Source organism: Oceanidesulfovibrio marinus, assembly GCF_013085545.1.
GTDB classification, from domain to species: domain Bacteria; phylum Desulfobacterota; class Desulfovibrionia; order Desulfovibrionales; family Desulfovibrionaceae; genus Oceanidesulfovibrio; species Oceanidesulfovibrio marinus.
This window is the reverse complement of sequence record NZ_CP039543.1, coordinates 4,184,456-4,242,126: the sequence shown is the minus strand read 5'-3', so window position 1 is coordinate 4,242,126 and position 57,671 is coordinate 4,184,456. Positions and strand designations below refer to the sequence as shown.

43 protein-coding genes (2 of these 43 running past the window's edge) are annotated in these 57,671 nt (G+C 63.4%); 19 read left to right on the top strand and 24 right to left on the bottom strand.

Annotation, left to right across the window (positions count from 1 at the left end; all coding sequences use genetic code 11):
• On the top strand, window positions 1–872 hold the 3' end of the coding sequence (locus E8L03_RS18635) for an efflux RND transporter permease subunit (RefSeq protein WP_171268158.1). The gene continues 2,272 nt to the left of window position 1, outside the view; the window shows 872 of its 3,144 coding nt (coding positions 2,273–3,144); its start codon lies off the left edge, out of view; it ends in the stop codon at window positions 870–872.
• Window positions 873–958: 86 nt separating this feature from the next.
• Here the strand turns inward: E8L03_RS18635 and E8L03_RS18630 are convergent, their stop codons facing one another.
• The 4 genes from E8L03_RS18630 to E8L03_RS18615 form a co-directional block, all read right to left on the bottom strand.
• Window positions 959–2,011: an HDOD domain-containing protein gene (locus E8L03_RS18630; RefSeq protein WP_171268157.1), complete on the bottom strand. Its 1,053-nt coding sequence runs from the start codon at window positions 2,009–2,011 to the stop codon at window positions 959–961.
• Between the two features lie 199 nt (window positions 2,012–2,210).
• A complete protein-coding gene (locus tag E8L03_RS18625; protein WP_144306587.1) occupies window positions 2,211–2,369 on the bottom strand; it encodes a rubredoxin in 159 nt (52 codons plus the stop codon).
• A gap of 18 nt (window positions 2,370–2,387) precedes the next feature.
• The gene (locus tag E8L03_RS18620; RefSeq protein WP_144306588.1) at window positions 2,388–2,882 is read right to left on the bottom strand and encodes a rubrerythrin family protein; all 495 of its coding nucleotides are present in this window, start codon (window positions 2,880–2,882) and stop codon (window positions 2,388–2,390) included.
• A gap of 10 nt (window positions 2,883–2,892) precedes the next feature.
• Entirely contained in the window at window positions 2,893–3,420 is a 528-nt protein-coding gene (locus E8L03_RS18615) for a Fur family transcriptional regulator (RefSeq protein ID WP_167512593.1), read from the bottom strand.
• A 164-nt stretch (window positions 3,421–3,584) separates the two neighbouring features.
• Between E8L03_RS18615 and E8L03_RS18610 the strand changes: the two genes are divergently transcribed.
• From E8L03_RS18610 to E8L03_RS18585, 6 genes are all read left to right on the top strand, one after another.
• On the top strand, window positions 3,585–7,535 hold the full coding sequence (locus tag E8L03_RS18610) for a PAS domain S-box protein (RefSeq protein ID WP_171268156.1): 3,951 nt from the start codon (window positions 3,585–3,587) through the stop codon (window positions 7,533–7,535).
• A gap of 469 nt (window positions 7,536–8,004) precedes the next feature.
• Window positions 8,005–9,150: a methyltransferase type 11 gene (locus tag E8L03_RS18605; protein WP_171268155.1), complete on the top strand. Its 1,146-nt coding sequence runs from the start codon at window positions 8,005–8,007 to the stop codon at window positions 9,148–9,150.
• 128 nt (window positions 9,151–9,278) lie between these two features.
• Window positions 9,279–10,175 (top strand): AraC family transcriptional regulator, encoded by an 897-nt coding sequence (locus E8L03_RS18600; RefSeq protein ID WP_244963580.1) that lies wholly within the window; start codon window positions 9,279–9,281, stop codon window positions 10,173–10,175.
• Between the two features lie 30 nt (window positions 10,176–10,205).
• Window positions 10,206–11,186 (top strand): DMT family transporter, encoded by a 981-nt coding sequence (locus E8L03_RS18595; RefSeq protein ID WP_171268154.1) that lies wholly within the window; start codon window positions 10,206–10,208, stop codon window positions 11,184–11,186.
• Between the two features lie 54 nt (window positions 11,187–11,240).
• Entirely contained in the window at window positions 11,241–12,272 is a 1,032-nt protein-coding gene (locus tag E8L03_RS18590; RefSeq protein ID WP_171268153.1) for a bifunctional helix-turn-helix transcriptional regulator/GNAT family N-acetyltransferase, read from the top strand.
• Window positions 12,273–12,672: 400 nt separating this feature from the next.
• Window positions 12,673–14,985, top strand: a complete 2,313-nt coding sequence (locus tag E8L03_RS18585; protein ID WP_171268152.1) for a methyl-accepting chemotaxis protein — start codon at window positions 12,673–12,675, stop codon at window positions 14,983–14,985.
• Window positions 14,986–15,165: 180 nt separating this feature from the next.
• Here E8L03_RS18585 and ftsH read toward each other — a convergent pair whose 3' ends face one another.
• Complete coding sequence (gene ftsH, locus E8L03_RS18580) at window positions 15,166–17,100, bottom strand: ATP-dependent zinc metalloprotease FtsH (RefSeq protein WP_171268151.1); 1,935 nt, start codon at window positions 17,098–17,100, stop codon at window positions 15,166–15,168.
• Between the two features lie 354 nt (window positions 17,101–17,454).
• Here ftsH and E8L03_RS18575 point away from each other — a divergent pair, with 354 nt between their 5' ends.
• From E8L03_RS18575 to E8L03_RS18565, 3 genes are all read left to right on the top strand, one after another.
• Entirely contained in the window at window positions 17,455–20,439 is a 2,985-nt protein-coding gene (locus tag E8L03_RS18575; RefSeq protein ID WP_171268150.1) for a UPF0182 family protein, read from the top strand.
• A gap of 109 nt (window positions 20,440–20,548) precedes the next feature.
• A complete protein-coding gene (locus tag E8L03_RS18570; RefSeq protein ID WP_144306597.1) occupies window positions 20,549–20,932 on the top strand; it encodes a hypothetical protein in 384 nt (127 codons plus the stop codon).
• A 362-nt stretch (window positions 20,933–21,294) separates the two neighbouring features.
• Complete coding sequence (locus E8L03_RS18565) at window positions 21,295–21,732, top strand: hypothetical protein (RefSeq protein ID WP_171268149.1); 438 nt, start codon at window positions 21,295–21,297, stop codon at window positions 21,730–21,732.
• A gap of 226 nt (window positions 21,733–21,958) precedes the next feature.
• Here the strand turns inward: E8L03_RS18565 and E8L03_RS18560 are convergent, their stop codons facing one another.
• Genes E8L03_RS18560 through E8L03_RS18515 form a run of 10 tightly spaced genes read right to left on the bottom strand, consistent with a single transcriptional unit; the run spans window position 21,959 to window position 29,229 of the window.
• The gene (locus E8L03_RS18560) at window positions 21,959–22,855 is read right to left on the bottom strand and encodes a F0F1 ATP synthase subunit gamma (RefSeq protein ID WP_144306599.1); all 897 of its coding nucleotides are present in this window, start codon (window positions 22,853–22,855) and stop codon (window positions 21,959–21,961) included.
• A gap of 3 nt (window positions 22,856–22,858) precedes the next feature.
• On the bottom strand, window positions 22,859–24,412 hold the full coding sequence (locus E8L03_RS18555) for a F0F1 ATP synthase subunit alpha (RefSeq protein ID WP_144306600.1): 1,554 nt from the start codon (window positions 24,410–24,412) through the stop codon (window positions 22,859–22,861).
• Window positions 24,396–25,322 (bottom strand): F0F1 ATP synthase subunit delta, encoded by a 927-nt coding sequence (locus tag E8L03_RS18550; RefSeq protein WP_171268148.1) that lies wholly within the window; start codon window positions 25,320–25,322, stop codon window positions 24,396–24,398. Before E8L03_RS18550 ends, E8L03_RS18555 begins: the two co-directional genes overlap by 17 nt.
• Window positions 25,323–25,326: 4 nt before the next feature.
• On the bottom strand, window positions 25,327–25,608 hold the full coding sequence (locus E8L03_RS18545; RefSeq protein ID WP_144306602.1) for a F0F1 ATP synthase subunit C: 282 nt from the start codon (window positions 25,606–25,608) through the stop codon (window positions 25,327–25,329).
• Window positions 25,601–26,332, bottom strand: a complete 732-nt coding sequence (locus E8L03_RS18540; RefSeq protein ID WP_171268147.1) for a F0F1 ATP synthase subunit A — start codon at window positions 26,330–26,332, stop codon at window positions 25,601–25,603. Before E8L03_RS18540 ends, E8L03_RS18545 begins: the two co-directional genes overlap by 8 nt.
• Before the next feature lies 1 nt (window position 26,333).
• Window positions 26,334–26,645 carry an ATP synthase subunit I gene (locus E8L03_RS18535; RefSeq protein WP_144306604.1) on the bottom strand — a complete coding sequence of 104 codons (312 nt, stop codon included), beginning with the start codon at window positions 26,643–26,645 and terminating at the stop codon, window positions 26,334–26,336.
• Between the two features lie 13 nt (window positions 26,646–26,658).
• Window positions 26,659–26,964 (bottom strand): AtpZ/AtpI family protein, encoded by a 306-nt coding sequence (locus E8L03_RS18530; protein WP_144306605.1) that lies wholly within the window; start codon window positions 26,962–26,964, stop codon window positions 26,659–26,661.
• Window positions 26,954–27,346, bottom strand: a complete 393-nt coding sequence (locus tag E8L03_RS18525) for a F0F1 ATP synthase subunit epsilon (protein WP_144306606.1) — start codon at window positions 27,344–27,346, stop codon at window positions 26,954–26,956. Before E8L03_RS18525 ends, E8L03_RS18530 begins: the two co-directional genes overlap by 11 nt.
• A 2-nt stretch (window positions 27,347–27,348) precedes the next feature.
• Window positions 27,349–28,791 (bottom strand): F0F1 ATP synthase subunit beta, encoded by a 1,443-nt coding sequence (gene atpD / locus E8L03_RS18520; RefSeq protein WP_171268146.1) that lies wholly within the window; start codon window positions 28,789–28,791, stop codon window positions 27,349–27,351.
• 18 nt (window positions 28,792–28,809) lie between these two features.
• On the bottom strand, window positions 28,810–29,229 hold the full coding sequence (locus E8L03_RS18515) for a DUF4175 domain-containing protein (protein ID WP_144306608.1): 420 nt from the start codon (window positions 29,227–29,229) through the stop codon (window positions 28,810–28,812).
• Window positions 29,230–29,501: 272 nt separating this feature from the next.
• Here E8L03_RS18515 and E8L03_RS18510 point away from each other — a divergent pair, with 272 nt between their 5' ends.
• The 5 genes from E8L03_RS18510 (at window position 29,502) to E8L03_RS18490 (ending at window position 34,335) form a co-directional block, all read left to right on the top strand.
• Complete coding sequence (locus E8L03_RS18510; RefSeq protein WP_244963577.1) at window positions 29,502–30,788, top strand: multiheme c-type cytochrome; 1,287 nt, start codon at window positions 29,502–29,504, stop codon at window positions 30,786–30,788.
• A gap of 41 nt (window positions 30,789–30,829) precedes the next feature.
• Complete coding sequence (locus tag E8L03_RS18505) at window positions 30,830–31,363, top strand: hemerythrin domain-containing protein (protein WP_171268145.1); 534 nt, start codon at window positions 30,830–30,832, stop codon at window positions 31,361–31,363.
• Window positions 31,360–32,322 carry a non-homologous end-joining DNA ligase gene (gene ligD, locus E8L03_RS18500; RefSeq protein WP_171268144.1) on the top strand — a complete coding sequence of 321 codons (963 nt, stop codon included), beginning with the start codon at window positions 31,360–31,362 and terminating at the stop codon, window positions 32,320–32,322. The genes E8L03_RS18505 and ligD (E8L03_RS18500) overlap by 4 nt, the downstream gene beginning before the upstream one ends.
• A 2-nt stretch (window positions 32,323–32,324) precedes the next feature.
• Complete coding sequence (gene ligD, locus E8L03_RS18495; protein ID WP_144306611.1) at window positions 32,325–33,251, top strand: non-homologous end-joining DNA ligase; 927 nt, start codon at window positions 32,325–32,327, stop codon at window positions 33,249–33,251.
• Between the two features lie 94 nt (window positions 33,252–33,345).
• A complete protein-coding gene (locus tag E8L03_RS18490) occupies window positions 33,346–34,335 on the top strand; it encodes a zinc-dependent alcohol dehydrogenase family protein (protein WP_144306612.1) in 990 nt (329 codons plus the stop codon).
• Between the two features lie 206 nt (window positions 34,336–34,541).
• Here the strand turns inward: E8L03_RS18490 and E8L03_RS18485 are convergent, their stop codons facing one another.
• The 3 genes from E8L03_RS18485 to gap all read right to left on the bottom strand — a co-directional run bounded on the left by E8L03_RS18485 (window position 34,542) and on the right by gap (window position 39,052).
• A complete protein-coding gene (locus E8L03_RS18485; protein WP_171268143.1) occupies window positions 34,542–35,495 on the bottom strand; it encodes an L-lactate dehydrogenase in 954 nt (317 codons plus the stop codon).
• Window positions 35,496–35,653: 158 nt separating this feature from the next.
• The gene (ppsA, locus tag E8L03_RS18480) at window positions 35,654–37,996 is read right to left on the bottom strand and encodes a phosphoenolpyruvate synthase (RefSeq protein WP_244963575.1); all 2,343 of its coding nucleotides are present in this window, start codon (window positions 37,994–37,996) and stop codon (window positions 35,654–35,656) included.
• Window positions 37,997–38,056: 60 nt separating this feature from the next.
• Complete coding sequence (gap, locus tag E8L03_RS18475) at window positions 38,057–39,052, bottom strand: type I glyceraldehyde-3-phosphate dehydrogenase (RefSeq protein ID WP_144306615.1); 996 nt, start codon at window positions 39,050–39,052, stop codon at window positions 38,057–38,059.
• 312 nt (window positions 39,053–39,364) lie between these two features.
• Here gap and E8L03_RS18470 point away from each other — a divergent pair, with 312 nt between their 5' ends.
• The gene (locus E8L03_RS18470; RefSeq protein ID WP_171268141.1) at window positions 39,365–42,388 is read left to right on the top strand and encodes a CheR family methyltransferase; all 3,024 of its coding nucleotides are present in this window, start codon (window positions 39,365–39,367) and stop codon (window positions 42,386–42,388) included.
• A 25-nt stretch (window positions 42,389–42,413) separates the two neighbouring features.
• Window positions 42,414–44,177, top strand: a complete 1,764-nt coding sequence (locus tag E8L03_RS18465) for a PAS domain-containing hybrid sensor histidine kinase/response regulator (protein WP_171268140.1) — start codon at window positions 42,414–42,416, stop codon at window positions 44,175–44,177.
• A gap of 79 nt (window positions 44,178–44,256) precedes the next feature.
• On the opposite strand, the gene E8L03_RS18460 is transcribed toward E8L03_RS18465, so the two are convergent.
• Together E8L03_RS18460 and E8L03_RS18455 are read right to left on the bottom strand one after the other, a co-directional pair.
• Window positions 44,257–44,817: a cysteine hydrolase family protein gene (locus E8L03_RS18460; protein ID WP_171268139.1), complete on the bottom strand. Its 561-nt coding sequence runs from the start codon at window positions 44,815–44,817 to the stop codon at window positions 44,257–44,259.
• Between the two features lie 227 nt (window positions 44,818–45,044).
• Window positions 45,045–46,166: a beta/alpha barrel domain-containing protein gene (locus tag E8L03_RS18455; protein WP_171268138.1), complete on the bottom strand. Its 1,122-nt coding sequence runs from the start codon at window positions 46,164–46,166 to the stop codon at window positions 45,045–45,047.
• 474 nt (window positions 46,167–46,640) lie between these two features.
• Here E8L03_RS18455 and E8L03_RS18450 point away from each other — a divergent pair, with 474 nt between their 5' ends.
• Window positions 46,641–50,060, top strand: coding sequence for a chemotaxis protein CheB (locus E8L03_RS18450; protein WP_171268137.1), 3,420 nt, complete (start codon window positions 46,641–46,643; stop codon window positions 50,058–50,060).
• A 122-nt stretch (window positions 50,061–50,182) separates the two neighbouring features.
• On the opposite strand, the gene E8L03_RS18445 is transcribed toward E8L03_RS18450, so the two are convergent.
• Window positions 50,183–53,890: an autotransporter domain-containing protein gene (locus tag E8L03_RS18445; protein ID WP_171268136.1), complete on the bottom strand. Its 3,708-nt coding sequence runs from the start codon at window positions 53,888–53,890 to the stop codon at window positions 50,183–50,185.
• 476 nt (window positions 53,891–54,366) lie between these two features.
• Here E8L03_RS18445 and E8L03_RS18440 point away from each other — a divergent pair, with 476 nt between their 5' ends.
• Window positions 54,367–54,726, top strand: coding sequence for a hypothetical protein (locus tag E8L03_RS18440; RefSeq protein ID WP_171268135.1), 360 nt, complete (start codon window positions 54,367–54,369; stop codon window positions 54,724–54,726).
• Between the two features lie 75 nt (window positions 54,727–54,801).
• Here the strand turns inward: E8L03_RS18440 and E8L03_RS18435 are convergent, their stop codons facing one another.
• The 3 genes from E8L03_RS18435 to E8L03_RS18425 all read right to left on the bottom strand — a co-directional run.
• Window positions 54,802–56,004: a cyclic di-GMP phosphodiesterase gene (locus E8L03_RS18435; protein WP_171268134.1), complete on the bottom strand. Its 1,203-nt coding sequence runs from the start codon at window positions 56,002–56,004 to the stop codon at window positions 54,802–54,804.
• A 250-nt stretch (window positions 56,005–56,254) separates the two neighbouring features.
• Window positions 56,255–56,671 carry a response regulator transcription factor gene (locus E8L03_RS18430; protein WP_235896750.1) on the bottom strand — a complete coding sequence of 139 codons (417 nt, stop codon included), beginning with the start codon at window positions 56,669–56,671 and terminating at the stop codon, window positions 56,255–56,257.
• A 113-nt stretch (window positions 56,672–56,784) separates the two neighbouring features.
• Window positions 56,785–57,671: the 3' portion of a PAS domain-containing hybrid sensor histidine kinase/response regulator gene (locus E8L03_RS18425; RefSeq protein WP_171268133.1), read on the bottom strand. Its footprint extends 1,918 nt past the window's final position; the window shows 887 of its 2,805 coding nt (coding positions 1,919–2,805); its start codon lies off the right edge, out of view — the gene reads right to left on this strand; the stop codon is at window positions 56,785–56,787.

Below are 57,671 nucleotides of genomic sequence, written 5' to 3'. Positions count from 1 at the left end.
ACGAGTACGCCATCCTGGTCAAGCTCAAGGACGCCGAGCACATCAGCCTGGATTCGGTCCTGGACCTGACCGTGACCAACGACCAGGGCCAACCCGTGGTGCTGCGCAACCTGGTGAGCGTAGAGCCGGACACCGGACCGGTGCGGATAGACCGCAAGGACCAGGAGCGTATCATCACCCTGGACGGCGATATATCGGGCGTGGACCTCGGCACGGTCATCAGGGATCTGCGCAAGGAGCTGGAGGAGGTGCCGGTTCCACAAGGGTTCAGTCTGGACATCAGCGGCGACTATGAAGAGCAGCAGAAGGCGTTCCGAGAGCTGGGGCTGACCTTCGTCCTGGCCCTGGTCCTGGTCTACATGGTCATGGCCTGCCTGTACGAGAGCCTGCGCGACCCCTTTGTGGTCATGTTCTCCGTACCCCTGGCCATCATCGGCGTCTCGCTGATGCTCTTCCTCACGCACACCACCTTCAACATGCAGTCGTACATCGGCTGCATCATGCTCGGCGGCATACTGGTGAACAACGCCATCCTGCTGGTGGACCAGACCAACCAGCTGCGCAAGGACGAGGGCATGGCCATATCCCTGGCCATCGAGGAAGCCGGCCGCCGCCGGCTGCGGCCCATCCTGATGACCGCGATGACCACCATCTTCGGCCTGCTGCCGCTGGCATTGGGCATCGGCGAAGGCGGCGAGGCCCAGGCGCCTATGGCTCGTGCGGTTATCGGCGGCCTGGCCAGCTCCACCCTGATCACCCTGGTGGTGGTGCCGGTCATGTACTCGTTCATCGCGCGCAAGGACCGCGCAACGCCGGCGGCTGGTGAAGACGCCGTGGAAGACGGATCAGGCGAAATCGGCCACCGAGAGTGATCCCGAGCGGGCCGTCATCACGTGTTGCAGAATTGCGCCCGAGGCGGCGCGGTTGAGCCCACGCCGGGCAGCAGACCGTAGTCGTCTCACCCTTTGCCCGGAAAAATGGTGTGGAACATGGCCCAGAGCTGCTCGTCCACGTTCTGCACCATGGCGCGGACATCCTCTTCCCTGAGCCCCAGGCTTTCCCAGATGGCCTCCCCCGGGTCTGCGGTGTAGAGCCGATTGCAGCCGATGCCCAGTGCCGTGGCCATCTGATTGGCGACATAGACGACCTCGGGCGCCTCGTGGCCCAGACTCGCCTCCGCGTCATGGTGGTACAGCGCCGAGTTGACGATGCTGCGTGGCAGGCTCCACTCGCCGAAGAGCACACCGCCGATGGTCGTGTGGTCCACATCGAAGAGCACGTACTCCGCCTCGTGCAGCGGCATATCCAGCTCCTGCTGCATGGCCAGCGTCACCCTGGCAAGGCTTGGATAGCGGGAGAACAGCAGTATCTGACCAAGATCGTGCAGCAGCCCGGCCACCAGAAAACGCTCGGGCTCCGGTTTGTTGCACAGCCGGGCGATCTTGTTCGCCAGCACCGCGCTGGCGATGGAATGTTTCCAGAACGTCTCCAGCGGCAGCTCCTGTGGCGCCGTGTCCTCGAACATGGAAAGCAGGTACACGCCCAATGCGAGCGAAGAGACACCGTTGTTGCCAATGACGGTGATTGCCCGCTCCAGGGACTCCACCTTGGACGGCATGGCGTACAGCGGGCTGTTGACCAGGCTCAGGACCGCGGCGGTCAGCTTGGGGTCCAGCCCGATGATGCTCGCTATCTCGTGGGACGAGGCCTCGCGCATAATGGCGCTTTGCAGCTGCATGACCACGTGTGGCATGGACGGCAGCTTCATCTTCTCCTTGAGCGTGTCCAGCGGCAGCAGGCTCACTTTGGACTTCATCTGGAGATACTGCTGCGCATTGGGAAGCGGCTGATGCATGGTGTCGGTAAAACACGGCTCGCCGGCGAACTCGCCCTGCTCTCTCTCCAGGGCCAGCGAGTACATCAGCGCCGTGATGGGGTTGTCCCGGGAGACACCCATGAACCGCCTGTCCACTCGCTCCTGCGCCGCATGCCTTTTTTCTTCTTCAGTCATGGTCGCCCCTGATAGTCCGAGTTTGCTGAACCGTGTCCCATGCATACCCCAGAACCACATGCGGGATAAAGTAGCGCACACACGATATCCGCGGCAATGATATCCACGGCAAAGATTTTCCGCATTCCAAATTAGAAGGGGCCTGCGCTCCAATGGAACGCAGACCCCCCGTAAGTTCACCGCTGTCCGCTCGTGCGAACTAGTCGACTTTCTCGAAGTATTCCTTCAATGCTCCGCACTTGGGGCAGACCCAGTCCTCGGGTACCTGCTCCCAGGGCGTACCGGGCTGGACGCCGTTCTCAGGGTCGCCGTCTTCCGGATCGTACACGTAGCCGCATGGGCATTCCCACTTTTCCATTACTGCAACCTCCTGGAATTAATCGACCATAAAGAATGCTTTCTTGCCGGCCTTGCACACGGGGCACTGGTCCGGGGCTTCGCCTTCACACGTGTAGCCGCATATCGAGCATACGTAATAGTCCACATCGGACTGGTCGTCCAGGTTGTCCAGGGCCTTCTGGTAGAGATTGGCGTGCACCTTCTCCACCTCGTTGGCAAAGGTGAAGGAGCGCAGGGCCTGGGTCGCGCCTTCGGCCTCGGCGTCCACGATCATCTCCGGGTACATTTCCTTGAACTCGTGCGTCTCGCCGGCCACAGCTTCCTTCAGGTTGTCCTCTGTGGTGCCGATGCCGTTCATGGCGCGAAGGTGCGCATGGGCGTGCACGGTCTCGGCCGCCGCGGCGGCGCGGAAGAGCTTGGCCACACGGCCGTAGCCGTCCTTGTCTGCCTTGTCGGCAAAGGCCAGATACTTACGGTTGGCTTGGGACTCGCCTGCAAACGCCTCCTGCAGATTCTTCTCGGTCTTGGACATCACTATCTCCTTACTGGTTTTGTTGTCGTGTCGTTGTCTTGTCCCCGCAGCCATGCGCAGCTGCGGTTTCGTCTTCCCTTGTCGCGGCGCATCGACTGCATACGCCTTCCAGCACGACGCGGCTGGAACGAATCTCGCCGCACTCCCTGGCCGCCTCGGGCGGCTCAAGCGCGTCGAACTCGCGCCATGCAAAATCATATACCCGTCCGCACACACTGCAGCAAAAATGGTGGTGGTCCGAGACGTCCCCGTCGAACCGCGTTGCTCCGCGCACTCTGATCTTGACGACAAAGCCCGCATCTTCGAGCATGTCCAGGGTGCGGTACACCGTATCGATGGAGACGGACGGAATACGCCCGCGCACCCGCTGGAAGAGCTTTTCTGCCGAGGGATGGTCACGGGCCCGGGAGATCTCCTCGAAGATCACTTCCCGCTGGTGCGTCACCTTGAGACCAGCGCGGCGGCACGCCGTGCGAAAGGCAAGGCTGGCGGACGCGCTGTCTTTTTCCGTGGGATGTGTGTGCGTGTTGTTGTTCATAATCATTCTTAAGTAGGAATAAATCCTATTTCGTCCTTTCTGTCAACCTCTCCTTGACTTTTTTGACCGATTTCCAGGTTCGTAAATAGATTGGCATAGATACCAGCTAATGCTATACACCAATCGCAGTCTGAGAATGTCTTGCACCTATCCCAGGGAAACACATGACAGGCACGAATCGCAAAGGCGGCTCTTCCAGGCACCCTGAGCAGGAGCTGGAAGAAGCCCGCAAGCGCATCGCGGAGCTTGAAGCGGAGCTGCAAGCCTGCTCGGAAAAGTCGCATCAGGAGATCGAGCGTTTCAAGCGCCTCTTCGAGGAAGCGCCCCTGGGCTACCAGTCCCTGGACGAGCATGGAAACTTTCTGGAGGTCAACCAGAGGTGGCTTGATTTGCTGGGATATTCCCGCGACGAGGTCATCGGCAGAAACTTCAGCGAGTTCCTCCCCCCGGAGTGGCGGCAGCATTTTGCCGAAAATTTTCCCCGCTTCAAGGCCATCGGCGAGATCCTCGGTGTGGAGTTCGAGCTCGCCCGCAAGGACGGCTCAACCTTTCTCGTCTCCTTCAACGGTCGCATCGGCCGGGACACGGACGGCGGCTTTCAGCAGACCCACTGCGTTTTCCACGACATAACGGAGCGCCGGCGCTTCGAAGAGGCCCTGCGCAAGAGCGAGGCCACGCTGCACGCCGTGGTCAACGGCTCGCCGGTGCCTACCTTCGTTATCGACAAGGACCACACGGTCATCCACTGGAACAAGGCCATCGAGAATATTTCCGGTGTCGATGCCGCAAGCATCCTGGGCACGAACCGGCACTGGTCGGCCTTCTATACCAACGCCCGGCCATGCCTCTGCGACCTCGTGGTCGATGGCAAATACGACGACATCCACACGCTTTACCCCGGCGTCACGCAGCCCTCTCCCCTGCTTTCGAACTGCTACAACATCACGGACTTTTATCCGGAGCTCGGCGAGTCCGGCGCCTGGCTCTCCTTCACCGCGGCCCCCATTGTGGACGCCTTTGGCGAGATACTCGGCGCCGTGGAGGTGCTGGAGGACGTCACCGAGCAAAAGTCCTCGGAAGCCGCCCTGCGCGAGAGCAGAGAGCTGTATCGCGAGCTTTCCGACGCCACCTTCGAGGCCATCATCCTCTCCAGCGACGGCCTCTGCATCGGCCACAACACCACCGCGGAGCGCATGTTCGGATACGCCGGGCAGGACCTCATGGACTCCCAGTGCCAGCAGCTGGTCCACCCCGACTACCGCGAGGCGGCGCAGGAATACATTCTTTCGGACAGGGAAGATCCTTTCGAGACCGTGGCCCTGCGCAAGGACGGCTCCTCCTTCCCCTGCGAGATGCAGGGCCGGACCACCAACGGCGGGGGCGCCGCCGTCCGCGTGGTTGCCCTGCGTGACATCACGTTGCGCAAGCAGTCCGAAAAGGAGCTGTGCGAAAGCGAGGAGCGCTACCGCCTGCTGGTTGAGAACGTGAACGATCTGGTGGTCAAGGTGGACCCGGAGGGCCGCTTCCTCTTTGTCAGCCCCAGCTACTGCGAGCTCTTCGGCCTGCGCCCCGAAGACCTCCTGAACAAGCAGTTCATGCCGCTGGTGCACGAGGAGGACCGGGAGGCCACGGCCGAGGCCATGAAAGCCCTGTTCGAGCCACCGCACACGGCGTACGTGATCCAGCGCGCCATGACCGAGCACGGCTGGCGCTGGCTGGCGTGGTCGGACAAGGCGATTCTCGACGAGAACGGCGAGATTGTCTCCATCGTGGGCATCGGCCGGGACATAACGGAGCGCAAGCAAGCCGAGGAAGCTCTGAAGAAACGCGAGGCCGAGCTGGAGAGCATTTTCCGCGCCGCTCCCATCGGCATCGGCGTGGTGGTCGACCGCGTGTTCACCAAGATCAACACCAGCCTCATGGAAATGACCGGCTACTCCCGCGAGGAGCTCCTGGGCCATAGCTCCCGCCTGATCTACCCCGACGAGGCCGAGTACGACCGCATCGGCGCAGAAAAGTCCGTGCAGTTCGCCAAGGAAGGCATGGGGACATTGGAAACGCGCTGGCGGCGTAAGAACGGGGAGCTCTTCGACGTCCTCGTGAGTTCCGCGCCCCTCTCACCCGGCGATCCTTCGGCCGGAGACACTTTCATTGCCGTGGACATCACCGAGCGCAACAAGACCCTGGCAGCGCTCCGGAAGAGCGAAGAGCAGTTCCGCACCCTCTACGAGAACGCCCCGGTAGGCATCCTCCAGACCACGCTGAACGGCCGTTACCTCAACGCCAATCCCCAGCTTGCGGCCATGTACGGCTATGATTCCGCGGAAGAGCTGCTCGACCACGTGCACTCCATAGGCGAGGAGATCTACGCCGACTCCGAGGAGCGCGAACGGCTCATCGAGCAAATCCTCCTCCGCGGTGAGGTGAAGTACCACGAGAGCAAGCGCCGCCGGCGCAATGGCGAGGAGTTCTGGGTTTCCATGAGCCTGCGCGCAGCCTATGACGAGGATGGCGCAATAGAGCACCTCGACGGCTTCACCATCGACATCACCCAGCGCAAGTGGATGGAGGAGACTCTGCGGGACCGCGAGCTCAAGTTCCGCAACTTCTTCGAGCACTCGGCCGAAGGCATTTTGCTGAGCTCTGACAAAAACATAATCACCGAAGCCAATCCGGCGGCGGCCGAGATCCTGGGCTACGCCTCGGCGGACGAGCTTATCGGCACGGTCTCCACGGACTTGCTCCACCCGGACGACGTCGCCCAGGTGCCCCTCGCCAACACCCTGCCCGAGGCCAAGAAGGGCGGCGTGATCAAGATCGAACGCCGCTACCGCCGCGCCGACGGCAGCTACGTGCCTGTGGACTCCACCATCAAGTTCCTTGCGGACACGGGGATACACCACGTCATTTTCCGCGACATCACGGAGCGCAAGAAGGCCGAGGCCGTGCTGGTGCAGGCCAAAGAGGCGGCCGAGGCGGCCAGCCGCACAAAGTCCGAGTTCCTGGCGAACATGAGCCACGAGATCCGCACGCCCCTCAACGGCATGCTTGGCATGCTCCAGCTCCTGCTCACCACGGGGCTCAACGAGGAGCAGCAGGACTATGTGGACACAGCCGTCCAGGCCTGCCGGCGGCTCACGCGGCTCCTTTCCGACATTCTGGACCTCTCGCGCGTGGAGGCCGGCAAGATCCACCTCCAGATAGAAACCTTCGACCTGCCTGATCTGCTCCAGCAAAGCCTGGACCTGTTCCAGCCCATGGCCGAGCAGTCCGCCGTGCAGCTCGTTCTGGATGTCGACCCCACCCTGCCGCGGTTCGTCAAGGGCGACCCGGCCCGGTTGCTGCAAGTGCTCAACAACCTCGTTGGCAACTCCATGAAGTTCACCCATGCCGGCAGCGTCCAGGTGTCGTCGCGGCTCGTGTCCTCGCCAAAATCGGAGCAGATTCAGGTGCTTTTCTCGGTAACGGACACCGGCATCGGCATCCCGAGCGACAAGTTCCACACGCTGTTCGAACCCTTCACCCAGGTCAACGAAGGCTTCACGCGCCAGTACCAGGGCGCCGGCCTGGGGCTCTCCATCTGTAAACGCCTTGTCGATCTCATGGGCGGCGACATCTCCGTGGAAAGCGAGATGGGCCGCGGGACCACGGTCCTCTTCCTCGTGCCGCTCAGCATTGCCGAAGAAACGGCGGAGCACCAGGATGCAGAGGCGAAGGCCGACGCTTCTCCGGCCAGTCTCCGGGTTCTGCTGGTGGAAGATGACCCGGCCAGCGCGCTCTCCCTGCGCAGGCTCCTGGAGAAACACGGCCACGATGTCTCGTCCGCCCAGAACGGGAAACAGGCGCTGGACATGCTCGCCAAGGCACCCTTCGATGCGGTGCTCATGGACATTCAGATGCCGGTCATGGACGGCGTGGAGGCCACGCGGGCCATCCGGCGCGGCGACATCGGCCAGGACAAGAGCAAGGTTCCCATCATCGCGCTCACGGCCCACGCCATGATCGGGGACAAGGACGCCCTGCTCGAGTCCGGCATGGACGACTACATCTCCAAGCCGGTGAACATACGCGCGCTGCTCGAAATCCTCGCCAACATCTCACCCGCCGCAGCTTAGCCGCCGAAACACTTCTTCGCCCCACATCCGAAGCTGTTTTTCCAGCCGCCCTTCCGAACCCGGCGCGGCCATTATTGCAAAAAGCCTCTGCGTAGCGCTGGACGAATTACACGATCATGGTATGCATTTCCGTCGTAACGTCATTCAGTTCTGTAATGAGTCATAGAAATATGAATGTCTATTCGTTTCTCCGGTACTGTGATGTACTGCTCCATGAATTTGATAAAAACCGGTCAACCAATCATACCAAATAGTATGAATGATGTGCAGGCGTTGACTGGCGCGAAGTAAAACAACTCCGCCATCTTGCCAAAATCACAATCGAAGCTTATCAATTATTAAAGTAGTTGGCCATTTTGCCACAAACCATCGAACTCAATTCAGAGTGAGCAAGAAGGAGCACTTGCCCCAACTCGGTAAAAATTCACTCGCAACGATAGAGTACGCCCTGCGGTGGAGCGACGATGATGTGCTGTACGAAGACCGTTATCTCGCCCGCCGCGTAAACGTCTGGCGTGACATATTTCCCAAGGGTCTGGAGGAGAAGCTTTCCGGCTGCCGTGTCGATGACAGCATCTGTTGCGACTACGGCCCCGGCCAGCTTGTCCCGCCGGCTCGCGAGGCCAATGTTCTGCGTCTGCCCTTTGAAGATTTTCAGCAGCGCACGATTTCTGGCCGTCATGTCACGACCCGGCTCGGGCGGTTCTACCCGCAAGGCATGCTGCGCGATATTCTCGGCGTGTTCCCGAGCACAACCACGCCGTTCCGTATCGTGGAGATGGACGACCACGGCTTTGTTGCGGACTGCAACCATCCTTTGGCGCGATTTCCCCTCACCCTGGAGGCGCGGGTCCTGCGGCTGGAGGACAAGAGCGGCGAGACCGACGGTCGGCTCAGTCACTGGGTGGAGGAGTTCTGCAACTGGGGTCCGGGAATGCAGGCGCATCTGCCTGATACAGCCACGGACTTCGTGGACAAGGAGTTCTTCGACCGCATCGACACGGCGGCCGACGCCTCATTCTACGCCGATCCGCGCATTATCGGGCACGTGGACTCCCAGGCCAGCGCCAACCTGCAGGCCATCTACTCGCGCTCGTTGCAGCCGGGCATGCGCGTGCTCGACCTCATGAGCAGCGTGGAGTCCCACCTGCCTCTGGAGATGGACATTGTCGTCACCGGCCTCGGACTCAACGGCGTGGAGATGTCCAAGAACCCCCGCCTCTCGCGATACGTCGTCCACGACCTGAACACGGACGCCACCACACTGCTGCAGCCTTCGGGCTATGAGGCCGTTGTCTGCAGCCTTTCCTTCGAGTACCTCACGCATCCGGTGGCCGTGCTGAACAACGTCCACGATCTCCTGGTTCCCGGCGGCGTGCTGCTGGTGGGGCTTTCCAACCGCTGGTTCCCCACCAAGGTGATTTCCGGCTGGGTCGACCTGCACGAGTTCGAGCGCGTGGGCTATGTGCTCGATTGCATGCAGCGCGCCGGATTCACCTGCAAGGAGGCCGTAAGCATGCGCAACGATTGGCGTCCACCATGGGACGACCACTTCGTGGAAACACGCGGGGTCAGCGATCCTGTCTACGTGGTCCGGGCGGAGAAGGCGGCGTAGACGTTCGCGAGACAAGCGGTGGCCGCGGCCCCCCTTGCCCTTGCCAATCATTGCGCCAGCAACGCGCGGGTTCTTCAGTCGGCTGAACTTTGTTGACGCCGCCGGCTTTTCCGGAGCATGCTGCCTGAATGACCCGTCCCTTTCCGGGCGGTCCGTTCCAAGGGCAGCGCATGAACCATCCCCCGACAGAAGAAGTACGCGTGCTCGCACCGCCGGCCATGCCCGGCGTGGAGCTGATGCACGCCCGCTACGTGACCCAGCGTTTCTCCAGGCATTTCCACGAGGAGTACGCCATCGGGATCATCGAGCGCGGGGCCATGAATTTCCGCTACCTGGGTGACGACATGACAGCGGCGGCCGGGCAGGTGAACCTGGTGGTGCCTGGCGAGGTCCACGACGGCCACGCCGCCGTGGCGGAGCTCGGCTGGACGTACCGGATGTTCTACCTCGACCCCTCGGTGCTGGAGCCGGCGCTGCAGGAGCTCACGGTTCGGCCGCGCTCGGTCCACTTCCAGGCCGGCGTCATCCAGGACCCGGCCCTGGCCGAGCGGGTGCTGCGCGCCCACCACGCCCTGGGCACGCCCGGCGCCTCTACCCTGGCCAGGCAAACCCTGCTGCTGGACATGCTCACCTACTGGATTGCCGAGCACGGCGAAAAGCGCTCCTCCCTGCCGGCCCAGCGGCCGGAGCCCGGCGCGGCCGCCGTGGCGCGAGAGATCATCAACGACCGCCACGCCGAGGACTTGCGGTTGGACGAGCTCGCGACCCAGGCCGGCATGAGCCCCTACCACCTGGTGCGCGTGTTCAAGGCGCGCCACGGCCTCCCTCCCCACGCTTACCTCGTACAGGTGCGCATCGGCCGGGCCAAGGCACTGCTGCGCACGCCCATGCGGCTGGCCGACATTGCCGCGGCCGTTGGCTTTGCCGATCAGAGCCACCTCACCCGCCACTTCAAGCGCCAGTTCGGCGTCACGCCGGGCGCATACCGCAATTTTCTTCAAAACACCGGCGACCCTGCCGCGTAGAGTAGCGCCTCCTGCATCAAGGAGGTGCACATGTCCGTTTCCCCCATAGCACCCCGGCGTTCCCGCTGGGCTGCGTATCTGTATCTGAGCTCGGCCATGGTCATCGTGGGCAGCTCTGTGGTGGCCGGCAAGCTCATGGTGGTGGAGCTGCCCGTGTTCCTGTCCTCGGCCCTGCGCTTCGTCATCGCCCTGGCCGTGCTCGTGCCGATCATGCGATTGCGCGAGGGCTCCTGCCTGCCGCGGCTCTCCAGCCGCAACTGGCGCATCCTGGCGCTCCAATCGCTCTTCGGCTCATTCCTCTTCACCACCTTTCTGCTCTACGGCCTGGGCAGCACCTCGCCGGCAGCGGCCGGCGTCATCACCAGCACCACCCCGGCGTGGATCGGCCTCATCGCCTGGCTGGCCATGGGCGAACGGCCGGGCCGCCGCGCCGTGGCCGGCATCGCCTGTGCGCTCCTGGGCGTGCTGCTCATCAACACGGCCGGGACATCCGGCCACAGCGGGACCGTCTCCCTGGGCGGCAACCTACTGGTCATCGCCGCCGTGCTCTGCGAATCGCTTTTCCTGCTCATGCGCAAGGGCGTGGACCAGCCGCTCACGGCCCTGGGCGCGTCCACGGCCATTTCGCTCTTCGGGCTTGTCTGGTTCCTGCCGGCCGGCGTGGTGCAGGCCGTGCAGTTCGACTACGCCGCAGCCAGCACCGGGGCGTGGCTCGCCGTGGTCTACTACGGCCTGGTGATCACCATCGTAGCCTACCTTTGCTGGTTCGCGGGCATCGTGCGAGTGGACGCGGCCACGGCCGGAGTCTTCACCGGGCTCATGCCGGTCAGCGCCGTGGTCCTCTCCATGCTGGTGCTGGGCGAGGCCATGACCTGGCCCACCCTGGCCGGCTGCGCCCTGGCTCTGGCCGGCATCCTGCTCATCTCCTTGGCAAAGGGCAAAGAAGAAACAGCCGCCTCAGGCGAAACGACAGCGACCAAGACGGAAACGGCGGCAGCCAACGCGAGTTGACTTTATCAACCCAAAGCCATACGCTCTTCTCTACGCCATCCGGAGGAGAGTGCCATGAGCGTGAGCAACACACATGTATCTGCCAGAACTATCGAGACATTCCGCCGCTTCAACCGCCTGTATACGCGGCTGCTGGGCCTGTTCAACAGAAAGCTCCTGGACGGACCGCTGAGCCTGGCCGAGGCGCGGGCGCTGTACGAGATCGTGGCTGCGCCAGGCGTATCGGCCGCCGACCTGAGCCACGTGTTGGGCATGGACCGCGGCCAACTGAGCCGGCTGCTGAACCGGCTCATCAAGGACGGCCTCATTGAGCGCCACGGTGAACCCGGCGGCCGCAAGGTGCTGCCCCTCCACCCCACGGCGGAAGGACGCGCCCTGCTGGCAGAGCTGGAAGCGGCGGCGGACAAACACGCCGCCACGCTCTTTGGCCCCATGGGCGCACGGGAAAACGAGCGCCTGCGCGTCACGCTGCAGCAGTTGGAAACCATGCTGGCCGGCGCCGGCCCGCAGAGCGCAGCCCGAGACCAAGGGTCCGGCGTAACCATCCGCGAGTCCAGACCCGGCGATCTGGGCTGGATCATCACCAGACACGCCGAGTACTACCATCGCGAGCACGGGTTCGACGCCGAGTTCGAAAAGTACGTGCTGCTCAGCCTGGCCGAGTACGTGAAAAAGGACCCGGCCGGCAGCCGGGTGTGGATCGCCGAGCACGACGGCGCGCCTGCCGGCTCCGTGGGCATCGTCCAGCTGGAGGGCAACCGGGCGCAGATGCGCTGGCTGCTGGTGGAGGGCCATGCGCGCGGCCTGGGCGTGGGGCGGTTGCTCGTGGAGCAGGCCCTGACCTTCTGCCGGGAGCGCGGCTACGACCGTGTCCTTCTCTGGACCCTGGAGATGCTGCACCCGGCGCGCGCCCTGTACGCCTCCTTCGGCTTCACCATCGCCGAAACCGGCGAGTGCCTGATGGGCGGGCAGGAGATGGTGGAGGAGTGCTGGACACTGGATCTGCGGCCTGAAGGCGACCAGCCCTCGGAAAACAACGACGCCCTCGTATTCCTGACCGGACGCGGCCACGGCCACATCGACTGACCCCCTCCCCTACGGTGCGCCCTGTGCGCCATTCTTGAATGCGATTCGATGTCTGTCACAACAACTCGGTTCGCAATCTCGCTTCTGATGTCTGCTTGCTGATTAATCTTTTTAGAATGTGTAACCACGCGTACTTTCTATACGCAACTAGTATAGAACGCCCTGGCAAAGCTGATCCTGCATCCCCTGAAGTGAATTTAATATCACAACAGATCAACTACACAATAATTAATGATAATTTTGTTAATACATGCTATGCGGCAAACAGTAATAGCCCAAATCACCATCCGCAACCCCTGCCTAGCACTATGGAATACTTGAATCTTCCATTCTCCATACGGACTTAAGCACGGCGCATCTCACCTGGGATCTGGATCTATTTGGCTTTGTAGAGGACGGCATGAAAAAAAGCATTGGAATTGTACTGATCACACTCGTATCTTTGGCGATTCTCGTCGCCATGGCCATCATCATCTGGTACGTGAGCAGCTCCTCCTTCGGGATGGCTCTCAAGCTTGGCGAGCAGGAGATGCACCAGCTCACCGAAAATATGAAAAGCTCCCTGAAGCTGTATCTGGATGATGCTGTTTCAGTGACAGAGAGCTTGGCGAACCAGCAAGGCGTCCGCAAAGGGTTCAAGGGAGAGAGCGATGCAGCGAGCGAAGTTTTCAAGGATTCTCTCGCCGCGTACGAAAACTACTGGGCCATGTTCTCCTTCGATCCTGACGGCAAGGTCATTGCCGGCTTCAATGCGGATGGTACGGACATGACTGGTGCGGACCGCTCCGGCAGAAACTATGTCAAGGCCCTGCAGGACGGCGCTGACAGCTACATCACGCCTTCCATCCTCAAGTCCAAAAGCGGCGGCGGCATATTGATCTTCGGCATCAGCCAGGCCGTGCGCGACTCCAACGGCCAACTTCTTGGCGGCGTAGCCGTATTCCCCAAGTGGAATATCTTCACCGAGGAGTTCCTGGACCCTATCCGCATCGGGAAGCGCGGATACGGCCTGATCTTTGACGCATCGGGAACAGTCATCGCCCATGCCGTCAACAAGGACCTCATCCTGAAGGACATGAGCGGCGCCGACTTCATGCAGCCAGTCTTGAACGAAAAAAGCGGTGTCACGTTCTACCCGTGGAACGGCGAAGAAAAAATATTTACCTTCACCTCCATGGAGAAAACCGGGTGGATCGTCGGCATGAGCGCGTATGTGTCTGAAATAGCTGCCACCGCCAAGACACAGCGTAACGTGTTGCTGATCATCGGCGCCGCCACGCTGGTCATGCTCATCGCCATTATCGCGCTTCTGGCCCGCAGACTGGTGGTCAGACCGGTCAATGCCATCGAGGAGTTTACCCACAGCATTGCCGACGGCGACTACTCCGTCTCCCTCTCGGACAACTTCCGCTACGAGTTCACCGACCTGTCCCGCAACATCTCGTCCATGGTCGCCGAGCTCAAGCACAAGCTGGGCTTCTCGCAGGGCGTGCTGGAAGGACTCACCCTGCCCTGCGCTATCGTCGGCAAGGACCACACCATCCTCTGGTGCAACCACCTCATATGCGATTTCATCGGAAAATCCGGCAAACCCGAGGACTACATCGGCTTGCCTTCCGGCGAGTTCTTCTATCACGAGGCCAACAGACAGACCTTGTCCAACAGGGCCCTCGACGAGAAGCGGAAGATCGAGCAGGAAGTCCTGTACACGACACCGGCCGGCGTCACCAAGACGGTGTTCGTCACCACCACGCCGTTTTCGGACATGGACGGCAACATCCTCGGCTCGCTCGCCTTGTGGATCGACCTGACCGACATCCGCACCCAGCAGCACAAGATCGAGGAGCAGCGCGACCGCATTGCCAAGGCTGCCGTGGAGGCGAACAACGTGGGCGACCAGGTGGCCTCCGCCTCCGAGGAGCTCTCGGCCCAGATCGAGCAGGCCAGCCGCGGCACCGACGAGCAGCGCAATCGCACCTCCGAGGTGGCCACGTCCGTGGAGGAGATGAACGCCACGGTGCTGGAGGTGGCCAACAACGCCTCGAACACGGCCAAGGGCGTGGACGAGGTGCGCGTCAAGGCGCAGGAAGGCGAACGCATCGTCATGGATGTGGTCAAGAACATCGGCCGGGTGAGCAGCATGGCCGAAACTCTGAGCCAGGACATGGCCGGCCTGGGCAAGCAGGCCGAGGACATCGGCGCCATCCTGGGCGTTATCCAGGACATCGCCGACCAGACCAACCTGCTGGCCCTGAACGCGGCCATCGAGGCGGCCCGCGCAGGCGAGGCCGGCCGGGGGTTCGCCGTGGTGGCGGACGAGGTGCGCAAGCTGGCCGAGAAGACTATGAGCGCGACCACGGAGGTGGGCCGCTCCATCCAGGCTATCCAGGAAAGCGCCAAAAAGAACATCACCCAGACCGAAACCGCCGTGCAGGCCGTCCGCGAAAGCACGGAGCAGGCCGAGATCTCGGGACAGTCCCTGCGCGACATCGTGGTGCTGGTGGAGGATTCCTCGGACCAGGTGCGCAGCATCGCTACGGCGTCGGAGCAACAGTCCGCGGCCAGCGAGGAGATCAACCGCTCCATGGACGAGATCAACCGCGTGGCCGACGAGACCGCCCAGGCCATGCGCGAAAGCGCCACGGCCGTGACGGACCTCGCCCGGCTGGCCCAGGACCTCAAGGGCATCATCGACGAGATGCAGCGGGATTAACGCACGCCAGCTCCGCCGCGCAGGGCTCCGGCCCCGGTCTCGCGGCAACGGCAGCGCAGAAAGTACAAACGGCCCGGCTTCCCCGTATCGAACAGGGAGGCCGGGCCGTTTTTCCATGGCGGTATCGCGGTGCCTCCGGCGCGTTTTCCGAGTCGCTCTCCTGGGATCGCGCCGTGAGCGCTATTGCGCAGGAGCCGGCTCCTCCTCGACAGCAGGAGACTCCGGTTTTTTCCCGCCGATCAGCTCGCGCAGCTCATCGCCGGATATCTCCTCTTCCTCCAGCAGCCGCTCCACCAGGGCGTCGAGCTCGCCGCGGTGCTCCTCCACGATTTTCCTGGCGCGGTCGTAGGCCTCGTCCAGAATGGCCTGCACCTGGCGGTCCACCTCGTGCTGAGTCTCCTCGGCGTAGTCGCGGCGCTTGGCTATCTCCTCGCCCAGGAAGACGTTCTCCTGCTCGCCGCCCAGGGAGATGTGGCTGAAGGCGTCGCTCATGCCCCACTCCAGCACCATCTTGCGCGCCAGCCTGGTGGCTTCCAGAAGGTCGCTGCCCGCCCCGGAGGTCAGAGCGCCAAAGACCGCCTGCTCGGAAGCACGCCCTCCCATCATGGTGGCCAGCCGATCCAGCAGGTACTCCTTGCGGTAGATGTAACGCTCGTCCTCCGGGAGCTGCATGGTCGCGCCCAGGGACCGCGCACGCGGAATGATGGATATCTTGTGCAGGGGGTCGGCATGCTTCAGCTTGGCCGCGGCCAGGGCGTGGCCGCCCTCGTGGTAGGCGATGAGCCGCTTCTCCTCGTCGGTCAGGGAGAGGCCCTTGCGCTCCAGCCCCATGGTCACCCTGTCGCGGGCGTTCTCCACGTCGTCGCGGGTGATGCGCTTCCGGTCATAGCGTGCGGCAAAGAGCGCGGCCTCGTTGAGCATGTTTTCCAGGTCCGCGCCGCTGAAGCCGGGGGTGGAGCGCGCCAGCTCGTCCAGGTCCACGTCGTCCGCCAGGGGCTTTTTGCGGGAATGGATCTTCAGGATAGCCAGCCGCGCCTTGCGCGTGGGCCGGTCCACGGTAATGCGGCGGTCAAAGCGCCCCGGCCGCAGCAGAGCCGGGTCCAGAATGTCCGGGCGGTTGGTGGCGCTCATCACCACCACGTTCTCATTGGGTTCGAACCCGTCCATCTCGCTCAGCAGCTGGTTCAGGGTCTGCTCTCGCTCATCGTTGCCACCGCCCAGGCCTGCGCCGCGGCGCCTGCCTATGGAGTCGAGCTCGTCGATAAAGATGATGCTCGGCGCGTTCTTCTTGGCTTCCTGGAACATGTCGCGCACGCGGGACGCACCCACGCCCACAAACATCTCCATGAACACCGAGCCGGAGATGGAGTAGAACGGCACGCCGGCCTCGCCGGCCACGGCCTTGGCCATCAGGGTCTTGCCGCATCCGGGCGGCCCCACCAGTAGCGTGCCCTTGGGCGCCTGGCCGCCGAGCCTGGAAATCTTCTCGGGATCCTTCAGAAAGGTGATGACCTCCCTGAGCTCGCCCTTGGCGTTGTCCGCTCCGGCCACATCGTCAAAGGTCTTGCCCGGCATGGTGCTGTCGTAGAGCGTGGCCTTGGACTTGCCTATGTTGAAGATGCCCATGCCCGGACCGGCGCGCCCGCGCATGCGCTTGTACTGGTAGTAGAAAAGCCCCACAATAAGCAGGAACGGCAAGAGCGAGATAATGGCGTACCACAGGTAGCCGCCGTCCTCCTGCTTGGGTGTGGTGGCTACGGCCACGTTGTTTTTGCTGAGCAGCCCCATGAGCTGGTCGTCGCCGAAGCTGGGCAGGAACGTGTAGAACTCGTTGAACGAGACGGTGCGGTTGCCCTGCAGGCTTCTGGTGCGGTTCTGGGACAGGACGCCGTCGATGCGCTCGCCCTGGACGCGAACGGACTGCACGTGGCCGTTCTGAACCTCGCTGCGGAAGGCGTCGTAGTCGATCTTGTAGCGCGGCTCCTGCGACCCCATGTAGGCCGAGTAGAGGGCATAGACGATGGAAACGAGCAGAATCGCGAGGAAGAACCGTTTCCAGATCCTGCCTGCCTCCTTGTACTGTTTGAGATTTGGAGATGGTCCGCTGTCAGGCATGAAAAAGCTCGCATGGGTGGTGGGTTGCTGGGAATGCCCGCGCTATTCACGGCGCAAGGCTCAATGTCACAGTCTCAACCAGGCGCGCGCACCGGGACAACCAGGAGTTTTCGAGTAGGCCGCGCCGCCCGGGCTTCCACATGACGCCCGGATAAATCACCGTCTCGACCGCGAACTCATTCGGCCCCTGCGCCCAGGACATGCACCTGTCCACAGCGTATGGCTGCGCGCCTTGCCCATGGCCCCGTTGATGCCGTACTATGGCAATCTCAGCTTTCCTTTCCGGCACGTTCTGTATGCCGGTCTATACAAACGGCGCGTGGAGACACCGCCGTCAGCCTTTGCGAGCAACGCATGTACACAGCCATCATTGCCCTGTCCCTGGCCCTGGCCCTTCTCCTCATCTATCGCGGCCGGGCTCGTAACTCCCGGCTGAACATCGCCCTGGGCGTAGCCGTGGGCGCGGGCATGCTTGGATTCTTCCTGCTGCTCGGCCTCTGGGGCGAGGCCCTGTGGTTCCAGAATGTTGGCTACGCCTCCCGCTTCTGGAAGGCGATCTTCGCGCAGGTGCTGCTCTTTCTCGGTGCGGGCGCCGGCATGGGCGTGCTGATGTACGCGCTGCTCCATCCGCTCACTCGCCGCAGCCGGGGTACGGACGTGCGCAACCGCTTTGCCCGGCAGGGCGCGGCCGGGCTGGTCTTCGTGGTCAGCGGCGTGATGGCCGCCGGCAAGTGGGAGCTCATACTGCGGCTCATCGGCAGCCAGGCGACGGGTATTGCCGATCCGGCCCTGGGTCTGGACGTCTCCTTCTACCTCTTTGCCCTGCCCGTGCTGGACCTGCTGCAGGATATCCTCTGGGTCTCCATGATCATCGGCCTGTCCGCCACATTCCTGGCCGCGCTTACCGGCAAGAGCGCCGACGAGGCCGAGCGCATCGACCACATCGACGACCCGGCCGAGGCCCTGGCCCTGCTCTCGCGCCGGCCGTTCGCCCTGTTCGCGCCCATCACGGCCTACTCCCTGCTGATGCTGGCCTTTGGCCAGACCCTCAACATCTTCCATCTGCTCTACTCCAAGTACGGCGTGGTGCGCGGGCCGGGCTGGACCGACATGCACGTGCGCCTGCCCGGCTACGTGATCATGGCCGCGCTCTTCGTGCTTATCGCCCTGATCATCGCCGTGCCCCGGCTGCGGCTGCGCATCGGCGGGCATATCGTTCCCAACGGCGCACCGTCCTTCCTTTCGCGCAGCCCGGTGGTGGGCTTCGGCCTCATCGCCGTGGTGGTCTGGGCCATACTGCTCACGGCCGCGCCCACGCTGGTGCAGTGGCTCGTGGTCCAGCCCAACGAGATCACCTACGAAGAGCCGTACATCGCCAACAGCATCACCATGACGCGCAAGGCCTTCAAGCTGGACACGGTGGAGGAGCGCCGCTTTCCCCAGACCGGCGAGCTGACCCACCAGCTTGTGTCCGAGAACAAGGACCTCTTCGACAACATCCGGCTGTGGGACTGGCGCGCACTGGACGCCGTGTTCAAGCAGTTCCAGGAGATTCGGCTTTACTACGAGTTCAACGACGTGGACGTGGACCGCTACCACCTGGGCGGCAAGTACCGGCAGGTGATGATTTCATCGCGCGAGATGAACGTGGACAACCTGCCGGCCCAGAGCAACACCTTCGTCAACCGCCGCTTCAAGTACACCCACGGCTACGGCGCCGTGCTCAACGCCGTGAGCGAGTTCACCGAGAACGGCCTGCCCAAGCTGCTGCTCAAGGACCTGCCGCCCAAGGCGGATTATCCGGAGCTGCAGATCAACACCCCCGGCATCTACTACGGCGAGCTCACCAGGTACCCGGCCGTGGTCAACTCCGAGGAAGAGGAGCTGGACTACCCCAGCGGCGAGAACAACGTCTATGTCCACTACAAGGGCGCCGGCGGCGTGCCCATGGAAGGCCCCTGGCGCAAGTTCCTCTTCGGCTGGAAGCACGACGGGACCGAGCTGTTCATGTCCGGCTACCCGCGCAAGGGCACGCGCATCCAGTTCCACCGCCAGATCGAGGACCGCGTGAAGACCCTGGCCCCGTTCCTGGATTACGACGCCGACCCCTACACCGTGATCGCGCACGGCAAGATGTACTGGATCATCGACGCCTACACGAGCAGCGGCTACTACCCCTACAGCGAGAGCTTCCGCACCGGCGTGGCCAAGAACGCCGCGCACACCAACCCGCGGAACATACTCCAGTCCGTACACGGCGAGCAGCTCACCGACCAGGTCAACTACGTGCGCAACTCCGTGAAGGTCGTGGTGGACGCCTACAACGGCGACGTGAGCTTCTACGTTTTCGATCCGGAGGACCCCATCATCCGCGCCTGGGAGAACACGTTCCCCGGCATGTTCAAACCGCGTAGCGAGATGGACGACGAGCTGGAAAAACACATCCGCTACCCGGCGGACCTGCTCCTGCTCCAGGGGCTGGTCTACTCCAAGTTCCACATGACCAACCCGGCCGTCTTCTACAACCAGGAGGACCTCTGGGTGCGCGCCACGGAGAAGTACTACGACCAGGTCATCCCGGTCTCGCCGTACTATGTGATGTGGGAGCCGCCGGACCGCGACAAGACCGAGTACGTGCTCATCATGCCCTTCACGCCCAAGAACAGGCAGGTGCTCATCGGCTGGATCGCCGGCATGTGCGACGGCGAGAACTACGGCCGGCTGCTGGCCTACAAGTTCCCCAAGGAAAAGCGCGTGCTGGGGCCGCAGCAGGTGGAGACCAAGATCGACCAGGACAGCTTCCTCTCCGGGCAGCTTTCCCTGTGGGACCAGCGCGGCTCCAACGTCATCCGCGGCAACGTGCTGGCCATCCCCGTGGGCGAGACCCTGCTCTATGTAGAACCCATCTACCTGCAGGCGGAAACCGCGGCCTACCCGGAGTTGCGGCTGGTGGCCCTGATGCACGAGGACACCCTGAGCTACGCCGACACCTTTGAGAAGGCGCTGAAGAAGCTCTTGGGCGAGGAGCCGGAGCAGAACGAGCTGTTCGGGCCGGGCACGGAAGCCCCGGGTGCTGGCACGGCCACCATGGACCAGCTCATCGACCGCGCCTCCAAGGCGTTCAACCGCGCCATGGAGTCCATGGGCAAGCGCTCCTTCCAGGACGCCATGCAGGCCTTCGGCGATCTGGAACAAAGCCTGAACTCGCTGGAGGCAATGCGCTCTGGCTCGGCCGCGCCGAATGCCCAGACCGCGCCCGGCAACGCGACCGGGGTGACCGGGGCGACCGATGCGGACAACGCGACCAACGCGAACGGGGCGAACGGGCCAGTCCAGTAGGCGACGTGGGGCTGCGATTGTTGCAAAGAGCATGGCATCGCCCGTGCCTGTGTGGTAATATGGGGTTCTGAATGGAAACCAGTCGAACCACAAACAACACGGAGCAACCATGACCAGGCAGCTATCCTTCTCTAAAGAAGAACAGGACATACGTTCCGAGTTTCGAGAAATGATGAGCCAGGCGGAGTCCACCGAGGACGTCAAGAAGTTCTTCTTCCAGACGGTGCGTGAGCTCCTGAACAGGATCAGCGACAAGGAGTGGGACATCGAGTTCCGGCGCGATGTGAACCTGGACCTGGACCGCGGCGAGGGCTGGACTCTGTCGGACCGGCTCCTGGACCAGAACGGCCTGCGCGAGCTGCTGGACGAGTCCGACCTCGACAACATCCTGGACCGGCTGGCCGAAAAAGCCTGGAACCGCTACCGCCACCTGGACAAGCACCCGGAGAAGACTGAGCAGAAGATCTACCCCAAGGAGCCGCGACGCTTTTAGCCCGGCAGGCTGCCCCATTTCCCACGCTGGCTGCGTTGCTTCGAAGAGTTCAAATCCTCACGTATTTCTGTATACGCTTCGCCCTTGAACTCTTCTTGCGCCTTGCCACCGCGTTTTTGGGACAGCCTGCCGAAGTAATCCTTTCCAATACGTTGTTAGCGGGTCTGGCGCCACGGCAGCGATCGATCCGCCCGACCGCGCCTGTCCCTCTGCTCCGCCCGATAAAATATTTCGGGGCATACCCGACAACTGCCGTTGTTTTCACCTTCTACTCCGCCCCACGTCCAGCTATTCTGCTTTAATGGAAAACCCCTCGGCTGTCGGACTCGTGCCGCCAACACCATTACCAGGATGAGAACACCATGTTGAAGAAACCACTGCACATCTATGGCCTTTCCCTGCTCCTCGCATTGGCGCTGATTTTTGTCATGGCCGGAGCGGCCATGGCTGCGGAAGAGGGCAGCAAGAGCTCCCTTGAGATGACCATGGACAAGGACCTGCACTCGGCACAGGAAGACGCCGAGGCGTACAAGACGGATATCGACAAGCGGCTGCTCTGGCTGGAGGCCAGAATGGACGCCATTGTCCAGGACATGGACAAGCTGAGCGACGAAGGCCAGCAGCAGCTTATCGAGGCCCTCGCCGTGGTGGCAAGGGAGCGCCAGCAGCTGCGCGAGGACCTGGCCAAGCTGGACGCCAAGGACCCCATGCCGGAGGCCGTCGACGCCATCAATATGCAGCTCGTCAAGCTCCAGAAGGCGTACGAGGAGGCCAAGAAGGCCGTCACAAAGACCAAATAACAACGACACATGAACATATGCCGTATTGTTCATACATATAACGGGCCAGTCCACAGATAACTTGTCATTCTTCGGCGGACTGCACATGCGGACCGCCTCTACATAAACCGGGGAGGCTTCGCGGGGATGCCTCCCCGGACCTTTTTTGCTTGGGGAAATTTCGACAGGAGCAGCCCGGCGCGCTACCGGCGCAGGACCCGGTAAGGCCCCAGTAAGGTCAGCCCGTCTACGACTGCTGCTCCAAAGCCGTAAAGCCGGACACGATGTCCAGCAGCTCTTCGGTGATATTCATCTGCCTCCGCTGGCGATAGAGCGCCCGCAGCTCGTCCAGCTGGTTGTCGATGTTCTTCTCTGCGCCCTGCATGGCGGCCAGCCGGGCCGCGTTCTCCGCAGCCAGGGAGGCGGCCAGCGCCCGGAACAGCGAGCCAAACAGGAAGTGGCCCACCAGCTCCGAGAAAAGCGCACCGCGGTCCATACTGTAGTACGGCAGGCTGCGCGACTTCGAGTCGCGGCGTTCCCGCTGGCGTTCGCGCATCTCCTCCAGCAGCGCCTGCCGGATGGGCCAGAGCATGGCGTGGCGCGGCTCCGTGGCCTGCTGTGCGCCCTGCTGCGCGTGGAAAACGTGGAACGCGGTGATGTTCCGCTGCTCGCGGATTTCATTGACTGTAGAGAGTACCTGGGACACCGCGCCGCCGATTCCGCCCACCGAGCTCGGAAGGGTGAAGATCTTCTCGGGCTGGTCGGCCGTGTCGATGAACTGCGCGGCCATGCGTTCGCCCATGACAATGTAGATGCGCTTGCTGGGATCGTCGGCCATGGCTTCGATGGACGTACGGCCCACCTCGTGCACCTCTTCGTTCAGCTTGCCGCACATGCCCTGGTCCGAGCCGATGAGCAGGGCCAGCGGCTTTGCCGCCGTGGCCTTCTCCACCGGCGGGAAAGGCCAGTCCCGCAGCACGAAGCCCAGGCCCATGCGCACCGCAGCCTCGTACTGGGCCAGTGACCGCGCCGCCTCGTCATACTGCCGGATGGACACGGCGGCCAGCGACTTCATGGTGCGCACCACGGAGCCCAGGTCCTCGGTTCCCTCGATGCGCCGCTGCAGATCCTGAACAGTCTCCACGGCTCAACCCCCGTACCCGAAGGTCTCGTACACGGCCTTGGACGCCTCTTTGCGGATAGCCTCGGCGTCCTCGTCGGTCAGCTTCTCGCCCTGCTCTATGGACTGCATCAGCTCGGGCAGCTCCTTGCGCACGCGCAGCCGGATGGCCTGCTCGGCCTTGGCGATGTCCTCCAGATGGATGTCGTCCAGCGCGCCCTCGTTCACGGCGTGGAGCACGGCCACCTGCTCGGACGCCGGGATGGTGTCCCGCCGCGGCTGCTTGAGTATCTCGCGCACGCGGCGGCCACGGTCCAGGGTCTTGCGTGTCGCCTCATCCAGGCGGGTGCCGAAGCGCGAGAACGATTCGAGCTCCTCGAACTGCGAGTACGCCAGCCGCAGATCGCCAGCCACGCGGCGGTACGCCGGAAGCTGCGTCTTGCCGCCCACGCGCGAGACCGACCGGCCCACGTCCACGGCCGGGAGGATGCCTTTGCGGAACAGGTCCGGCGAGAGGTAGATCTGCCCGTCCGTGATGGAGATGAGGTTGGTGGGGATGTAGGCCGAGATGTTCTGCTCCTCGGTCTCGATGATCGGCAGGGCCGTGACCGATCCGCCGCCCAGGTCGTCGCGCATATGGGTGGAGCGCTCCAGCAGCCGGGAGTGGATGTAGAAGATGTCGCCGGGAAAGGCCTCGCGGCCAGGCGGCCGGCCCAGCAGCAGGGAAAGCTCGCGATACGCCCTGGCGTGGCGCGTCAGGTCGTCGAAGATCACCAGGGCGTCCTTGCCCTGGCTCATCACGTACTCGGCGATGGTCATGGCCGCGTACGGGGCCACGAACTGCCGGCCGGGCGGGTCCTCCTCCGAGGCCAGAACCACGGCCGTGTAGTCCATGGCGCCGGCGCGTTGCAGATCGCGCACCACCCGCGCCACGGCCGAGACGCGCTTGCCCACGCCGCAGTAGATGCAGATGACGCCGGTGTCCTTCTGGTTGAGAATCGCGTCCAGGGCCACGGCAGTCTTGCCGGTCTGACGATCGCCCAGAATCAGCTCGCGCTGGCCGCGTCCCACGGGGATGAGCGCGTCCACCACCTTGAGTCCGGTCTGCAAGGGTTCTTCTACGGGCGCACGGTCCAGAATGGCCGGGGCGGGCCGCTCTGCCGGAAGTTGCTGCGAGGCGCGCACCGGACCGCGGCCGTCCAGCGGCAAGCCGAGCGGATCGATGATCCGGCCCACGGCGGAGCCGCCCACCGGCACCTGCAGCACCTCGCCGGTGCGGCGCACGTAGTCGCCCGCGGAAAGCTCCTCGGCCTCGTCCAGAAGCACGATACCCACCCTGTCCTCGGCCACATCAAAGGCCAGGCCCCGGCGGCGGCTTTTGCCGATCTCCAGCAGCTCCATGGACTTGACGCCCGATGGTCCGTCGCTGGTCACAACGCCGGCGCTCACGGTGACGACGCGGCCCACCTCGCTGTAGACCGCCTGGAACGCCACCCGCTCCTGCGCCTGCTCCAGCACGCCCAACCCCTGACGCAGGGCATTGCGCAGCCGGTCCGTCTCCTGGCTAGGCGTCGTCGGCATCGTCCTTCTCCACAGTATCCGGGGATGGCGCGCCGCCCTGCCCGGCCTCGGTCGCGTTGGAAGCCTCCTCCTGAACATGCTTCACAGTGCCGGCCTCTTCCTGCCCAGACGAGCTGGCCCCTGACGAGCTGGCCCCGGACGCGCTGGTTGGCTGCTCCTCGGTCAAAAGCTCGCGCACCTCGCGCGATACGGCGTCCAGGTAGTCGCGCACGGTCCAGCCCAGGCTGCGGCCGCCGCAACGCAGCTCCATGCCCAGCACCAGTTCCTCGTCCACGGCGTAGTCCACAGCCACGTCCTTGCCGATAAGCTCGTGCACGGCGCGGGTGACAGCGCTTTTGGCCGATCCGGGCAGCGCCGTGGCGCTCACTACGGTGGCCGAGCTCCCATCCTCCTCGGCAGCCTCCTGCAGCCTGGCCGCGGTCTCGGGGTCCGCATTCTCCAGCACCTTGCGGAAAGCGGTTGCAGCCTGCTCCTCGGCGCTCACGTCGCCCATGGCCGCAAGGCTGCGGCGGGTCAGCTCGATGCACAGCGCGGCCGCCTGCTCGCGGAAGGTATGCACAAAGGAGTCAGTCTCCTGGCGCACGGCCGCGTTCAGCCCCTGGCGCAAATCGTCCGCTTCCTTCCGGGCCTTGTCCAGAAGCTCCTCGCGCGTGGACGCGGCCTCCTTCCTGGCCTGGCGCACGATCTCCTCGCGCTGCTGGGCCAGCTCCCGCTGCTCGGTCTCGAACTTGCGCTTCTGCGCCTCGGCCATTTCCCGCTCCTCGCGGGCGCTCTCCAACCGTTCCTGGATGTTCTGCTCGCGCTGGTCCATGGCCTTCACGATCCTGTCGTAGAGAAAGACCTTGAGCAGAATCATCAGGACGATGAAGTTGAGCGCCTGCGCGGCAACGGTGAACCAATCGATCAGCACGGGTCTAGCCTCCTGCCCCCGCCGCCTGGACGGCGTTCCAGAAGGGGTTGGCGAACAGGACAATCATCGAGACCACAAAGCAGTAGATGGCCGTGGACTCGATCATGGCCAGGCCCACGAAAAGCGTGCGGGTGATGGTGCTCGCCTCGTCCGGCTGCTGGGCGATTGCGGAAAGGGCCGAGGCCACTGCCCTGCCCTCGCCGAGCGCCGGGCCGATGGCGCCGAGGCCGATGGTGATCCCGGCCGTGAAGATCGAGATCATTCCTATGAGGCTCATACTATCCATTGTCGGATTCTCCTTGTTCGTGTGCATCCGCTTTCTGCTGTGCCTCCACGTGGGTCCGCGTGGCCGAGGCGATATAGACCATGGCGAGCACGGCGAAGATGTACGCCTGGATAACGCCGGTGAGCAGGCCAAGCACCTGCATGACCACCGGGAAAATGAGGGGGACCACGGCCATGAGGATGCCGGCAATCTTCACGCCGCTCATCATGTTGCCGAAAAGGCGTACGGCCAGGGCCAGGGTCCGTGAGAACTCGCCGATGACGTTGAAAGGCAGCATGATCGGCGTGGGTTTGAGGTAGTGCACGAAGTAGCCGAGCAGGCCCTGCTTGGCGATGCCGTAGATGAAGACCGAAAGAAAGACGCAGATGGCCAGGGCCGCAGTGGTGGAGAGCGACGCCGTGGGCGGCTCGAACCCTGGCACCACGGCCAGGATGTTAGAGACCAGGATGAACAGGAAGAGCGTGCCGATGAACGGCAGGTAGATGCCCGGCTCCTGGCCGCCGCTCACCTCGCGAATCTGGTCGCGCATGCCCTTGACGATGATCTCCAGGAGATTCTGCAGCCGGCCCATCTTGCCGCCCGTGGTCAGCCTGGAGGTGACTAGGAGCGAGACGATGACCAGCAGCGCCATGATCCCCCAGGTGAAGACGATGGTCGCGTTCAGATGGAACGGCCCGATGGTGTAGTAGACCACCTGGTCCGGACTGATATCCTGGAGCTGCATGTCAGATGTGCTCCTCGGTCGTTTCGCCGCGCTGGCCCAGGGTTCTGGAAATAACCAGGCGCGAGCCGATGAACCCGGCCACCCAGAGGATGCTCGTCAGGGGCTTGCCGGCCGTGGCGGCCAGGAACCCGGCCAGGGCCACGAAGAACCGGCCCAGCGCGCTGGAGAGCATGAGCAGCACCGGGTTCTTCGCGCCGGGCAGCTGCTTCACGGTCCACCACAGCCCACCGAAGAACACGATTCCCACAACAATGCCGGCCGCCAGGGCCAGGGGTGCGGGCAATCCCTCGTATCCGCCCAGATAGGTCGTCATGATCCCTTCTCCATCAGCGTTTTCCGCCTTCCTTGTTCATCCAGCGCCATGCGTTGAGACAGCCAATGAGCACGCCGATGACTATGCCCATGATCGTCCAGGAGTGCTGGCTGGGAAATTTCTTGTCGATCCAGATGCCTATGAGCGCGCCCACCACTGTGGGGATGGCCACGGACCAGCCCACCAGGCCGAACATGCCGAGCCCGAACCAGACGGAGCGATCCCCTTCCTTGCGGGCGCGGACCTTGCGCTGCTCCTTTTCCTCGGCCTCTTTGGCCCAGCGTTCGCCGTGGTCGTCCTTGGGGTCGTCAGTAGCCACGTTCCAGCTCCATCAGCCGGCGGATGAAGCCGGCTTCCATTTTCCAGGCCAGGTTCCGCGCCTGCAGCTCGTCCTCGTCGCGGTGCGCGAAGCGCTCGTCGATCACCTCGCGCAGGCGGCCCAAGTCGCTGCCGCCGGCGCCGTCGCGTACGGCAAAGCGCACCTCGCTACCGTGCTTCACCACCATGCCCTCGGCCACGGCGTAGAATATCTCCTGGCCCTGCTCCGTGGTGATGCCCACCAGGCCCGGCCCGAGCACGGCCACGTAATCCACGTGCCGCGGCTTGAGGCAGAACCCGCCGTCCAGGGCCTCGCCCACCACCTTTACCGCGTCGTCGTGCTGGGCCAGCACCTTTTCCGGAAGAAGGATGCGCACCTGCATGGTCAGCCCTCCTCCCCGCCGCTCTCTTTAGCCTCGTCGATGGAGCCGATCATGTAGAGGTCGCGCTCCGGCCGGTCCGAGAACTCGTCGTCCAGGATGCGCTCGAAACCGTCCAGAGCCTCCTCCAACAGCACCTGCCGGCCCTCGTAGTTGGTGAACTGCTCGGTCACGGAAAATGGCTGTGTCAGGAATCGCTCGATGCGCCGCGCCCGCCGCACGGTCTGGCGGTCCTCGTGGGAGAGCTCCTCCATGCCGAGCATGGCGATTATGTCCTTGAGCTCCTCGTAGGCGGCCAGCTCCCTTCTGAGGGCGCGGGCAATGGTGTAGTGCCGCTGGCCCACGATCTCCGGCACGAGCATGGAGGAGTTGGACTTGAGCGGGTCGATGGCCGGGTAGAGCCCCTGCCCGGCGCGCTTTCTGGAAAGTACGATGGAGGAGGACAAATGGCCGAAGGTGTGCACGGCCGCCGGATCGGTAAAGTCGTCGGCCGGTACATACACGGCCTGCACCGAGGTTACCGCGGCCTTCTGCGAGCTGGTGATGCGCTCCTCCAGCTCGGCCAGCTCCGTGCCCAGGGTGGGCTGGTAGCCCAGGCGCGAGGGCAGCCGCCCCAGAAGGCCCGAGACCTCCATGCCGGCCTGGATGAAGCGGAAGATGTTGTCGATGAGCAGCAGCACGTCCTGGCCGGCGTCGTCGCGGAAGAACTCCGCCATGGTCAGGGCCGAGTGCCCCACGCGGAAGCGCGCGCCAGGCGGCTCGTTCATCTGCGCGTAGACCATCACCGTGTTGTCCAGCACGCCGGAATCCTGCATCTCGCGGTAGAGCTCCTCGCCCTCGCGGCAGCGCTCTCCAATGCCGCAGAACAGGCTCACACCTTTGTGCACGCCGGCCATGTTGTGGATCATCTCCATGATCAGCACGGTCTTGCCCACGCCGGCGCCGCCGAACAAGCCGCCTTTGCCGCCGCGCTCGAGGGGTGAGAGCACGTCCACGGCCTTGATGCCGGTCTGGAATATCTCCTGGGAGGCGGTCTGCCGCCTAAGCGGCAGCGGCGGCTGGAAGATGACGCGGCGTTCCTCGCTTTCCAGCGAGTCGGCCCTGTGATCGATGGGCTGACCAAAAACATTGAACATCCGGCCCAGGTTCTTCGTGCCCACAGGGGCGGTGAGCGGGCTGCCCGTGTCCTCCAGCGCCTCGCCCTGGGCCAGGCCGTCCAGGGAGGTCAGCCCCACGCAGCGCACGGTGTGCTCGTCCAGATGGCTGATCACCTCCATGAACATATGCTCGTGCTGCGCGGGTTTGATGAGCTGGCGGATGGGCGGCACGTCCGGCTCGAACCGGGCGTCCAGCACGCTGCCGCGCACGGAGAGCACCCTGCCGGTGCGCGCATGGCCGGCATGACGGTATCCGGCCGAAGATGTCGTTGCAGAGTAGGTTCGGTTCATGATCGCAGTGGTTCCAGGCTAGACGGCTAATGGCGGGAAGAGCAGGTAGCGCACAATGATGGAGAGCATCAGCAAAAGAGCCAGAGCCCAGAAAAGCCAGCCCAGCACGAAGTCCTGGTGCTCGCGCTCGTACTGCTCCTTCCTGGTCACCAGCTCCAGCCGGTCATCGCCCCCGTCCTGCTCGTGGGGCTGCCTGGGCATGGCCACAAAGAACAGCGCCACCAGACCGGCTACGATGACGAATGGCAGGAGCGACACGCCCCAGATCATGGGGCCGAAGGGCTGCACCCACATGCCGCCGGCCCAGGAGGCCAGCAGGATGAGTACGAGAAGCGGCCACACGGCAGGCCAGGGGCCGCGCCTGCGGAACCCGCGCGTGATGAGCAAAGTCAGCAGCAGCGCCAGAATCAGCGCAATCACAAAATGGACAAGAATCATAAGCAACAGTCTCCAATCATGCCGCGACATTGAATACGGTATGGCGCGCGGCGTTGCCGGCTTGTCGCGCGGCACGCACAACAAGCCATGTTACAAGGCTACGGAGATGACGGGTGCGGGGGAAGGGGGAGGCACGGTGATGTTTCGGGTAGTGCACCTGCAGGGCAGGTGCGGGATAAATATCCCTGAAAACCACACTTCTGGTGCATGCGGCTTTCTGCCATCGTATTACGTTGAATACGTTTTGAACCCGCACACAAGGGGGAGCTCACGTGACTCGCCATACACTGGTGGGAGTAGTCCTGTGCCTGCTGCTGGCCATGCCCCTGCACGCCGCAGCCGCCGTCAAGGTGGCGGTGTGCGTGGGGTGCCACAAGGGCGTATCGCCCAGAATCGTCTCCGACTGGCAGAGCAGCCGCCACGCCCAGACCGAAGGCGGCGCCACATGCATCGATTGCCACGGGGACGAGCACTCCTCGCCGCAGAACCCGGACAAAGCCAAGCTTGCCACGCCGGAGACCTGCCGGACGTGCCATCCGGATCGGGTGGAGCAGTTCTCCAAAGGCAAGCACGCCATGGGCTGGAAATCATACCTGGCAATGCCCACCACCCACTGGCAACCCATGGTCCTGCGCGGCGGCCTGAAAGGCTGCTCCGGCTGCCACCAGATCGGCCTCAAGTCGGACGAGGAGATTCAGGAGCTGCGCAAGCAGGGCAGCGATTACGGCGCGGCATCCTGCGACGCCTGCCACACCCGCCACCTCTTCTCTAAACAGGAAGCGCAATCGCCCCAGGCGTGCCGCACCTGCCACATGGGCATAGATCACCCGCAGTGGGAGATGTACGACGCCTCCAAGCACGGCGTGCGCCATGAGCTCAAGGTCTCGGGCGCTCTGCCGGAAGACGCCGCCGCACCAACCTGCCAGTTCTGCCATATGGTGGACGGCGACCACGCCGTGATGACGGGCTGGGGATTCCTGGGCGTGCGGCTGCCCATGCCGGACGATCCGCAGTGGACCGACGACCGCACCACCGTGCTCAAGGCCCTGGGCGTGTTCTCTCCCGACGGAAAGCCTACGCCCCGCCTGGACGTGTTCAAGCAGACCGAGGCCATGCGCACCACGGACGAGGCCTTCACGAAGCAGCGCGAAAAGATGGTCGGCGTCTGCTCCAACTGCCATACCGAGAGCTACGCCCGCTCCGAGCTGTCCAAGGGCGACGACATGATCCGAGTGGCCGACGGCCTTCTGGCCGAATCCATCCGTGTTGTAGCCGCGCTGTACAAGGACGGCATCCTGCAGAAGCCGGACAGCTACAACTACGAATATCCAGATCTCCTGACCTACCATGACGCCCCGACGGAGATCGAAACCCGGCTCTGGCTCATGTTCCTCAAACATCGCATGCGCACGTTCCAAGGCGCTTTCCACATGAACCCGGACTACTCGTTGTGGTATGGTTGGAGCGAGATGGTTCAGGACCGCAACTGGATTGCCGAGCACGCCAAAGAGCTGCGCCGGCGCAAAAAGGTGCAAGAGGCCCTCGATCTGAAGGAATGACGTTCCCCGAGACCACCCCACATCTCCAAGGAGACCGCGCCATGGAACCCATCGGACCGCTCATGCATGAGCACCGGCTCATCGAACGGATGATTGCCTTGCTGCACAAGGAAGCCGAACGCCTGGAAAACGGCGGCCGGGCCGACCTCCCCTTTGTCTTCAGCGGCGTGGAGTTTGTGCGCGTCTATGCGGACAAGCTGCACCATGGCAAGGAGGAGGACGTGCTCTTCCGCGCGCTGGAGGCAAAGGACCTCACGCAGGAGCACCGGTCCATGCTGGAGGAGCTCATCGAGGACCACAAGTACGGCCGCCGTCTGGTGGGCGAGCTGGAAGACGCAGCCGCCGCCTTCGCCGGCCATGGCGAGCCCAAGGCAATCGCCGGCATTCTGCGCAAGCTCGCAGAGTTCTACCCCAAGCACATCGAGAAGGAAGACAAGCACTTCTTCTTTCCCGTGCTGGAGTACTTCAGCAAGGAAGAGCGCCAGGACATGCTCGACCAGTACGAGGTGCTGGAGAAGAACCTAGTCCACGACCGCTACACGGAAATGGTCGAGCAGCTTGAGGCACGCGAATGACGCCGTACTCGCCCATGCTCGCCACCCTGGAGCATGAACCCTTCTCCCATCCGGACTGGATCTTTGAGCGCAAGCTGGACGGCGAGCGCTGCATTGCGGTGAAGGATGACGGCGGTGTCACCCTCTACTCCCGCAGTGGCAAGGCGCTCAACCACGCCTATCCGGAGCTTGTGGATGCCCTGCAAGCACAGCGCGGCTCCTTTGTGGTAGACGGCGAGATCGTGGCCTTTGACGGCAGCGTAACCAGCTTCTCAAAGCTCCAGCTGCGCATGCAGGTGCAGGACCCGGACGAGGCCCGAAGCTCCGGCGTGGCCGTGTACTTCTACCTCTTCGACATGTTGGAGTCCGATGGTCAGGACCTGACCATCAAACCCTTGGAGGAGCGCAAGTCCCTGCTCAAGCAGGCCATCGACTTCGCCGACCCCATCCGCTTTACCCAGCACCGCAACGAGCACGGCGAGGCGTATCTGGAAGAAGCCTGCGAGAAGCACTGGGAAGGGCTCATCGCCAAGGACCGGCACTCCAGATACGTGCAGAGCCGTTCCCGCAAATGGCTCAAGCTCAAGTGCACGGCGCGGCAGGAGCTTATCATCGGCGGGTACACCGCGCCCCACGGCGAGCGCATCGGCTTCGGCGCCCTGCTCGTGGGCTACTACGAAAAACGCGGCGGCGAGACCCTGCGCTACGCCGGCAAGGTGGGCACAGGCTACGACGACGCCACCCTGAAACGCCTGCACGGCGAGATGCAGCAGATGGAACGCGAGACCCCGCCCTTTACGCCGTACAAAGGCGAGAAGCTGCCGCACCAGGAGATCACCTGGGTCACGCCGGCTCTGGTCTGCGAGGTGGGCTTTACGGAATGGACCGGGCCCGCGGGCACGCCGGCCAAACTGCGCCATCCGCGATTCCTGGGCCTGCGCCGCGACAAGGACCCCAAAGACGTGGTCCGCGAAGGATAACCATGACCAAGCTCCAGTTCGGTCCCTACTCCGTGTCTTTCGACAAGGACGACAAGGTCCTCTACCCGGCGCACGACGGCCAGCCCGCCGTGACCAAGGCCGACGTCATCATCTACTACAAGGACATCGCCGGGGTCATGCTGCCCCACGCCGGTGGCCGGCCCGTCACCCTGCGGCGCTTTCCGGATGGCATCGAATCCTCCGGCTTCTACATGCAGGAGGCGCAGGATTACTTTCCGGACTGGATTGAGCGCGTGGACGCCAAGCGACACGACGGCTCCACCATCCACCACGCCGTGGCCAACCGCGCGGCCGACCTCGCCTACCTGGCCAGCCTCGGCACCCTGGAGTTTCATACCTGGCTCTCCCATGCGAAAGACATCCGCACGCCGGACTGGATCGTCTTCGACCTCGACCCGCCCGGCAAGGACGAGCACGCCTTCACCATGGTGCGCGCCGCGGCCCTCGATATCCGCGGACTGCTGGATGAGCTCGGGCTGGCCTCGTTCGTGAAGCTGACCGGCTCCAAGGGGCTGCACGTGCTCGCTCCCATAACACCGGAGGAGGACTTCGACGATGTCCGGGCGTTCGCCCGGGATGCGGCCGAGTTGCTGGCAGCACGCAAGCCGGACGACTACACCACGGAGCAACGCAAGGAGAAGCGCAAGGGCCGGCTCTACCTGGACATGATGCGCAACGCCTACGCCCAACACGCCGTGGCGCCGTACTCGCTGCGGCCGCTGCCCGGCGCGCCGGTGGCCGCGCCGCTGGACTGGAGCGAGGTGGAGGACGCCTCGCTCACCCCGCGCTCCGTGACCATCCACACCATTTTCCGCCGCCTGGGCCAGAAGGACGACCCCTGGAAGGACCTCGCGCGCCACCGCCGCAGCCTAGCGAAGGCGCGGGAGAAGCTGGAGGCGCAGCTCTGATGACGCCTGCGCCTCCTTCACATAGCCCGCAATAACTCAACACACCGGACGCCCTTGCAACGGGAGCCGCCCGACCCCACACAGGAGAAATGCCATGCGAGCCATGCTTTTGCGCGAATTCGGCGATGTCTCGAACTTCACCATGGGAGAGCTGGACACACCCCAGGCCCGCCCCGGCCAGGTACTGGTGAAGATTGCCGCTTCCGGGGTCAACCCCGTGGACTCCAAGATCCGCCTCACACACCCGCCCTTTGCACCGACGCTGCCCGCTGTGCTGGGCATGGACCTTGCCGGCACGGTGGAGGCTGTGGGGGATGGCGTGACAGACCTGGCCGTGGGTGACGAGGTCTGGGGCTGCGTGGGTGGGCTCGCCGATCTGCCAGGAACCCTGGCCGAGTACGTGGCCGCCGACGTCCGGCTGCTGGGCAAAAAACCCGCCGTCCTCTCCCTGCGCCAGGCAGGCGCCCTGCCCCTGGTCGCCATCACGTCCTGGATGCTGCTCCACGAACGCGCCCAAATCCAACCGGGCCAGCACGTCCTGGTCCACGGCGGCGCCGGCGGCGTGGGCCACGTGGCCGTCCAGATGGCCAAGGCGGCCGGCGTGCGTGTGGCGACCACCGTCTCCACCCAGGAAAAGGCCGACATCGCCAAGGACCTGGGCGCCGACGATCTGATCTTCTACCGCGACGAGTCTGTGCAGGAGTATGTGCAGCGCCTCACCGGCGGCCGCGGCTTCGACGCCGTCATCGACACCATCGGCGGCACCACTCTGGACGACTCCATGGACGCCGTGCGCATCGAAGGGGTCATCACCTCCACCAACACGCGCTCCAGCCACGACCTCTCCATCCTGCACGCCAAGGGCCTCACCCTGTCCGTGGTGCTCATGCTACTGCCCATGCTCACAGGCCAGGGCCGGGAACGCTACCGCGCCATCCTGGACAAAGCCGCCGCCCTGGTGGAATCCGGCGCGCTCAAACCACTCATCGACCCGCACCACTTCACCCTGGACCAGGCCGCCCAGGCCCACGAGCTCGTGGAACACCACAAGGCCGTGGGCAAGGTCGTTGTGGATATCAATTGACGTAATTAAGGGGCGCTGCCCACGGCCGGACATGGTGGACTCTGTCTCCCATGCCCCCCTGCCGGGGACCCGTGTTCCCCGGCGGGAGCCCGACGATTTTTCAGGAGAGAAAAATCGGGCGTGGAGCATAGCGAGACACCCGACAGGGTGCGCCCCAGGACGGGGTACATCAGGGGCAGCGCCCCTCGGACCCAAGCGTAGTAGATTTAATATCCCAGCATTTCGATCTGCTCGCGCAGCACGGCGGCCGAGCGGTGGAGCGCGGCTTCCTCGTCCGGGTCGAGGGACGCATCGAGCACGCCTTCGACGCCCGAGGAACCCACGATGGACGGCAGGGACAGGCACACGTCCCTGATGCCGTAGGAGCCCTGCACCAGGCTGGAGACGGTGAGCACGCTTTCCTCGTGACGCAGGATGGAGCGGATGATGCGGACGAGGGCGAGGCCGATGCCGTAGGCGGTGGAGCCTTTGCGGTCGATAATCTCGTAGGCGGATTCGCGCACCTGGCGTTCGATATGGTCGCGGTCCACCCGGCGGCATTCGCGATCGCAGGTGGAGCAGAAGTCCTGGAGCGACACGCCGGCGATGTTCACGCGGCTCCACACGGCCAGCTCGCTGTCGCCGTGCTCGCCGATGACGTGGCAGTGCAGGTTGCGGGGATCGAGCCGGAAGTGGTTGGCCAGGAGATAGCGGAAGCGCGCGCTGTCCAGCACCGTGCCAGAGCTGATGACCTGAGCGGGCGGCAGGCCGGACTCCTTGAGCGCCACGTAGGTCATGACGTCCACCGGGTTGGTGACCATAATGAGGATCGGGTTCGGATTGTGCTCCAGAATCTTGTGCACGATATCCTTGACGATCACGGCGTTGCGCTTGTTGAGGTCGAGGCGCGTCTCGCCCGGTTTCTGGGCCGCGCCTGCCGTGACAACGACGATACGCGCTCCGGCGCAGAGCTCGTAGCTGTCGCCGGCTTCGATTTGCATAGGGTAGGCCAGGGCCATGGCGTGGCCCAGGTCCATGACCTCACCTTCCGCCTTCTTGATGTCCTGGTCGATGACAGCCAGCTCGCGGACCTCGCCCTTCATGGTCAGGGCAAAGGACAGGGCGGCGCCGACGTTGCCGGCGCCGATAACGGCGACCTTGGATCGGTTCGATTGACTCATTTGCAGTATCTCCGGGAAATGGAGGAGTGTTGGTTGGAAGCCCTCTCACAAAAGGCGTTGGGCTTTGCGGCACAAAAGACGAACTCCGCGCGAAGGGAGCATATCCCGGCGCGAGTCTGACGCGGCCACAGGGCGCAAGAGCATTCTTGCGATGACTGTTAGCCGCTCGCCATCTCCTCTTCGGTCTTGGCGATGCGGCGCTGGGTCAGGAGGACGGAGTCCGGGTTGAGGGAGATGGAGTCGATGCCCTGCTCCACCAGGAAAGCGGCGAACTCCGGGTGGTCGCTGGGGGCCTGGCCGCAGATGCCCACTTTCACGCCCTTGCGCCGGGCGACCTGGATGAGCTGGGCGATCATCTTCTTCACGGCCTCGTTGCGCTCGTCAAAGATGGGAGCCAACTCGCCGGAGTCGCGGTCCACGCCCAGCACAAGCTGGGTGAGGTCGTTGGAGCCGATGGAGAAGCCGTCGAAGCGCTCGGCGAACTCCTCGGCCAGAATGACGTTGGAGGGGATCTCGGCCATGACCAGAACCTCCAGGCCGTCCTTGCCGCGCACCAGGCCGTTCTTGGCCAGCTCGGTGAGCACGCGGTCGGCCTCCTCCAGGGTGCGACAGAAGGGGATCATCACGGCCACGTTGGTCAGACCCATGCGCTCGCGCACGCGGCGGATGGCCAGGCACTCCAGGGCGAAGCCGGCGGCGTACTTGGGCGAGTAGTAGCGCGAGGCTCCGCGGAAGCCGATCATGGGGTTGGCCTCCTCGGGCTCGAACTGCCTGCCGCCCACGAGCTGGGCGTACTCGTTGGTCTTGAAGTCGCTCATGCGCACGATGACCGGCTCCGGGTACTGGGAGGAGGCGATCTTGCCCAGGCCCAGGGCGAGCTGATCCACGAAGTACTCGGCCGGGTCGTCGTAGAACCGGGTCAGCTCGCGCAGCCGCCTTTTGTCCGCCTCGTCCTCCACGGCGTCTATGTTGATGAGCGCCATGGGATGGGCCTTGATCACGTCGTTGATGACGAACTCCATGCGCGCCAGGCCAATGCCCTTGGCCGGCAGCCGCCACCAGTGGTAGGCCGCGGCCGGGCTGGCGATGTTCATCATGATGCGGGTCTTGGTGTCCGGAATGTTGGAGAGGTCCAGTTCCTCCACGCGGAAGTCGAGCTTCTTGTCGTAGACGTAGCCGCGCTCCCCCTCGGCGCAGGACACGGTGATCTGCCGGCCCTGGGGAATCTTATCCATGGCCCCTTCTGCGCCCACCACGGCCGGTATGCCCAGCTCCCGGCTGACAATGGCGGCGTGGCTGGTGCGGCCGCCGTGCTCCGTCACGATGGCTGCGGCCCGCTTCATGATCGGAGCCCAGTCCGGGTCGGTCATCTCCGTGACGAGCACGGCCCCGTCCTCGAACTGCTCGATGTCGTCCGGCGACTTGAGCAGCAGCGCCATGCCGGTGGCCACGGCGTCGCCCACACTGAGCCCTTCGGCCAGCACCTCGCCCCGCTGGTCCAGGCTGTAGGACCTGATACTGCCCATGTCCCGCCGCGATTGCACGGTTTCCGGTCGGGCCTGCACGATTTTGAGCTCGCCGGTCTCGCCGTCCTTGGCCCACTCCATGTCCATGGGCATGCCATAGTGCTCCTCAATGGCCACGGCCCAGCGCGAGAGGGTGAGCACCTCCTTGTCCTCCAGCACGAAGCGCCGGCGGTCCTCCTTGGGCGTGTTGATGTTCTTGGTGGTCTTGGAGCCCCCGCGGGCGTAGACCATCTTCTTTTCCTTGGCGCCCAGGGTCTTCTCCACGATGGGCACCAGGGACGTGTCGTCCAGCAAGGGCTTGAACACGCGGAACTCGTCCGGGTTCACCGCGCCCTGGACCACGTTCTCGCCCAGGCCCCAGGCGCCGTTGATGAGCACGGCTCTGGGAAAGCCGGTCTCGGTGTCGATGGAGAACATCACGCCGGAGCAGCCCAGGTCGGAGCGGACCATCTCCTGCACGCCCACGGACAGGGCCACGCTCATGTGGTCGAAGCCCTTCTCCTCGCGGTAGCTGATGGCGCGGTCGGTAAAGAGCGAGGCGTAGCAGCGCTTCACGGAGTCCAGCAGCTCCTCCTCGCCGCTCACGTTGAGGAAGCTCTCCTGCTGGCCGGCAAAGCTGGCGTCGGGCAGGTCCTCGGCCGTGGCGCTGGAGCGCACGGCAACGTCGGTGTCCTCGCGGCCCGTGCGCTCCGAGAGCGTGCGGTACGCCTCGCGCACAGCAGATTCCAGCCCTGCGGACAACGACGCCTGGCCGAACAGCCGACGGATGGAGACTCCGGTCTTGTGCAGGCTTTTCTTGCCGGCGTGGTAGTCGTCCAGCCGGATGCGGATCTTCTCATCCAGGCCGTTGACCTCCAGAAACTCGCGGTAGGCGTCCGCCGTGGTGGCGAAGCCGTCCGGCACGCTGATGCCCTGGGCGGACAGAGAACGGATCATCTCGCCCAGGGAGGCGTTCTTGCCGCCCACGCGCGGCACGTCGGAATTTCCAAGTTCTTCAAACCATAAAACGTGTGTAATCTCCGCCATTCCCCTGCCTCACAGATGTTTTGCCAGATGTTCGATGCAGCGTATGAGTTGCGAGGTGAAGCCATGCTCGTTGTCGTACCAGGAAAGAACCTTGGCCAGCCGGCCCTGGATGACCTTGGTGCTCAGGCCGTCCACCACGGTGCCGTGGCTGTCGCCGATAAAGTCCGTGGAGACGAGGTAGTCGTCCGTGTAGCCCAGAGTCTCGTTGACCCGCTTCTTGAAGGCGGCGTTCAGAGTCTCGGCGTCGGTCTCCTTCTCCAGATGGAACACGGCGTCTATCAGGGAGGCGTCCGGCGTGGGCACGCGCACGGCCAGCCCATCCAGGCGGCCTTTCAGCTCGGGCAGCACCAGGGTCACGGCCTGGGCCGCGCCCGTGGAGGTGGGAATCTGCGAGAGCGCCGCGGCGCGGCCGCGCCTGGGGTCCTTGCCGGCCGGACCGTCCAGGATGGCTTGGCTGGTGGTGTAGGAGTGGATGGTGGTCATCAGGCCGTACTGGATGCCGAACTCCTGGTGCACCACCTGGGCCATGGGGGCCAGGGCGTTGGTGGTGCAGGAGGCGGCGGACACGATGTTGTGCCTGGCCGGGTCGTAGTCCTCGTGGTTCACGTTGTAGACAATGGTCAGGTCCTCACCCTTGGTCGGCGCACTGATCATCACCTTTTTCGCGCCGGCGGCCAAATGTTGCTCGCAGGAATCACGATCCTTGAACTTTCCGGTTGCCTCCACCACGATGTCCACCCCGGCGTCGCCCCACTTGCACTCGGCGGGCTTGGGCCAGTGGTAGGCGCGTATCTTCCGGCCGTTCACGATGAGGTTGTCCTCGTCGTACTCCACCATGGCGTCGAAGCGGCCGTGCACGGAGTCGTACTTCAGAAGCCGGGCGTACTCGTCCACGGGCGACCGGGCGTTGTAGGCCACCAGCTCGAGATTGTCGTTGCTTTCCAGAATCCTTGCCAGACCGCGTCCGATGCGGCCAAATCCATTGATGCCGATACGTGTCGCCATAGCAATCGCCTCGCTGTGGAATAGGTGGTTGCGGAAGATACCCATACATGGGGCGGCGCCGCCATGACTCCCGGTGCGGCGCCCCTGTGCCGGGTTTTCGGATCAATCTCCTTTTTAACAGACTCGGCGCATGAAAAAAGGGACACACTGTCGTGCACACCGTGAAATGACCATTTTCTACTCAGTTTATCCCCGTTCGGCGTGCCCTTGGCAACAATATCCCCTCCCCTACTTCTCTCCTTTCCTTGCCTGTAGCCGCTTGCTAATGAAAGGCCAGGCAGACGAAATCACAATACAGCCAAGGACAAAGGCATGACCGAAAAGAAACGCACGGGCGAAACAAAGAAGGGCAAGAAAGCCGGAAGGAGTACTTTTCCCGCGGGCGTGTTGTACGTGGGCATTGGCGCGTCCGCTGGCGGGCTCGAACCCCTCTTCCAGATCGTCGAGCAGCTCAGCCCCGACGACCCGTGCGCATACTTCATCGTACAGCACCAGTCCATGGAGACAGGCGAAAGCCTGCTCCCTTCGCTGCTTGCCAAGCGCACGGACTGCTCTGTCGAGCTTGCCGACGACGGCGCCCGCATCATGCCCGGCGTTATCTATATCGCTCCTCCGGACAAGCTCCTGTCGTTCAACGGCATTTTAATCAGCCTGAGCATACAAGAGGCGCGGACCATGCCCATCGACCACCTCTTCCGCAGTCTCGCCGAAAACGCCGGGGGGCATTGCATAGCCATCATACTCTCGGGCTCCAACACGGACGGCACGCTCGGCTCCCGCGCCGTCAAGGAGCACGGCGGCGTCATCATCGCGCAGGACCCCGACACCGCCGAGTACAAAACCATGCCGCAGTCCGTCGTCGACACCGGCCTTGCCGACCTCATGGCCGCCCCAAGCGCCATTCCAAACCACATTCGTGACTATGTGAACACGGTCAGCCAGAGAGATGCATCCGAAACCGACACGATCGCGTTCTCCCAGAGCCAGCGCAACACGCTGTTCTCACTGGTCAAGAATCGCGTGGGGCACGATTTCCAGCCATACAAGGAAAACACGATCAACCGCCGCATCCAGCGACGCATGGACTTCCACAAGATCGAGCGGCTCAAGGACTATATCACCCTGGTGAAGTCCGATCCAAACGAGGCCAACGAGCTGTTTAAGGACATGCTCATCAGCGTGACGAACTTTTTCCGCGACCCCGCATGCTTCGAGACATTGAAGCAAACCCTCGTCAAGCAGTACCTGCCCCGGAAAAACTCGGCCGAGTTCCGCGCCTGGGTGCCAGGCTGCGCCACGGGCGAGGAGGCATACTCCCTGGCCATAATCCTGGCCGAGGCCATGGACGAAACCGGTGTGCACTGCGATGTGAGCATCTACGCCACGGATGTGGACACGGAAGCCATCGCCAGAGCCCGCAAGGGCGTTTTCCCGGAGAACATTGAAGCCGACGTGAGCGAGCAGCGGCTGCGGCGGTTCTTCAGCCACCAGAGCAACGAGTACAGAATCAAGCAGAAGATCCGCGACATGATCATCTTCGCCGAGCAGAACGTGCGGCAGGACCCGCCTTTCTACCGGCTGGACACCATCATCTGCCGCAACCTGCTCATGTACTTCAAGCCAGAGGCGCAGCAGAAGGTGATGTCTCATTTCTGCTACGCCATGAAAAAAAACGGCCTGCTCATGCTCGGCACGTCGGAAAGCATCGGCTCGCTTGCCGAATGCCTGCATCCCGTGGACGCCTCCTGCCGGCTGTACATGGCCAAACGCGGCATCGAAGACCACGAACGGTACACGGACAGCCACACCTCCCAGCGCCTTTTCTCGCTGACCGGCGCTCCCGCGGGCGGATACGCCAGGAGGCGCCAGGAGGATTCCGTGGGCGAGAGCGGCATCCGCTCCATGGAGCGCATCCTGCTCAACCTGGCCACGCCTCCATCTCTTATCGTGAACAGAAACGGCGATATTCACTACATCCACGGCCGCACGGGCAAGCTTCTGGAGCCCGTACAGGGCAGGCCCGATTCGAACGTGCTGCGCATGGCCCGGGAAGGGCTTCGCATGCACCTTTCAACCCTGCTCGGCGAATGCGCGCACACCAACCAGAAGCAGACGCGGCGCAATGTGCGCGTACGAACCAACGGGGATGAAACGCTTTTCGACATCGCCATCCAGCCCGTCAAGTCCGACCAGTTCGATGTCCAAGCCTTCCTGATCTCGTTCGAGGAATCACCCCCACCTCGGGAGGGCGAACTGGATATCGAAAACATACAGAACATTTCCGGACAGGCCAGAAATCGCATAACCGCGCTGGAGTCCGAGCTGCAGGAGTGCCGGGAAAGCATGCGGGTGATGACCGAGGAGCACGAAGCCGCCAACGAGGAGCTCAAGTCGTCCAACGAGGAGTTGCAATCCACCAACGAAGAGCTCAAAAGCACCGTGGAGGAGCTTGAGACGGCCAAGGAGGAGGTGCAGTCCATCAACGAAGAGCAGTCCACGCTGAACGACGAGCTGCAAGCGAAAAACGACGAGTTGCAACGCATCAGCAACGATCTGGACAACATCCTGGTGAGCACCGATATAGCCACCCTCTTTCTGGACAACGACCTGACCATCAAGCGATACACGCCGGCCATCAGCGAGATGATGAGCCTGCGCGAATCCGACCTGGGCCGTCCTGTCACGGACATCGCCATGAAGCTGGAGTACACAGCCCTGGCCGTGGATTCGTCCAGTGTGCTGCAGAACCTCGACTCTCTGACCAAAGAGGTGCAGAATGAGGCCGGATCGTGGTTCCAGATGCGCATCCGGCCATACAAGACCTCGGACAACCGCATCGACGGCGTGGTCGTCACCTTCAACGACATCACCAGGCTCAAAAAGAGCGAGCAGGTGGCGCAGACCGCCCAGAACCTTGCGGAGTCCATCATCGATATCGCTTCCGAACCGCTGCTCGTGCTCGACGAGAAGATGGTCATCCAGACCGCGAACAGGGCGTTTCTCGAAACCTTCGAAGTGAGCGAGAAGAACTCCATCGGCAAGAGCATCTTTGATGCGGTCCACGGCCGCCTGGACCAGCCGGAGCTCCAAAAGGCCCTGGAGAGCCTCGTCACGGAGAAACATGTTCTGTGGGAGTACCCTATCAAGGTCGAGCTCAAGCCCTCGCGCACAATGCGTCTGCACATCAATGCGAAGTACGTTCCCTTTTCCACACAGGAAGGCGAGGCCCCCGCATCCTGCTTTCCATCTCGGCCATTACTTCTTTGGATAGTGAGTGTCCCGAACCTCCACCCGAAAACTGACCTTTTGCTGAGCCCCGTACTCGACGTATTTTAAGGTGCCCAACTATACGAGGCGCTTGATGGAAGGTGAAAAGCAGACCAAAGGGAACCGAAACCAGATGCCGCACAAGGACTTGAACAGGGATAAACTGAAACGGATTGCCAGAGATTACGCCGCCAAAGGCCGCGCCCCCGACGTGAGCGCTCTGGGCAAAGACGACGTAGACGAGCTTCTGTATGAGTTCGGCGTCTATCAATGCGAGATGCAGGCCCAGAACGAGCACCTTACCGAAATGCGCGACGATCTGGAAACAGCCCGTGACAAGTACACCCTCCTCTACGACCTCGCCCCGTTCGGCTACGCCACCATTGACGAGCATGGCCGCGTAGACGACTGCAACATCGCCTTTGCCGCCATGACAGGCAAGACGCGCTCCATCCTGGTCGATTCCCTGATCCAGCATCTGGTGCCGCCGCACGACCAGAACCGGATTTTCTCGCTGATGAACCAGGCGGAGGCGAGCGAAACCATGGAGAGCGGCGAGTTCGAGCTGCGCCAGGGCGATGGTTACGAGAACCGCATCGTGCGCTGCGATGTCCGGGTGCTGCCCCATACCCCGGGCAACGGCAAGCTCTTTCTCCTCGCCTTCATAGACGTGACCGACCGCCGCAACCTGGAGACCGAGCTGCGCCTGGCCAAGGCCAAGGCCGAGTCCGCAAGCCAGGCCAAGAGCGAGTTCCTGGCCAATATGAGCCACGAGATTCGCACGCCCATGACCGGCATACAGGGCATGCTCAAGCTGTTGGAAAAGTCCGGGCTCACCGAAAAGCAGCTCGAATATGTGGAGATGGCCCAGACCAGCTCCGACAGCCTGCAGGAGCTCATCAACGACATACTCGACCTTTCGCGCATCGAGGCCAACCGGCTGGAAATTGTCACCCAGCCCTTCGACATGCAGGAGCTCGTGGCCAAGCTGGTCGGCATCTTCATGCCCCTGGCCGAGCAGAAGGGTCTGCGCCTGGAGTACTCCGTAGACAGCAATCTGCCCCAGTGGCTCAGCGGCGACCAGCTCCGCGTGCGCCAGGTGCTCTTCAACATCGTGGGCAACGCCGTGAAGTATACGGAGGAAGGCTCCGTCAGCCTGAACGTGCGCACCATGCAGACCAATGAGAAGGGCCAGCGCATGGTGCTCTTCAACATCGCCGACACGGGCATGGGCATCCCCTCGGACAAGCTGGAGTCCATCTTCCATCCATTTACCCAGTCGGACTCCAGCTACGCCAAGCAGATGGCCGGCACCGGCCTCGGCCTCACCATTGTCAAAAAGCTCGTGGAGCTCATGGGCGGCCATGTCTCGATCCAGAGCAAACAGGGCGAATGGACCCGCGTGACCCTCACCTTACCCTTCAACGACGCCCACCCCCCGAAAACAGACGAAATGCAAAAGCAGATGAAAGCGTCGCAGCCGCGGCAATACAAGATACTCCTGGCAGAGGACAACGCCATCAACCAGAAAGCGGTGAAGATGTTCCTGGAGCAGTACGGCCACAGCGTCACCGTGGCCCAGAACGGCCGCGAGGCCGTGGACATCCTCAGCTCCGAGAAGTACGACGCCGTGCTCATGGACGTGCAGATGCCGGGAATGGACGGCATGGAAGCCACGCGCCTCATCCGCTCCGGCGACGACGGCCCGTCCGAAGTGCCTATCATCGCGCTCACGGCCTACGCCATGGACGAGGAAAAGGAAAAAATCCTGGCCGCGGGCATGAATGAGTACCTGACCAAGCCCATCGACTACGACAGCCTTAACGACATCCTGCACCGGCTGATCGAGTCCCGCTGATACTGGGCCCCACGGCTCCGGCACGCCGGGAGCTCGCGCGCCGTCTCCCCGCAAGCAGCCGACCGTTTCGGCCGCGGACTCAGCCCTCTATTTCCGCCAGCACCTTGCCCGAGGGGGCGAATCGGCATCCGGCCTCGCGCATGGAGCGTATCGCCTTGTCCACGTCGCCCTCCTTCAGGTCCACGCCCCGTACGGCGTCCTCCACCACGGTCACGTCATACCCGTGCCTGCGGCCGCCCAGGGCCGTGGCCAGCACGCAGTACTCCGTGGCCACGCCGGTGACGATGAGGGTCTCGATCTTCCGGCAGGCCAGAAGCTCCGGGAACTCCGGTTGCTTAAAGGTGTCGATGCAGCACTTGGGGATAACGATGTCCCCTGGCTCCGGGGCGAGCTCGGTTATCACCTGCGCGCCCTCTGTGCCGCGAACCGAGTGGGCCGGCCAGCTCTCGAACTCCGGGTCCTGCGGGTCGTGTGCATCGCAGAGAAAAAGGACCAGCCCGCCGCCGGCGTGGAACGCCTTGCGCAACGAGGCGATTGCCGGCGCGCAACCCTCTGCGCCGGGCACGTGCAGAGCGCCCTTTGGCCGGACAAAATCGTTGACCATGTCGATGATCACGAGCGCTGATCGCGTGATGTCCATGTCGCGTTCCTCCTTTGTCCGGCGCTTAGGGGCCTGCGGCGCTCACCGGTTTCTGCGACCGCAGGCACCGCCGCCGGCCCGTGGCGTCCGGGTGCTGGATTATCTTACGTGGAGCACAACGTTTTTAACTTCGCGCTCCGGCGGCATTCGCCGCGTGGCCCGCCCGGGGCGTGGCTTTTCGTATAACCCAAAAGCGAACATACAACGACCTTCTGCTCCTGGTCATATCATAGCATGCGGACCATACGCGGGTTGGCCCGGTAGCCCCGGCCTTCCTTGGCTAGGTCGCGGCCTTCCACCTGCACGATATCGGACGTGGCGTGCCAGGCCGGGAACAGCCCGCCGATGCCCATGGCCTCGAACAGCCGGCCGTGGCGGCGCTCCCCTTCCAGAAACGCCTGCACCTTGTCCAGCTCGCCAAAGCCGCTGGAAAGCACGATGTTCACGTGCTCGAAGCCTGCGGCGTCCAGCGCCTCGCGCATGGCCTTGGTTCCGCTCACGGTAACGCCGCTGCCGCCCCAGAACCCGTTATAGATGTCCGCGTCCCTGTCCTCCGGGTCGGCGCCCTGGGCCGGGTGCTCGCCCGGCGTGTCCAGCCGCACGGCGTAGAGGTCTTCGCCCAGCGCCCGCGCCGTGGCCAGGGTGTCGTCGATCTCCCTGTTGAAGCTGTCCACCAGGGCGATGCGCGGCACGGACTTGTCAATATTGCGGTTGAAGGCGTCGGTGGCCTTGAGCGTGGCCGTCTCCCGGCCAAAGGCGTGCGCGTAGATCAGCACCAGAGCGTGGGGGATGGTGCCCAGCCCGTGGCTGAACCCGCCGGCCCGTGCGCCAACCTCCGTGGAGGCTCCGTCCCAGCCCTGCTCCAGCACGGCCTTGCTGATGGCGGCGTCGTCATCGTAGCGCCAGTGACGCGAGCCGAAATAGATGAGCTCCTTGTCCGGGCAGAGCTCACGAATCTTTCTGGCGCGCTCGGCGACCTGCTCCAGGTCCACGCCGTGCCCTGCGTTGGCGCGCGTGGTCTCGGCCGCGAGCACGCCCAGGTACATGGTCTCCAGCTCGATGAGGTCCTGCACCGGGCCGCGGATGTGCATCAGCGGTTCGCCGCCCTCGTAACGGGAGCCCTCGGGCAGTGCGTGTACGGAGCCTCCCCTGGCCGCCAGCTCCGGGGCGTATGTGTCGATCATGGCCACGGCCTCGTCCACGCCGCGGACCTCGCCCGGCCCGTTGCGGATGAAGACTTCGTAGGTGACCATGGGGTTCAGGCCGTCCCGTTCCAGAATATTGCGCGAATGAAGGAAGTAGGCGTCGGTAAAGGGTTTGTGGTTGTTGGGAAGTGTAAAGGCGGACATGAAGGCAACCCTTTGTCGTTGATGTTCTGCGCTGCCGCATGGTTCCGGCTCCCGGCCGGTACGGTGCTCTGCGCCCTGCGCGGCGGTCCGGATCGGACGCATGGGCCGGCGTGCCGCTGCACGCGGCGTATCATGAAACCTTTCGCCCGTCTCGCGATGACAAGCCCTATTTTTCATGAGGGGCACCCACAAGCTCGCGCAACATGCCTGGCGCTCTGCAGTTCGCCCGGCCGCATTCCGGCGGCCATTCCTCAGCATCCACGCGATTATTGTCCGCACGGGTATGATACCCAGCCGGCCGGAGCATCTCAACGCCGAGACGCCATGAACGGCCGGGACTTTTCAGGCAACACGCACACCGAAATCATGCACTCAAGAGACAGGAACGCGCTATTCCCATGCCACATTTCGTGTGTTATCTTTGAATCATACCAGCCTGGTTTAAAGACGATCCAACCGCGCGAGGTGGCTGGCATGCTTTCCTGCCTGGCCAAATACCGCTTCTGCATCGTGGGTCTCGGCGCCTCTGCCGGAGGCATCGAAGCCTTGGTGGAGTTTCTCGGCCATCTGCCCGGCGCGCCCGGTTGCGCCTTCATTCTTGCCATGCCTGCCCAGCCGGGTTTCTCCGGCAATATATTGGATGAGCTTCGGAAGCTCACGCAGATGGCTGTGGACCCGGCCAAGGACGGCGTCGAGCTCCGGCCAGACCATATCTACATGCTCCCGCCCGAGGCGCTGCCGCGCCTGGACAGCGGCGTCCTGCGGCTGGAAAAGCCTCCCGCCGGCGGCCAGCATCATCCCATCGACGCGCTCTTTCTCGCACTGGCTTGTGGCTCGCGCGACTGCTTCGCAGCCATCGTCTTCTCCGGCACGGAAGATGACGGCGCACGAGGCATGGCGGCCGTCAAATCCGCCGGCGGCCTGACCATGGTGCAGGCCCCCTGCTCCGCCTTTTTCGGCTCCCTGCCCATTGCGTCGCAGGGATCGGGCGATGTGGACCACTGCTCGCCACCCGGCGATCTGGCCGAGCACCTTATGCAGTATCTGCGATATAAAATGGTGGATAACGCCCATATGACAGGCCTGGCAAATGCAGAGCACGGGAAGCCCCAGTACGGCTGCGCCGCGGACGATATCCTCTCGCGCAATGATGACGACGAGCATGCGGCCAAGCTGCAACGCGCTCTGGAATCGGACGACCGCCCCGCCCTGCTCGTGGACAGTGACCTGGTGCTCCGCGCATGCTCCCCAGCCGCGCAACGCCTCTTCCGTATCAACCAGGCAAGGCTGAACCGTCCGCTCAAAGACCTGCGCTTCCTGCAGGCCGGCGCCGATATCGAGAGTTGGTGCCGAAACGTGCTGCACCATGCCGTCCGATGCGAGGAGGAGCTGCGCCTGGAGGACGGCCGCCACTTCCTTCTGCGCATGGTGCCACACCGCCAGGACGAGAACGGCGCCGACGGCGTGGTGCTGCTGTTCAAGGACATCTCCTCCCGCAAGGCGCTGGAAGAGGGTCTGCGCCTCAGCAACGAACGCCTGGCCCTGGTCCTGGAAGCGACAGGGGCCGGCGTCTACGAGTACAAAATCCCTCCGGACGCCACCACCTATCACAGCGCCCGATGGGCCGAGATCCTCGGCTACCGCCTATATGAGATTCCGCCCTATGACGCCTTCCCGGAATGGTTCGTCGAAAAGGCCCACCCCGCCGATGTGGATAGGATGCACGCCGCCTACAGAGCGTTCACGGCAGGAACCACGGACAAGTGCGACATCGAAATCCGCCTGCGCCGCAAGGACGGGTCGTACGTCTGGACGCACTATGTTTCCCGAGCCGCCTCCCGTGACGCCGAAGGCCACGCCACCCACGTGGTGGGCTTGATGGTGGACATCACGGAAAAGAAGAACATCGAGCTGGAGCTGGAGCGCCGGGTGGAAAAGCGTACGGCCGAGCTCTCGGAGAGCCGCTCGCGTCTGCGCACGCTGCTGGACAACTTTCCCAAGGGCGGCGTTTCCCTCTTCGACCACGACCTGCGCATTCTCATCGCCGCCGGCGAGATTTTCAACACCATAGCCGGGGCCAGGGAACAACAAGAAGGCAAGACCATCCACGAGGCTTTCGATCCGCAAATGGTCGAGTTCATCGAGCCCATCTTCCGCCGGGTCCTGAAGGGCGAGCGAGTCAGCTATGAGTTCGAAATAAATAACAACTACTACGAGGCCACCGCCGTTCCGGTCCGGGACGAGCACGGCGCGGTGCGCGCCGGCATGGCCATGGCCCATGTGGTCACCTCACAGCGCGATCTCGAAAAACGGCTGCGCGCCAGCCGGAACGAAATGCGCCGCCACGCCTCCCAGCTCGTGGCCACCATCAAGGCCATGAACGACGGCGTGGTGGTCTACAACGCCGACGGCTCCATAGCCATGGCCAACCGCACGGCCCTGAACTTCTTCCATGTGGGCGGCACGGAGATCACCCCGCTCAACGAGTCGCGCGCCCTGGAGTTCCGGCTCTGGCGGGACGGCGAGGAGATCGCGCTGGACGCAACGCCCTCGCGCCGCGCCCTGAACGGCGAGACCGTGATCGACGAGGTGCTGGAGGTACGCCGCTCGGACGGCACCAGCATCGTTCTGAACAACAACGCCTCGCCCATCTACGATGACAAGGACGAGCTCATCGGCTGCGTGCTCGTGCTGCGGGACATCACAGAGCAGCTCCAGCGGGAGCACGAGCTGGAGCAGGCCAAGGAGGCGGCCCAGGCGGCCAACGCGGCCAAGACCGCCTTTCTGGCCAACATGAGCCACGAGCTGCGCACGCCGCTCACAGGCATCCTGGGCATGGCCGCCCTGCTCAACGAGCAGACAAGGCCGGACGAGATCGAAGGGCACGCCGCCCTCATCCTGGAAGCCGGCAGACAGCTGCAGACAATCCTCGATGATATTCTGGACCTGACCCAGATCGAGACGAACCGCATAACCCTGCGGCCGAGCCCGGTGGACATCGCGGAGCTCATCTGGTCCATAACCCTGCTGCACAAGCCCACGGCCGAGGTCAAATCCCTGGCCCTGCACAGCTCTATCGATCCCGATATTCCGGAGCAGATGATGGCGGACAAGAACCGCCTGCAGCAGGTGCTGGACAACCTCATCGGCAACGCCATCAAGTACACCAACTCCGGCAGGATAGACATCTGGGTGTCCATGCAGGAATCGGACAGCGGCAGGCTGGTGCGGTTCGATATCCGCGATACCGGTGCGGGCATAGCGCAGGACCAGCTCGGCCTGGTGTTTGAAAAGTTCTACCAGACCGGCGACTACCTGACCAAACCGCAGAAAGGCGTGGGGCTGGGGCTGGCCATCTCGAAGAGCCTCATCCGGCTCATGGGCGGGGATATCTTTGTGGAAAGCACCCTGGGCAAGGGCAGCGTGTTCAGCATTGTCATTCCCTACACGCCGGTGCAGGCGGAGACAGTCGATAAGCGCCCCAAGGTCAAACGGCCGCCGGACCTGCTGGCTGTCCTGCCGCCGCAGAAAGTGCTGCTCGTGGAGGACAACGCCATCAACCGCAAGTTCATGAAGACGCTGCTGGAGCAGACCGGCCACCAGGTGTCCGAAGCGTCCGACGGGCAGCAGGCCGTAACGGCCATTGAGCAGGAGCCCTTCGACCTCGTGTTCATGGATGTGCAGATGCCGATTATGGACGGGCTGGAAGCGACCCGGCAGATCCGGGCCTCGGAGAATCCGCGCGTGCGGGACACCAAGATCATCGCGCTCACGGCCTATGCCCTGGAGAGTGACCGCAAGCGGATCGAACGCTCCGGCATTGCCTGGTACGTGGCCAAGCCCGTGAACGTGGAAGGGCTGGCCGAAGCCATGCGCACGGCCATCGCAAGCTGATAGTGGGAGGGATCTGAACCCTCGATACGGTGTGCCCCATGCCCTTGGTTGCACACACGCGACCATCCCCTTTCTCTTTGATTTTGTTGAGCCGTCCGCGCTGTTGTGACGTCCGCCCTGCCTTAGAACGTGTACTGCAGGCGCAGGCTGCCGGACAGGGAGTCGTGGTCTGGCCGGAAAAGCTCCACGCTGGTCCGCGCCACGATGCTGAACCGGTCGGTCACGGCCCACGTGAGCCCGGCATCTAAGAGCCCGGCGCGGTAGCGCTGGTCGGCCAGCTGCGCCGAGTACCTGCCCCCGGCGTAGCCGATGAAGGACGAGGAAATGGAGCGGCCGCCGTCCAGCCACTCCGCGTTCCAGACCATGCGCAGCTCCGGCGTGATATCGCCGTACTCGCTCTCGAAGGTCCGGGTGATGCGCGCGCCGAGCTCCGTGTTCAGGGACTGCGAGTTCCGCGCGCGGATATGCTGGCCCAGCAGGCCGGCGTCCTTTTCCTCGAAGCTGTCCTCGTGCAGATTGCTCCAGGCCAGGGAGCCGACCGGGCCGAAGGTGAAGCCGCCGGCGTGGAAGTCGTACCCGCCGCCGAGGGCGAAAGTCAGGTTGGTGCCATTCCACCGCGCGTCGGCCGAGCGCGGCATGCCCGGCAGGACGAGGTCCTTGTTGGAGCGAAAGCTGTCCCAGCCGAGCCGGGCCATGGCATCCATATAAAAGTCGTCTGTCGCATAGCCGATCAAAGCTGCCACGGACCACTCCACCACGCTGCCCTCGCCGTCGCCCGGGCCGTCTTCCTGCAGGCTCTGGGAGAAGAAGCCCGGCGCGATACCCAGCGTCCAGCTCTCTGTCGGATGGTAGAGGAACCCGGCGGCAAGGCCCCAGGTCATGGCGTCGTAGCCCACGCGGTCGCCGCTGGAGCCCTGGTTGGCGTGCATGCCGAAAGGCTCCAGGAACACGGTGAGCTCGGGCGAACCTGCCGAACCGGGCGCCTCGTCCGCAGCCAGGCCCGTGCTTTGTGGGGCGTCGCTGGTGCCGCCGCCCTGGTTCAGGTCGCCGATGTAGGTGCGGCCCGGGGCCACGCCGCCGCTGCGCAGGCCGGCGCGCTGGGCCGCGGTCAGGGCCCGGCCGCCTTCCAGGGCGCTCTGGCTGAAGGCGCCGTAGGACTCGGCCGAGAGCGACTCCATGGCGTAGCTGATTTCGGCTCCGGAGGAGAAGTCCAGCCCGGCCAGCATCTCGGCCATCTCGCCCGTGGCATCGTTTGTGGCCGAAGTCAGGAGCTGGGACAGGCCCATGGAGCGCCCGCCCAGGGCAAAGGCCGTGTACGGCGTCGAGCGATAGGTGCTCACGCTGAGGACGCCGCCGGTTTGCGTGCTCAGAAAGGTCAGTGTCGGCGAGCTGGAAAGTATGGAGGTGGAATGGAACCCGCCGTTGATACCGCCGTCCGCGGTAAGCACGGTCCAGCTCGTGCCGCCGCGGAACAGCGCACCAGCTTCGGGCACAAGAATAAGGGCGCCGTCGAGGTTCGCCGCGCCGGTCACGACGAGCTGGTCCTGGGTGTATGTGCCCAGCTCCATGAACAGCGCGCCGCCGGCGGTCTGGGTGTAGTCGCCATTGATGGTCAGGGTGCCGATAGAGCCGCCAGGGCTCACCGTGCCCGAGTTCACTACGTTGCCGGCCACGGTGCCGTAGCCACCCAGGGTGCCGCCGGCATGGACCGAGACCGGGCTGTTGATAACCGCGCCTTTGCCCACCTGCAGCGCCGCGTTGGACAGGATGTCCACGGCGTCAAAGTGTGTGGTTCCCGTGCCCGTGCCCCACTCCCAGCGCGTGGGAGCGGAGCCGTCGCCCACCACCAGATCTTCGATGTTCATGAACTGGTCCGTGGCGGTTCCGGAGCCGAGCAAAGTCAAGAGGTCCGAGCCCGCGGCCATGTCCACCTTACCGATAATCCGCGCCGAATTCAGGGTCAGGAGGTCGTCCGCCCCGCCGGTCTTCACGGCCCAGGCGTTGCCGCCGCCCGAGGTGTCCTCGGCGTACAGTGTGCCGGCCACATAGAGGTTCGTCGCGCCGTCTGCTTCTATGGCCGATGCGTAGCTACCGCCAACTGCCGAGACCATGCCTGTGATCTTCGCGGCCGTGGCTGAATCGCCGCCGTTGAGAGCGCCGCCGGATTTGATGCCAAAGGCCCTGTAATCTTTACTCGCGGCGCTGACCGCGCCGGAGAGTGTGCCGATGTCGATGGAGCCTGAATCCGAATACAGCCCATAAGTGTCGCCGCCTGTGCTCGTAGCGCTCACCGTGCCGGACAGTGTGCCGATATCGATACTGGCGAGAAACGAATAGAACCCATAGGCGTCGTCTTCGGTACTCGTGGCGCTCACAGCCCCGGACAGCGTGCCGATGTCGATGGCGCCTGCATTCAGATACAGCCCGGAGACGAAGTCTGTGCCCGTGGCGCTCACTGCGCCGGACAGTGTATCTATGTTGATGGTGCCCCCATTCAAAGACAGCCCCTGGGCGCTGCCTGCGGAGTTCGTGGCGCTCACAGCCCCGGACAGCGTGGTGATGTCAATGTCGCCGGAATTCGAATACAGCCCATAGGCATTACTGTAGTATGTGCCTGAACCCGTGGCGCTCACCGTGCCGGACAGCGTGCCGATGTCGATGGCGCCGGAATCCGAATACAGCCCATAGGCATCGCTGTAGTTGCCTGAGCCCGTGGCGCTCACAGCCCCGGACAGCGTGCCGATGTCGATGGCGCCGGAATCCGAATACAGCCCATAGGCATCGCTGTAGTTGCCTGAGCTCGTGGCGCTGACTGATCCGGACAGCGTACCAATACTCAGATCACTGCCTGCTTCCAGCCCATGGGCATCCCCGTCGGTACTCGTGGCGCTGACAGTGCCGGACAGCGTGCCGATGTCGATGCTGCCGAGCCTCGAATACAGCCCATAGGTGGTGTCTCTGCCCGTGGCGCTCACAGCCCCGGACAGCGTGTCGATGTTGATGGCGCCGAAACTCGAATACAGCCCAGAGGCGTAGGAGTCTGTACTCGTGGCGTTCACGGCACCCGTGAGCGTGCCGATGTTGATGGCGCCGGTATTCGTATACAGCCCATAGGCGTACCCGCTGGAACTCATGGCGCTGACTGCGCCGGACAGCGTGCCGATATCGATGCTGGCGAGAAACGAATAGAACCCAAAGGCGCCGTTGCCTGTGCTCGTGGCGCTGACTGCCCCGGACAGCGTGTCGATGTTGATAATGTCGCCGGAATCCGTATACAGCCCATAGACGCTGTTTTTGCCCGTGGCGCTCACCGAGCCGGACAGGGTGGTGATGTTGATGGTGCCGAAACTCGAATGCAGCCCAGAGGCGTAGGAGTCTGTACTCGTGGCGTTCACGGCACCCGCGAGCGTGCCTATTTCGAGGCTGGTACTGACAGACATGCCGTACGCGCTCGATGCCGCCGCCCGCGCGTTGATCGTGGTATTCTCGCCCAGGCTGCCGATCGTGTACCCGCCCCCCGGGGTGTATATCCCGATTGCCGATGTACCACCTGTAGTCGACGCGCCAATCGTGAGCGGGGACGCTCCGCCGATATCCAGAACAGTGTTTGATACGACCTCAATGCCGTGTCCATTCGTCGCATCCACCAACTGGACTGAGTACCCGGAATTGTTGAGCAACGACACATTCTTATTGACCAGGAGGGAGGACGACACGGTGATGGTGGAATCGTAGCCAATGGCGAATGAAATGGTATCGCCCGAGCTCGCGTCCACCAGGGCTTGGCGAAAAGAGCCGGCGCCTGTATCGAACGGATTGGTCACAGTCACGGTCGCTGCAAGTGCCGAAGCAGAGCAGAGGTTCAACAACACAAGCGCCATAACCATGCGACAAAAAAAATTGGTTCCAAGGCGCAATGCCTGTACAACCGGCGCACAACCCATAGCTCGTTCCTCCTCAAAAGGACGCATTCAAGAAACACGATATCGCAGAGAGGTTTTGAAACCGCCTGCCATGCAGACGCTCCGCGCAATCTCTTGTGTGAAACAACTATCCGGCGGACGCCGACCCAGACGGACACGGGGTTCGCACGTACGGCCGTTGTGTGCGGATATGCCCTGTGGCAGACACCTGCCGGTTACGAACGGGAAAAATACTTAGCACATATACATTCACATGTCATTTTGAACGATACTGAATCATCTATTCTCTGCCACTGTCCCCAGACTTGTTGCACATATTTGGTTGTATCGGCGCATACAACCATTCCACTCCCCACCCGAAACGAGACGGATAGGACCACGCAATGGCGCACGAAAGCAGTCGCCTGGTTTATCGAAAATCCAAAAACAAAGACGCGGGCTATGTATTTTCGCATAGCCCGCATCTTTTTGCTGGCGGAGAGGGAGCGCCTTTCTTACGCGCCAACGGATCGCCGGGCGGGCCGCTCCCTGCGGATATTGCGCCCGTACGATTAGGTAAGGCCTTGCCGCCCGCCGGCCTGAGCTCGATCCGACGGCGATCCGACATCAACGCAGACGTGGTGCACGACGCCCTCTATGGGCCGAACTGCCACGTGCTTCTGGTTCCCTATAAGGACGCATCCCTCACTGACGAATATATTGAAGCTGTGGTGAACGCTGTTTTCGACGGCCTGGCGCAATGAAGGTGTGTTGTCGAGAAGATCCGGCCCTCCCGCACGGTGCGATTCCACCTGGAGCCCAGGGGATTCCACTTTCCCTCACATCAGGTACGCGGCCGGGTCTATCTTGAAATCCCTGGGGTTCAGGCACTCGATGATCTCGATGGTCTCGCCTCCATTGCGGGCGGCGTCGAGATCGAGCTCGCGGGGTGGGCAGCCGCGCTGGCCCGGCGTAAGCACCACCGTCACCTGCGGGAAGAGCGGCGCCGCCATGTTGGAGCCGGTGACCACGGCGTACTCCCGCGTGGAGAGCCGCACGAAGCTGCCCACCGGGTAGATGCCCATGGACTTGATGAACCGCTCCACGTAGCCGATGTGGAAGTCCTCGCCGCGCATGGTGTACATGAGCGACAGTGCCTTGTACGGCATCATGCCCTTCTTGTAGACGCGCTCGCTGGTCAGGGCGTCGTATACGTCGGCCACTGCAATGATCCGCGCCAGCAGCGAAATGGCGTTGCCGGACACACCGCCCGGGTAGCCCTTGCCGTTGAACTTCTCATGGTGCTGGAGCACGCCGAGCAGGACCTGATCAGACGCGCTGCCCTGCTGCACCAAAAGCTCGAAGCCGAACCTGGGGTGCGACTTCATGACCTCGAACTCCTCGGCGGTCAGCTTGCCCGGCTTGTTGAGGATGGCCTCGGGAATTCTGGACTTGCCCAGGTCGTGGAATATGCCGGCCGAGCCCAGAGCGCGCAGGCGATCGCGCGGCAGGCCCAGGTTCTTGCCAAAGGCCACGGCCAGCACCGCGACGTTTATGGAGTGGGTGTAGGAGTACTCGTCAAAGGAGCGCAGCTTGGTCAGGCTGACCATGGCGTCTTCGTTGCGCACCACGCTGTCGATAACGGACTCCACCAGCCTCTCGGACTGGGTGTAGTCCACGAGGTAGCCCATGCGCGCGCCTTGCAGAAACTCCCGCGCAAACTGCAGAGAGTCTGCGTAGATCTTACGCGCACGGCCCATCTCCTCCACGAGGTTGATCTTCTTGAGCTGGGTTCCGGACAGGGAGTCCGCATGCCCCAGCAGCGAATCCTCAAGGGGCCCCTCGTCCTTCAGGCCGAGGTAGCTGCCCCGACCGGGATCGACGAAGACCTCTGCGTAGCCGCCCTCAAGGATCGCATCGATCTGTTCGCTGGACGTGAGCTCACCCTCCTCCTGATAGAGGTACGGGTAGTCCATCCAGGACAGACCGGCATTGACGACGAACATGCCGACCTTCAATTGCGCGGCCGCAATCTTCTTCATGCCCCCTCTTTTCCCAAAAGCCCAAGCACAGCGCCTTCAAGTTCAGGCGGATAATGCAAAAATCACCATAAATTGGTCAAGCATCTCATACAAAAGGGGGCGGCGCAGACTGCGCGCGACTGTTTATCGATCGACTCCGGGCCTCACGGCCCGGCGTGAGTCAACACAAAGGGCGGAAGGAGCGATGACGGGACGGCGGCTTGGCCAGAACGGCCTCGCCGGGGGAGCGCGTCTGTGCGGGCGGCGGGAGCTACGAATTCGCCGCGCTGTCGCCGTTGGAGCCGGAGCCGTTGCGCGAGTTGGGCAGGATACGCCGCACGGTGGCGATGAGCTTGTTCGTGTCGATGGGCTTGGCCAAAGCGTCAGCCACATCAAGGGGCTGGGCCAGCTCCAGCACGGTCTGGGCATCGAAGTTCTCACCGCCGGTGATGGCGATGATGCGTCCGGCCCCGATCCGGCTGGCAAGCTCGCTCATCACGGACAGGCCGCCGCGCTTGGGCAGAAAGATGTCGACGATGCAGAGGTCCGGGGTCTGCCGATCCGCCACCCGCAGGGCCTCCTCGCCGTCGGACGCCTCGATCACATTGTACCCTTCCTCTTCGAGCACGTCCCGCAACAACTCCCTGATAAGTACGGCATCGTCTACAACAAGAACTGTTTGTTTCACAATATCACCAGCTTGGTCATACTTTCTTTTTCCTGCAATTCGCATGGCGGATATTACAGTCATTGCGTTTTATTCCTCAACCATCCCGTTTTGTCGAGGGGGCTCGACATTTTTCATGATCTTTCTGCGTCAACACCGTCGCCAGTACGTTCCAGCCACTCCCCCATTCTGGCCGACGACTCCGCGATACGCTCTATCATCGTGGCGAGTTCGGCGCTGCCCGCCTCTTCCACCAATGGCTCGGTGATTCTGGCCAGCTCGCTTGTGGCCTTGTCGCCTATGGTCGCCGCCGTGCTCTTGAACAGGTGCACGAGTCGCTTGAGCTCGCCGCGCGCTCCGGTCGCCAGCGCCGCCCGCATGGCGGCCACGTCCTTGGGCCCTTGCAGCGCATAAACCCTTTCGAGCCGGCGCAACAGATCCGGCCTGTTGCCCAGAAGAGACAACGCCTGACGCACATCTTCCGGCATCCGTGGGTCGCCGCCGTGTTGCCTGGCATCGGAAGGCGGCTCCGTGGTGGCGGATTCTTCGGGCTGGGACGCGCCAGCTTTCCCCGACGCCCCACGACTGGCGGCCATGTATTGCCCGATGAGCGCGAAGAGCTCCTGCATGTCCACGGGCTTGGCCAGGTAGTCGTCGCAGCCGGCGGCTATCATCCGCTCCCTGTCTCCGGGCAGGGCGTGGGCTGTCATGGCGATGACGGGCACATTCGACGGCACGGCCAACGGCTCCCGACGCACCTTGCGCACCGCGGTCAGGCCATCCATCTCGGGCATCTGGATGTCCATGAGCACCAGGTCCACGACATTTTCCGACAGGAACCGCAACGCCTCCTCGCCGCTGTACACGCTGTGTATCGTATACCCCCGGTTGCCCAGGGCCATGCGCATAAGCTCCTGGTTCATGGCGTTGTCGTCCACCACCAGGATGTCTCCCTGCAGCACCTCGCTGCCCGGCCTGCCGCCGGTCTCGACCTCGGGGAGGAACAGCTCCTTCTCCTCGG

What these genes read in the sequence shown, in the direction of transcription:
- E8L03_RS18630 (WP_171268157.1), bottom strand. Translation starts at nt 2,011, where the DNA reads ATGACTGAAGAAGAAAAAAGGCATGCGGCGCAGGAGCGAGTGGACAGG.
- E8L03_RS18625 (WP_144306587.1), bottom strand. Translation starts at nt 2,369, where the DNA reads ATGGAAAAGTGGGAATGCCCATGCGGCTACGTGTACGATCCGGAAGAC.
- E8L03_RS18620 (WP_144306588.1), bottom strand. Translation starts at nt 2,882, where the DNA reads ATGTCCAAGACCGAGAAGAATCTGCAGGAGGCGTTTGCAGGCGAGTCC.
- E8L03_RS18615 (WP_167512593.1), bottom strand. Translation starts at nt 3,420, where the DNA reads ATGAACAACAACACGCACACACATCCCACGGAAAAAGACAGCGCGTCC.
- E8L03_RS18610 (WP_171268156.1), top strand. Translation starts at nt 3,585, where the DNA reads ATGACAGGCACGAATCGCAAAGGCGGCTCTTCCAGGCACCCTGAGCAG.
- E8L03_RS18600 (WP_244963580.1), top strand. Translation starts at nt 9,279, where the DNA reads ATGACCCGTCCCTTTCCGGGCGGTCCGTTCCAAGGGCAGCGCATGAAC.
- E8L03_RS18595 (WP_171268154.1), top strand. Translation starts at nt 10,206, where the DNA reads ATGTCCGTTTCCCCCATAGCACCCCGGCGTTCCCGCTGGGCTGCGTAT.
- E8L03_RS18590 (WP_171268153.1), top strand. Translation starts at nt 11,241, where the DNA reads ATGAGCGTGAGCAACACACATGTATCTGCCAGAACTATCGAGACATTC.
- E8L03_RS18585 (WP_171268152.1), top strand. Translation starts at nt 12,673, where the DNA reads ATGAAAAAAAGCATTGGAATTGTACTGATCACACTCGTATCTTTGGCG.
- ftsH (WP_171268151.1), bottom strand. Translation starts at nt 17,100, where the DNA reads ATGCCTGACAGCGGACCATCTCCAAATCTCAAACAGTACAAGGAGGCA.
- E8L03_RS18575 (WP_171268150.1), top strand. Translation starts at nt 17,455, where the DNA reads ATGTACACAGCCATCATTGCCCTGTCCCTGGCCCTGGCCCTTCTCCTC.
- E8L03_RS18570 (WP_144306597.1), top strand. Translation starts at nt 20,549, where the DNA reads ATGACCAGGCAGCTATCCTTCTCTAAAGAAGAACAGGACATACGTTCC.
- E8L03_RS18565 (WP_171268149.1), top strand. Translation starts at nt 21,295, where the DNA reads ATGTTGAAGAAACCACTGCACATCTATGGCCTTTCCCTGCTCCTCGCA.
- E8L03_RS18555 (WP_144306600.1), bottom strand. Translation starts at nt 24,412, where the DNA reads ATGCCGACGACGCCTAGCCAGGAGACGGACCGGCTGCGCAATGCCCTG.
- E8L03_RS18545 (WP_144306602.1), bottom strand. Translation starts at nt 25,608, where the DNA reads ATGGATAGTATGAGCCTCATAGGAATGATCTCGATCTTCACGGCCGGG.
- E8L03_RS18540 (WP_171268147.1), bottom strand. Translation starts at nt 26,332, where the DNA reads ATGCAGCTCCAGGATATCAGTCCGGACCAGGTGGTCTACTACACCATC.
- E8L03_RS18535 (WP_144306604.1), bottom strand. Translation starts at nt 26,645, where the DNA reads ATGACGACCTATCTGGGCGGATACGAGGGATTGCCCGCACCCCTGGCC.
- E8L03_RS18525 (WP_144306606.1), bottom strand. Translation starts at nt 27,346, where the DNA reads ATGCAGGTGCGCATCCTTCTTCCGGAAAAGGTGCTGGCCCAGCACGAC.
- atpD (WP_171268146.1), bottom strand. Translation starts at nt 28,791, where the DNA reads ATGAACCGAACCTACTCTGCAACGACATCTTCGGCCGGATACCGTCAT.
- E8L03_RS18515 (WP_144306608.1), bottom strand. Translation starts at nt 29,229, where the DNA reads ATGATTCTTGTCCATTTTGTGATTGCGCTGATTCTGGCGCTGCTGCTG.
- E8L03_RS18505 (WP_171268145.1), top strand. Translation starts at nt 30,830, where the DNA reads ATGGAACCCATCGGACCGCTCATGCATGAGCACCGGCTCATCGAACGG.
- ligD (WP_171268144.1), top strand. Translation starts at nt 31,360, where the DNA reads ATGACGCCGTACTCGCCCATGCTCGCCACCCTGGAGCATGAACCCTTC.
- ligD (WP_144306611.1), top strand. Translation starts at nt 32,325, where the DNA reads ATGACCAAGCTCCAGTTCGGTCCCTACTCCGTGTCTTTCGACAAGGAC.
- E8L03_RS18490 (WP_144306612.1), top strand. Translation starts at nt 33,346, where the DNA reads ATGCGAGCCATGCTTTTGCGCGAATTCGGCGATGTCTCGAACTTCACC.
- E8L03_RS18485 (WP_171268143.1), bottom strand. Translation starts at nt 35,495, where the DNA reads ATGAGTCAATCGAACCGATCCAAGGTCGCCGTTATCGGCGCCGGCAAC.
- gap (WP_144306615.1), bottom strand. Translation starts at nt 39,052, where the DNA reads ATGGCGACACGTATCGGCATCAATGGATTTGGCCGCATCGGACGCGGT.
- E8L03_RS18470 (WP_171268141.1), top strand. Translation starts at nt 39,365, where the DNA reads ATGACCGAAAAGAAACGCACGGGCGAAACAAAGAAGGGCAAGAAAGCC.
- E8L03_RS18465 (WP_171268140.1), top strand. Translation starts at nt 42,414, where the DNA reads ATGGAAGGTGAAAAGCAGACCAAAGGGAACCGAAACCAGATGCCGCAC.
- E8L03_RS18460 (WP_171268139.1), bottom strand. Translation starts at nt 44,817, where the DNA reads ATGGACATCACGCGATCAGCGCTCGTGATCATCGACATGGTCAACGAT.
- E8L03_RS18455 (WP_171268138.1), bottom strand. Translation starts at nt 46,166, where the DNA reads ATGTCCGCCTTTACACTTCCCAACAACCACAAACCCTTTACCGACGCC.
- E8L03_RS18450 (WP_171268137.1), top strand. Translation starts at nt 46,641, where the DNA reads ATGCTTTCCTGCCTGGCCAAATACCGCTTCTGCATCGTGGGTCTCGGC.
- E8L03_RS18440 (WP_171268135.1), top strand. Translation starts at nt 54,367, where the DNA reads ATGGCGCACGAAAGCAGTCGCCTGGTTTATCGAAAATCCAAAAACAAA.
- E8L03_RS18435 (WP_171268134.1), bottom strand. Translation starts at nt 56,004, where the DNA reads ATGAAGAAGATTGCGGCCGCGCAATTGAAGGTCGGCATGTTCGTCGTC.